Raw genomic sequence first — 57,671 nt, forward strand, 5'->3', positions numbered from 1 at the left:
CCGCGCGGCGGAGAAGCTCTTTGTCACTCAGCCCACTATCAGCAAAATGTTGAAGAACCTTGAAGACGAGCTGAACTGTACGCTGTTAATTCGTGACGGGCGGCGATTGTTGTTGACCGACACCGGGCGAATCGTCTTCGAGCGCGGCCTGGCGATCCTCGCCGAATTTCGCCAGCTTGAAGCGGAACTCAGCGATATTAACCATCTCAATAAAGGGATCTTGCGTCTCGGTATTCCCCCGATGGTCGGCATGTTAATGGCCGGTCCCATCAGCCTGTTTCGCCAGCGCTATCCCGGGGTTGAGCTGAAAATAGCAGAATTTGGCGGCTTAACCGTCCAACAGGCGGTGATGAACGGCGATCTGGATGTGGCAATGACGGCGCTGCCAGTTGAAGAAGATAGCGGGCTGGCGACGTTACCACTTTTCAGCCATCCGCTCTGTGTGCTGGTGCCGCGCTCCGGCCAGTGGACAACGTGTGATTCCATTTCCCCCGAGGCGCTGGCGGAGCACCCGCTGCTGATCTACAACGAAGATTTTGCCCTGAGCCGTCAGCTACTGGAATTGTTTAGCCAGCACAACGTCAAGCCACGCATTGCAGTACGCAGCGGGCAGTGGGATTTCCTGGCCGCTATGGTACAAGCCGGGGTCGGGATCGCCATTTTACCGGAACCGATTTGCCAAAAGCTGGATAAGCAGACGCTGCGCTGGATCCCACTGGAGAGTCATTTACGTTGGCAGTTGGGCATGATTTGGCGCGAAGGTGTTTATCTTTCTCACAGCGCCCAGGCGTGGCTCAAATGCTGCGAAGGTTTTTGGTTAACCCAGGAGTCGTAAATTGCCGGATGGCGGTGTGTAACCGCCATCCGGCCTGCAGTTTATTGATTCTCTATCAACAGCGCTTCCAGCAAATCCAGATCGTGCAGCAGTTTCTGCAGCGTTTCATTACTGATTTCACGCGTGGCGCGCAGGTGATAAAGCTCTGCGCGCTCTGAACGCAGCGCGGCCAGACGAAAACGCCGTTCGAGGTTTTCTTCCTGCATGGAGCTTTCTACGTCGTTTCGCCCATCGGCACGACGACGTAGATTACCAATCACCCGCGAACTCACCTCGGTCAGTAGCTGATTATCAATATTCTCTTCGCTATCCGCAGCCAGACGCTCTTCCATTTTCTGGATGGCAACAATCGCCACTTCCGCCGTCGCGGCGCGGGCAATACGTATCTCTTTTTGCTGCTGTGAGTGATCCGCCACTTCCAGATGCTGCAGCAGAATCGGCAGCATCACCACGCCAACAAACAGCGAGAACAGGATCACACCGGCGGCGAGGAAGATCAGTTCATAACGTGCCGGGAAGCCGCTGCCGTCCGGCAACAATAGCGGTATAGAGAGCACACCGGCCAGGGTGATAGCCCCACGCACGCCAGCAAAGGATGCGATCAGGATTTCACGCGTGGTCCAGGAGCCAAACTCCATTGGCTTTTTCTTCAGAAAACGCATGCTGAAGTTTTTCATGGTCCACAGCCAGCCAAAACGCACCAGCATCAGCGCCACGTAAATCAACACGATATCGGTAAACAGCATCCAGATTTCGACATTCGGATCGGCTTCTGCTGCCGCCAGTGAAGACTCCAGAATCCCCGGTAACTGTAGCCCTAACAGCAGGAAGACCATGCCGTTAAACACGAACTCAAGCATTGCCCAGGTGCTGTTCGCACGTAAGCGCATCGCCAACGGCGCGCGGCGCATCACGCCGGAACGGGTGATTGTCATCCCCGCAGCCACCGCCGCGAGGATCCCGGAAACACCAATATGTTCCGCAATCAGATATGAGGCAAACGGTAGCAGGAACAGCAGGACAATTTGTGTCGCAGGTTCGTCACCGCCCCAGCGGCTGAGAAAGCGCAGAGAGCGGCCATAAAGCCAGCTGACCACAAAACCCGCCAGGATACCGCCAATCGCCACCTTGAAAAATTCAACCGTCGCTCCGCCGACGGTAAACACCATCGTGCCCATCGCCACGGCGACAGCAAACTTGAGTGAAACCAGGCCAGAGGCGTCGTTCATCAACGCTTCGCCCTGCAGGATACCCATGATTTTCTTCGGTATGCGTCCTTCGCCGACGATGCCGGAAAGCGCAACGGCATCGGTGGGTGACAGCACGGCAGCCAGCGCAAAAGCCGGGATCAGCGGAATCCCCGGCACCAGCCAGTAAATCATAAAGCCAATTCCGACCACCGTGACCAGCACGAGCGCCAGCGCAAGGCCGAAAATCTCTCGCCCGTGCTCAAGAAATTCACGCGTTGGCGTCTTCCAGCCATCGGCAAACAATAGCGGCGGGATGAACAGAACCAGAAACAGTTCGGGGTCGAATTCCACATGCAAACCAAACGTCGGCCACGCCAGCAAGGCGCCGATGGCGATCTGCATAAGGGGTAAAGGGACTTGGAAGGGCAATACACGAGTAAATACCCCCGACAGCGAGACCACAAGGGTCATGATGAGTATGGTAAAAAAGATTTCCATGCGTTCCCTGTTTGCGATGTTTCTTATGATATGTGACAAGAGGCGTCGTGCCTCAATTCTATCTTCTTCAGAGTAACGCAAAAGACAACGGGATGTGTTCCGAAAATAAAAACGGGCGGCAAAAGCCACCCGTATTTAGGATCGTCATCGAATAAAAATCAGATTGCCCAGCCGCCTGCATAGAAGGCTACCAGCGCGATGGAAATGACCACGGTACCGATGTTCAGTTTGCGCCATTCACCGGAAACAATACGTCCAATTACCAGGGTAGCAAAGCCGATCATAATGCCGGTCACGATGTTACAGGTCAGCACGATAAACACGGCAGTCACCAGACCCGCCATCGCGTCCACAAAGTCTGCGAAGTCAATTTTCGCCACGTTGCTCAGCATCAGCAAACCGACATACATCAGCGCAGGTGCGGTTGCGTAGGCAGGAACCAGATAAGAGAGCGGAGAGAGGAACAGGATCAGTAGGAACAGAACGCCGACGGTAATCGCCGTCAGACCGGTTTTACCGCCCGCTGCCGTACCCGCTGCAGACTCAATGTATACCGCTGCAGGTGCTGCGCCCACCAGACCAGAGAACACGCTGCTCAGGGAGTCGGTGGTCAGCGCTTTGCCGCCATCAATAATCTGTCCGTCTTTGTCCAGCAGGTTCGCCTGCCCAGCCACGGCACGTATCGTTCCGGTCGCATCGAAGACAGCGGTCATTACCAGCGCCAGCACGCTCGGCAGAACGATAGGATTCAGTGCGCCCATAATATCCAGGCTGCCAATCAGAGAATTACCTTCCGCATCGCTCAGAGAAGGCATGGCAAAAATACCGGAAAAATGCACGGCAGGATCGAAAATCAGGCCAACGACGGAAATACCGATAATGGTCAGCAGGATACCGCCCGGTACTTTCAGTTTTTCGAGGCCGATAATGACCGCCAGGCCAATCAGCGACATAATCACCGGGAAGGTATCGAAGTCCCCCAAAGCAACCGGCAGGCCGTCCAGCGGGTTCTTAATCACCAGACCAACGCCGTTTGCCGCAATCAGCAGCAGGAACAGACCAATACCGATCCCCGTGCCGTGCGCAACGCCCTGCGGCAGGTTGCGCAGGATCCAGCTACGGATACCGGTCGCGGAAATAATGGTAAACAGGACGCCCATCAGGAACACCGCACCCAGCGCAACAGGCACGCTAATATGCTGTCCCAGCACCAGGCTAAATGCGGTAAACGCCGTCAGAGAGATAGCACAACCAATCGCCAGCGGCAGGTTGGCCCACAGGCCCATCACAATAGAACCCACACCGGCTACCAGGCAGGTCGCTACGAATACTGCCGCAGGTGGGAATCCGGCTTTACCCAGCATCCCTGGAACCACGATAACGGAGTAAACCATTGCCAGGAACGTCGTTAATCCGGCAACGACTTCCTGACGGACGGTACTGCCACGGTGCGAAATTTTAAACCAAGCGTCGAGTGAACCGCCGGTACGCGCTGAAGGCGTAGACATAGAAAACATCCCCTGAGAGTTTATTTTTCGTCAATATGCGTGATGGACAATCCACTGCCTGCTAAACGTTTTCTCCATGTGCCAGCTTTGCGTCAAAAGGGGTGTCGCAAAAAAGCAAACGTTTAGCTCCGCGCATAAAAACGGGTGGTAAAAAAAAGCAAACGATTATCCTGCGATCATACGGCGATTTTCAACAGAACTTTGCCGCTTTTTATGCATTTCTTCTTATAGCGCACAAGAAATAGCCAACCGATGCGCAAACGTTATCGTTAATGCGCAATCCGGCAACACATTTCGCTATGTTATTGCAACATCCGCAATTATTTCACGCGTAAAGTCGCACAGAAAAATGGGTGAAGATGCTGGGAAAATTTCGGCTAAAAAACCATCAATTGACTGGAAATTGTCCTGGTGTGGCTTACAATTACTTTATCAACACAAACCGGAACCTCCACTAAGTGCTCGATGAGGGGTGTTGATGTCGGGGGAAACCCTCCCGTGAACCAGCGGGATAGAGTGAAAGACAAAGACCGGAACCAAACTAAAGCGCCCTCTTGTGGCGCTTTAGTTTTAATCATCTTCCAGCAATCGAGCTCCTGTCCCCTGCTTGCCCAGCTGATCGCCTGGGTTACGCAACGGGCAATCACTGCGCGACAAACAACCGCAGCCGATACAGCCATCGAGCTCATCGCGTAGCGCCACCAGGGTGTGAATGCGTCGGTCAAGCTCTTCACGCCACTGCGAAGAAAGCTGCCTCCACTCTTTCGCACTGAGCGAGTGGCCTTCAGGTAAAACGCCCAACGCATCACCAATCGTCGCCAGCGGAATACCAATCCGTTGAGCAATCTTAATAATGGCCACATAACGCAGCACATCACGTTTGTAACGACGCTGATTACCGCCATTACGCATGCTGCTGATTAACCCTTTGCTTTCATAGAAATGCAGGGTCGATACCGCCACGCCGCTACGCTTTGCGACTTCACCGGGGGTGAGCAGCGCTTTAATACGGGGTAATTTATTTTCCATAAATCGCTTTACCTCAAGTTAACTTGAGGAATTATACTCGCCCACAGACAAAACGACGAATCGAATACTGAGAAAGAGGCTGCCATATGTCCCATCAGCAGATTATTCAGACACTTATTGAATGGATTGATGAACATATCGACCAACCGCTGAATATTGAAGCGGTCGCGAAAAAATCAGGTTATTCAAAATGGTATTTACAGCGAATGTTCCGCACGGTGACGCGCCAGACGTTAGGTGACTATATCCGCCAACGTCGACTGCTGCTGGCCGCCGTTGAGTTACGCAATACCGAACGGCCTATTTTTGATATTGCGATGGATCTCGGCTACGTATCGCAACAAACATTCTCCCGAGTGTTCCGCCGCGAGTTTGATCGCACGCCCAGCGACTATCGCCACCGTCTGTAGGATTATTGCCCGCTTTGCGTCAGTATGGCGGGCGACCGTTGGAGCCAGTGCATGAACTCCTGCGGCGGCAATGCCTTCGCAAAATACCACCCCTGACAGTACTGTACGCCACGCTCAAGCAACCAGCTGATTTGCTCAGCCGTTTCTACCCCTTCTGCAATCGTCTTCAGCTGTAAACTTTGCGCCATTTCGATGATATGTTCGGCAATCATGTGGCTGGTGCTGTTGGTAGCCAGCGTGCTGATAAACGATTTATCTATCTTCAGAATATCCACGTTCAACGAAGACAAATTGTGCAGATTGGAATATCCAGTACCAAAATCATCAAACGCGACTTCATAACCCGCCTGACGAAATGCCTGAATGACTGGGGTCATTTTCTGTAAATCAATAAACCCACGTTCGGTCACCTCAACCTTAATTTGCTGTGAACGAACGGAGTAATCACGTGATTTATCAGCAATCAGCGCAATCAGTCGGGACGAATGAAAGTCAGAAGCAGAGAGATTCATTGAGATATAAAGCTGAGGGTGTGCCGACAGAAAATAACCCAGATCGCTGAACACTTCTTCAACCACGTAATCCGTTATCTTCTCAATCATCCCTTCCTTTTCGGCCAGCGGAATAAACTCTGCCGGGCTCATAACCTCGCCTTTACAACCGGGCCAGCGCAGCAGCGCTTCGGCCCCGACGCATTTTCCATTTTTGATATCAATGATCGGCTGGTAATGCAGGCAAAGCTGGCGTTTTTTGATCGCTCGTTTTAGCAGGCGACGAGGAGAATAGTATTGTTGGCGTGTACGCCACCACATGAGCAGTATCAGGATGCTACTGATAACGCCGAAAGGGAGCGTCAACGTAGCTTCATGATAGAAATTCTGATTTACGCGCTCGCCCGTGGTCGAGACAATAATCGCAATCGGCCGCTTTTCTGAATGAACGATGGTATAGAAGCGATCGTCTTGCTGGAACGTGGAGGCTTCGCCACGTACCAGCGGCAATAACTGCGCTACGTTTGCCCCTTCGCTGGCAGAGAAAAAGCTATCCGTTACCGTATCGTAGACTCCCCAAGCCAGACCTGGGTCATCGGACATTACCTCACTGTAGGATAATGGGTTGATGACGACAACGTAGTTTCCTCTTTGCATATACGTCATTTTATAGCCAGAAAAAAACGGCGTATCGCGATAGTAATAGATGGAGATGTCCGGCGTACGTTTATAGTCAGCCGTAGGCATAATATATGGGGCTGACGGTGCCATCGACGTAGAGCACAAAAAATGATCAGCCTGCGCATAAATGAGCTCACTGATATATAAACGCCCGCGAATAATATTTAGCATGCTTTGCTGATGCGCTAGGGTACACATCTTCCCCTGATACAGCTGTGCCATATCACGTGCTAAATCGGCTTGCTGGATCACCAGCTCCGTTTTATTTAGGACCAGTTGAGCAAAAGTGCGGAGTTGATGACGAGTTTCGGACATTGCCCTGACGTGTGCAAACCATAATGCCAGCACCACGGGGAGCAATACCACCGTGAACGTTCCGAGGAATCTCAGCGTCTTACGTCGCGCACTGTGAGTCATGTCAGCCCTATTTCCCTGTATCGTATATGCCATTACCCATCAAGGCAGGATGCTATAAACGCCGGCTAGTTAAGTTGCATGAATCTATCAACATTAGCAACTGCCGTCTCTATGTAAAAGTCTGATAATAGAGAATAATGATATTCTTTTTCCGTAAGGCAAACGTTAAGTTAAGCTTATTTAAAAATAGCACACTGCAAAAATCGTAATGTTTTATCCGCGTTATACTGGTTGTTCATAAAAAACACATTAGTTTTTTTAAAGATTAATTTAGGATAAAGATAACAAGCAGTATAAATACACCTTCGGTACTCTACATAATTCGAGTTGCAGGAAGGCGGCAAGGGAGAGAATGTCCAGGAGCATAGATAACCAAGTGACTGGAGTGAACGAGCGAAGTCAACGCACATACAACTTGAAGTATGACGAGTATATTACGAATAATTCATTCTCTGTTTACGCTTATATAACCACACAATAATAAAGGTAATAAGTCGACAAAAATAGCGTCCTGCACTGGTGAACAAACGAACATATGTGATATAGTTCACAAAAATAATGTAACAGAAACAGTGTTTCATTGATGTGCATGCCCGTCGATAGCCAGAGTGCCACACCTGTTGTGAACAACCCCACGCTGTCCTGGGCATCAAGACTTTTTGAGGACGTTTTTCATGGCAACAATAACAACTGGCGTAGTTCTTCTGCGGTGGCAACTGCTGAGCGCGGTGCTGATGTTTTTAGCCAGCACGCTCAATATCCGTTTTCGTAAATCAGATTATATTGGTCTGGCCGTCATTAGCAGCGGTTTGGGGCTAGTTTTTGCCTGCTGGTTTGCAACCGGATTGCTCGGCATCACCCTGATGGACGTGTCCACTATCTGGAATAACATCCAATCCGTTATGGTAGAGGTCATGAGTCATACGCCGCCAGACTGGCCGATGGTACTGACTTGATAAAAAAAGCGTCCGACTGAGTCCTGGCTTCAGTCGGACGCTTATTTTTAGGTTAAATGGATCAATTTAGGGCTTTGGCTGACCATTCCATACGGAAACCCGCGTTAACCTGCCAGTTCGTATCGATATCGCCACTCCATTTGCCGTTTTTTTCGGCAAAGTAGTTAGTTTTATGCCCGTGCTAATAGGAATCCGCGCCATTGAGCGTAATATTCATCTGGCTTGTATTCGGATAAAGTTTCTCGCCAAAGTCGAGGTTACCCAATAAATTAACCTTGTTAATTCCTGCCTGATTAATATTAACGACATCACCATTTACCGTAATGGTTGAACCAGCACCGCGCGCATATAATGCAGTATTGCTATGCACGAACTTAGAGTCGATCAGAAAATTATTTATAAGACCAAAATTTTCGACAGTAACCTTGGTGTTACTACCTTCTACAGATAACCCAAAGAAGGCTAATCTGGCACGATGCCCCAACTGCGTGGTCCCGCCAATATTATGCGTAAAAATATTGCCAGATACGTTTCTTCAAATACAAAAAAACCCCATCGAAACGGGGCTTTTTCACTACGTCATTAATCGTTTAGCAACGATTAGAATGGAATATCGTCGTCAAAGTCCATCGGTGGTTCGTTAGACGGTGCTCCCGGAGCAGACTGCTGCGGACGAGACTGCGCGCCGCCGCTGAACTGGTTGCCACCCTGTGGCTGCTGAGGCTGACCCCAACCACCCTGTTGACCACCACCTGCATTACCACCTGCCGGTGCACCACCGCCCTGACGACCACCCAGCATTTGCATGGTGCCACCGACGTTAACAACAACTTCAGTGGTGTACTTCTCGACACCAGACTGGTCGGTCCATTTACGGGTACGCAGTTGACCTTCAATGTAGACCTGAGAACCTTTACGCAGATATTCGCTGGCCACTTCCGCCAGTTTGCCAAACAGCACAACGCGGTGCCATTCAGTCTGCTCTTTCATCTCACCGGTCGCTTTATCACGCCAGGATTCGGAAGTAGCCAGCGTAATGTTGGCAACTGCGCCACCATTCGGCATATAGCGTACTTCCGGGTCCTGGCCCAGATTACCGACGAGAATCACCTTGTTTACGCCTCTGCTGGCCATGATCGTGTCTCCTGAAAAACGTTTCTTAATAAGTGTAAGCGCGGGATTGTAGCATTTCCAATAGCGCCTTTACTACGTTGCGAGGTCGATTCCAGTAAACAACCCCAGCCAGACATTGTTGCACAGACACCTGCGTTTTGCATTCCAATACTGTATATCCATTCAGGTTAGGTTGTGTCATAATTAACCGTTTGTGATCGCCGGTAGCACCATGCAGCCAGGCAAAAAGCGTTTAATCCGGGAAAGATGAATGGATAAGATCGAAGTTCGGGGCGCCCGCACCCATAATCTCAAAAACATCAACCTCGTCATCCCGCGCGACAAGCTGATTGTCGTCACCGGGCTTTCGGGCTCAGGCAAATCGTCGCTTGCTTTCGACACCTTGTATGCCGAAGGACAGCGTCGTTACGTTGAATCGCTTTCCGCGTATGCACGTCAGTTCCTGTCGCTGATGGAAAAACCGGATGTCGACCACATTGAGGGGCTCTCTCCTGCCATCTCAATTGAACAAAAATCGACATCCCATAACCCGCGATCCACAGTAGGCACCATTACCGAAATACACGACTATCTGCGCCTGCTGTTTGCCCGCGTCGGTGAGCCGCGCTGTCCGGATCACGACGTACCACTGGCGGCACAGACCGTTAGCCAGATGGTGGACAACGTTCTGTCACAGCCGGAAGGCAAGCGCCTGATGCTGCTGGCACCGGTCATTAAAGAGCGTAAAGGCGAACACACCAAAACGCTGGAGAACCTGGCAAGCCAGGGTTATATCCGCGCCCGTATTGACGGTGAAGTGTGTGACCTTTCCGATCCGCCAAAACTGGAGCTGCAAAAGAAACACACCATTGAAGTGGTGATTGACCGTTTCAAAGTGCGCGACGACCTCTCCCAACGCCTGGCGGAGTCTTTTGAAACCGCGCTGGAGCTTTCCGGTGGTACGGCGGTGGTTGCCGATATGGACAACCCGAAAGAGGAAGAGCTGCTCTTTTCCGCCAACTTTGCCTGCCCCATCTGCGGCTACAGCATGCGCGAACTGGAACCACGCCTGTTCTCGTTCAACAACCCAGCGGGCGCGTGTCCAACTTGCGACGGTCTCGGCGTACAGCAGTATTTCGATCCTGACCGCGTGATCCAAAACCCGGAGCTGTCGCTGGCTGGCGGAGCTATCCGTGGCTGGGATCGCCGTAACTTCTATTACTTCCAGATGTTGAAGTCACTGGCAGAACACTACAAGTTTGATGTGGAAGCGCCATGGGCCAGCCTGAACCCTGCCGTTCACAAAGTGGTCTTGTACGGTTCCGGCAAAGAGAATATCGAATTCAAATATATGAACGACCGCGGCGATACTTCCGTACGTCGTCACCCCTTTGAAGGTGTGCTGCACAATATGGAACGCCGTTATAAAGAGACGGAATCCAGTGCAGTACGCGAAGAATTATCTAAGTTCATCAGCAACCGACCATGCACCAGCTGTGAAGGCACGCGCCTGCGTCGTGAAGCGCGCCACGTATTCGTTGAGAATACGCCACTGCCCGCCATTTCCGACATGAGCATCGGTCATGCGATGGATTTCTTCAACAATCTCAAGCTTGCCGGTCAACGGGCGAAGATCGCAGAGAAAATCCTCAAAGAGATTGGCGACCGCCTCAAGTTTTTGGTTAACGTCGGTCTGAATTACCTGACGCTGTCACGCTCTGCCGAAACGCTCTCCGGCGGTGAAGCCCAGCGTATCCGTCTGGCAAGTCAGATTGGTGCAGGTCTGGTCGGTGTAATGTACGTGCTGGATGAACCATCTATCGGTCTGCACCAACGCGATAACGAACGCCTGCTGGGCACGCTTATCCATCTACGCAATCTGGGTAATACCGTGATTGTGGTCGAGCACGATGAAGATGCGATTCGCGCCGCTGACCACGTGATCGACATCGGTCCGGGCGCGGGTGTCCACGGTGGACAGGTGGTGGCGGAAGGCACGCTGGATGACATTATGGCGGTACCGGAATCGCTCACCGGTCAATTCATGAGCGGCAAGCGTAAGATTGAAGTGCCTAAACAACGCGTGCCCGCTAACCCGGAAAAAGTGCTGAAGCTCACCGGCGCGCGGGGCAACAACCTGAAAGATGTCACCCTGACGCTGCCGGTTGGCCTGTTTACCTGTATTACCGGCGTATCCGGTTCCGGTAAATCGACGCTGATTAACGACACGCTGTTCCCGATTGCCCAGACTCAGCTCAACGGCGCCACGCTGGCCGAACCCGCACCGTATCGCGAAATTCAGGGACTGGAACATTTCGACAAAGTTATCGATATCGACCAAAGCCCGATTGGTCGTACGCCGCGTTCAAACCCGGCGACCTATACCGGCGTATTTACGCCTGTACGCGAACTGTTTGCCGGAGTGCCGGAATCGCGCGCGCGCGGCTACACGCCGGGACGTTTCAGCTTTAACGTGCGCGGTGGTCGCTGCGAAGCCTGCCAGGGCGATGGCGTGATCAAAGTCGAGATGCACTTCCTGCCGGATATCTACGTGCCGTGCGACCAGTGCAAAGGCAAGCGCTATAACCGTGAAACGCTGGAGATTAAGTACAAGGGCAAGACTATCCACGAAGTGCTGGATATGACCATTGAAGAGGCGCGTGAGTTCTTTGACGCCGTTCCGGCGCTGGCGCGTAAGCTGCAAACGCTGATGGACGTTGGTCTGACCTACATTCGCCTGGGGCAGTCCGCAACGACCCTCTCCGGCGGTGAAGCCCAGCGCGTGAAGTTGGCGCGTGAGCTGTCAAAACGCGGTACCGGACAAACGCTGTATATTCTCGATGAGCCGACCACCGGTCTGCACTTTGCGGATATTCAGCAGTTGCTGGACGTGCTGCATCAGCTCAGGGATCAGGGCAACACCATCGTGGTGATTGAGCATAATCTGGACGTGATTAAAACAGCCGACTGGATTGTCGATCTCGGCCCGGAAGGCGGTAGTGGCGGTGGGGAAATCCTTGTTGCCGGTACGCCGGAAACGGTCGCTGAGTGTGAAGCCTCACACACTGCGCGCTTCCTCAAACCACTGCTGTAATCATACCCATGCCGCTTCCTGAATCATCAGGAAGCAGCAGATTATGACACCAGCAACCTGCGTTTTTCTTCCGGCAGCGTATTGATGGCCTGTTGCCAGGAGGCATCCACCAGATAGTAAATCTGTGAATCCGGCAACGATCCGTCCAGATATACCGTGCTCCAGTGCGCTTTGTTAAGATGTCTGCTGGGTCGCACATCGCTATGCTGCTGGCGCAATAATTCGGCCAATTCAGGGCTGGTTTTCAGCGACACCGCCGGGCGACCCTCCACCTCTTTCACCATTGCAAAGAGCACATCTTCGACTTTAATTTGAGTGGCCTTCCAGTCACTGTGCACGCTTTGTTCGGCACCTGTTTTCGCCATGCAGTATTGCAGCAGCTCCGAATTCGTCATTTTTATTCCCCTTACCAGCAGCTCGCCTAATGAGAACATCTTTTACTCAGTGTGCAGCAAGTCTGCCAAAGGTAAAAGCCAGTAACGTAAATTTGTTTAAAAAACCACCAACAAGAAACCTGAGCCTCAGTATTCTGAGTTTACGATCACCTCTTCACCATATGCCCCAGCCTGTGGCAACGGTTTATAGGTGGAGTTAGAGGCACGTAAAATGCGAATACCCCGAATGCCAACGTCGCGCGCGGCGGTGATGTCATTGTCGGAATCGCCGTAAAACATACGGATGTTCTTATCCTGCAACCACTGCGTTTTGGTGTTCTGTCCGACTTTATCACCAGCGAAGATAACCGGATTCATATTGGCAGGCGGAATGTGAAAGTTATCGGAGAGCGTTTTCGACACGGTTTCGGTTTTTGTCTGGCTACGCCCCGTGATAAAAAAGATGCTGTCGCCACGACGCACGTGCATATCAATCAACTGACGCGCCACTTCTTTTGGAATGCTGAACTCATCCCAGCCATTGTTCATTTTTTCCCAGAAGGCCGGATTCTTCAGGTAAGCCTCACTGTCCGGAGAATACGTTTTTTTACCGCGCCAGAAACCCGGACTGGAAAAAAGAACGGTGTCATCAATATCAAACCCAACGGCCATCGGCGGGCGTCCGGTCAGGCTGTTTTCAATTTGGACAACAGAAACCCAGTGAACAGGAGACTGCTCTGAGAGTTTTGCAACGTTGGTGCCTGGATTGAGCTGTGAGGGGGAAGAAACTAAAGCCTGGGCAGAATGATTTAACGTGAACAATAAGCAAACGGCACTGAGTGCCAACGTAATCTTGCGCATATTTTTCCCTAAGTAGTCAGCTAGTTATCATTTTTTTATTAACAACTGGTCAAAAAACTATCTGACCTTACCCCCTGGGGAGGGTGAAAGGAAGGGGTTTCTCTCGTTTTGTTACAGAAAAAGAGGACGATCACATTGGAAATGGGCCTGATAGCGCTACGCTTATCAGGCCCACAAACTCAATTACATAACAGCGGCAAATGCCTTCGCCACACGCTGGACGTTGCCGTGATTCAATCCTGCGACGCACATGCGGCCGCTGGCGATCAGGTAGACGCCAAACTCATCACGCAGGCGATCGACCTGGGCGGCACTCAACCCGGTATAGCTGAACATTCCGCGCTGGCGCAGCAGATAGTCAAAGTTACGCCCTGGGATCTCCATATTGAGAACCTTCACCAGTTCCTGACGCATCGCCAGAATGCGGGTGCGCATCGCTTCCACTTCTGCCAGCCAACTGGCTTTCAGAGCGTCATCACCCAATACGGCGGCAACCACCTGCGCCCCAAAATTCGGCGGGCTGGAGTAGTTACGACGCACCGTGGCTTTAAGCTGACCCAGTACGCGAGTTGCAGTCTCGGCGTCTTCGCAAACCACAGAAAGACCGCCGACACGCTCGCCATACAGAGAGAAAATCTTCGAGAAGGAGTTACTGACCAGTGCGGGCAGCCCAGCGCTGGCGATCGCGCGAATGGCATACGCATCGTCTTCCATCCCCGCGCCAAAGCCCTGATAGGCGATGTCGAGGAATGGGATCAGATCGCGGGCTTTCAGTATCTCGATAACGGCATCCCACTGCTCATGCGTTAAATCTGCGCCGGTTGGGTTATGACAGCACGGATGTAGCAATACAATGCTGCGCGCCGGTAAGTCATTGAGGGTCGTCAGCAGGTCGTTGAAACGCACGCCGTTGGTCGCGCTGTCATACCAAGGGTAAGTACTTACTTCAAATCCAGCCCCTTCAAAAATCGCGATGTGGTTTTCCCATGTCGGGTCGCTGACCCACACGCCAGAATCAGGGAAATATCGTTTCAGGAAGTCGGCACCCACTTTTAGCGCACCGGATCCCCCCAGCGTCTGAATCGTCGCCACACGCTGTTGCTGGAGAACAAGATGGTCAGCGCCAAACAGCAGCGGCGCAATGGTGTGCCGATAGCTGTTCAAGCCTTCCATCGGCAGGTATAACGACGCGCCCTGCGGCTTAGCATTGAGCCGGGCTTCCGCTTCGGCCACAGCTTTAAGCTGAGGAATAATCCCGTCTTCGTTGTAATACAGACCGATGCTGAGATTCACTTTGTCACGACGTGAATCTTCCTTGAAACGCTCCATGAGCGATAAAATCGGGTCGCCGGCGTAGGCGTCAACTTTTTGAAACACGTGGTGGTTCTCCAGGTTTACAGGCAGGGGATAAGAACACAATAAACCGGAAGCGGGAGAAGATCGAGAGGATGTTGAGAGGATTATTGCCGGATAGCGGCGAAACCGCCATCCGGCTGACTACCAGGTTCAGTCCACGTACTTCATCGCCACCCTTGAGGTCAGGCGCGTGATAAGTTCGTAAGCACTAACTTTCGTTATTTCTGCAATGCGTTCAACGGGCAGCCCCTCGCCCCACAGAATCACGGGATCACCGGCTTTTTCCTGCGCTTCAGGCCCCAAATCAACACAGATCATGTCCATGGCTACGCGGCCAACAATCGGCACTTCCCGGCCATTGACCAGTACCGGTGTACCCGACGGCGCCGCACGCGGATAACCGTCGCCATAGCCCATCGCCACAACACCCAGGCGCGTGTCACGCTCGCTGTGCCACGTTCCGCCATAGCCAACGGGTTCGCCCGCTTTGTGCTCACGCACGGCGATCAGGCTGGAAGTGAGTGACATCACCGGCTGGCAGCCAAAATCGGCACCGGTGGAGTGATTCTCCAGCGGCGATACGCCATACAAAATCAGCCCCGGACGCGCCCAGTCGAAATGGGACTGCGGCCACAGCAGGATACCGCCAGACGCGGCAATAGAACGCTGACCCGGCTTGCCTTCACAAAAGCTATTGAAGATATCGAGCTGCTTTTCCGTCGCGCCGCATTCAGGCTCGTCTGCGCGGGCAAAATGACTGACGATGTTCACTGGCTGGCGCACATTTTTACACTGTGTCAGGCGCTGATAAAACGCCTCAGCCTGCTCCGGGCGCACGCCCAGACGATGCATACCGGTGTCGAGCTTCATCCAGACGGTGACCGGTTCCTTCAGTTCTGCCGCTTCCAGGGCCGCAAGCTGCTCCTGATTATGGACGGCAGTATGCAGTCGCTGCGCGGAGATAGTCGGCAAGTCAGTGGCATCGAAAAACCCTTCCAGCAGCAGGATGGGTTGCGTGATCCCACCTGCGCGCAGGCGCAGGGCTTCTTCAAGACGAGCGACACCAAAAGCGTCCGCATCGGGGAGCGTTCGCGCGGTCTCTAACAGACCATGGCCATAAGCGTTCGCTTTCACGACCGCAACCAGTTTACTGGCAGGTGCCAGTTCACGCAGACGTTGCAGGTTGTGTCGCAGAGCGCGGCGGTTAATCACAACAGTTGCCGCTTGCATTTGTGTTCCTTAATAAATGGATGGCGAAGCGTTATTCATCATCATATTGTGGTCCGGCATAGTTATCGAAACGCGACCACTGGCCGTTAAACGTCAGACGCACCGTACCGATTGGACCGTTACGTTGCTTACCAATAATAATTTCCGCGATACCTTTTAAGTCACTGTTTTCGTGATAAACCTCGTCACGATAAATAAACATGATTAAGTCGGCATCCTGCTCGATAGAGCCCGATTCACGCAGATCCGAGTTAACAGGACGCTTGTCGGCGCGTTGTTCCAGAGAGCGGTTGAGCTGCGACAGCGCCACCACCGGCACATGCAGTTCTTTCGCTAACGCTTTCAGCGAGCGAGAAATTTCAGCAATTTCCAGGGTACGGTTGTCGGAGAGCGACGGTACGCGCATCAGCTGTAAGTAGTCGATCATAATAAGTCCGATACCGCCGTGTTCACGGGCGATACGGCGCGCGCGCGAACGCACTTCCGTTGGTGTCAGACCGGAGGAGTCATCAATATAGATGTTTCGTTTTTCCAGCAAGATCCCCATGGTCCCGGAAATTCGCGCCCAGTCTTCGTCATCCAGTTGACCGGTACGGATTTTAGTCTGGTCCACACGCGACAGCGAGGCCAGAGAACGCATCATGATCTGTTCTGAGGGCATTTCAAGACTGAAGATAAGAACCGGCTTATCCTGCAACATCGCCGCATTTTCGACGAGGTTCATTGCAAACGTCGTTTTACCCATCGACGGACGCGCGGCGACGATAATCAGGTCCGACGGCTGTAGACCGGCAGTCTTTTTGTTGAGGTCATCATAGCCGGTATTGACCCCGGTGACGCCGTCATGCGGCTGCTGGAACAACTGCTCGATACGCGCAACGGTGGCGTCGAGCACCTCAGTAATATTTTTCGGGCCTTCGTCTTTATTGGCGCGGCTTTCAGCGATTTTAAAGACGCGGGATTCCGCGAGATCCAGCAGGTCTTCACTGGAACGCCCTTGCGGATCAAAACCGGCCTCCGCGATTTCATGGGCGACCGAAATCATGTCTCGGACCACGGCACGTTCGCGGACGATGTCGGCATAAGCGCTAATGTTCGCCGCACTTGGCGTATTTTTAGATAACTCAGCCAGGTAAGCAAAACCGCCGACGCTGTCGAGTTGCCCCTGTACTTCCAGCGACTCTGCCAGGGTTATCAGATCGATGGGTTTCCCCATCTCCTGCAGACGGTGCATTTCGGTGAAGATATGTCGGTGCGGTCGGGTGTAAAAATCCTCCGCGACGACACGCTCGGCGACATCGTCCCAGCGTTCGTTATCCAGCATTAAACCGCCCAACACCGACTGTTCCGCTTCAATCGAGTGCGGCGGTACTTTCAGCCCGGCGACCTGCAGATCGCGGTCACGAGCATCAGTCTGTTGTTTGTTGAAGGGTTTATTTCCTGCCATAGTGAATGGAGTTACCTGCGTTGAAAAAGACAAGAGAGTATAGCGAGAAACACCATCTCGCTACAGGCATTTAACGCCCGCGCGGCCCGGTTGATGCCCGGATCTGAAGCGTAGGTCGATACACATAATGGTTAAGAGGCGTTTCCGGTTGTGTTATCCGCCGCAGAATTTGTTGAGCTGCTTGTTTACCCAGCGCCATGGGTTCTACCGCGATAGTCGACAACGGCGGGTTACTGTATGCGCAGGCTGCAACGCCATCATAGCCAATTAGGGAGATATCTTTCCCGGCAAATAACCCTCTTTCCCCCAGTGCGGATTCAGCCCCAAACGCCATTAGATCGTTATAGCAAATTACCGCTGTTGGCGGCGACGTGCTATCAAGCAACTTCTGCATCAGAAAGAACCCATTCGCGCGGGTCGGTTCACAGCGCAATGAAGCATCATCGATACACCAGGGTTGTAACCCGTGATGAATAATTGCTTCAAGGTAGCCCTGGTAGCGTGAGTGATTCAGTGGCCCGCCGATAAACGCGATCTGCTTGTGGCCCTGATGAATAAGATATTCCGTCGCTTCTCGTACCCCGGCATAGCTATCCACGCCGACATAGTCAACAGGCAAACACTGCCAGTCCAAAGGCCTCATCGCGATGAGTAGTGGCGTTGCGCTGTTGGCATAACGCTGGAGATCGACCTCTGATGAGCTGTTCACCGGGCACAGGACGATTCCCGCGACGTGGTGTTCCAGTAACGCATCCAGCACCTGCTTTTGCCGGTCGCTACGCTGAGACGTGTTTGCCATTACCGTAATGTACCCCTGCTCCGCCAGGGTCATTTCCAGCCCCATGGTAAATTCAGCGAAGAACGGGTTGGTAAGGTCATCAATGACCACGCCAATGGTTAGCGATTTTTGCGAACGCAGGTTTGCCGCAAAGCGGTTATACACATAGCCCAATGCTTCCATGGCCTGCTGGACTTTCTCCTGCGTCTCTTTTTTGATCAAAGGGCTGTCATTCAGTACCAACGATACTGTCGATTTTGACACGCCTGCCGCGCGAGCCACATCCGTTAAGGTAACGCGCTTTCTTCCTGTCTCCGCCCTTACCATGCCTGCTCCCAAATAGCCCTCAGATCAAAGGCGGTTACTTTACCATATTCTGTTCCTGCTCAAGGCAAACGATCAGAATCAGGATCGTAGAGAGATCGCCAGATCGATCACAATTTTGCACTTCTCACCTTGTTTTTTATTTCTCTCAATCGTACAAATCACACACAAATTGGAACGTTCCAATAAAAATTGGATCGTTAAGCATATGTTTTAATGCAATTAAATTATTTTTATTTATATCGAAATAAGGAAAAAGGATATGTGTACTGTACGTACAATCTCCGCTGCCGAAGCCTCCGAACTGATAGCGGATCACGCTATCGTGACCGTTTCTTCTTCCAGCGGTATGGGCTGCCCGGATGCCGTCCTGGCCGCTATCGGCGAAAGATTCAAAAACGAAGGACATCCGCATACCATCACCACGCTGCATCCGATTGCGGCGGGAGATATGTATGGCGTGAAGGGGATAGATCATCTGGCACAACCGGGTTTACTGGCGAAAGTGATCGCCGGATCGTATCCATCCGGCCCCTCATCCATGGCGCCACCAGCAATCTGGCAAATGATCAATAACAATGAGATCCCCGCCTGGAATCTCCCATCCGGAATCTTATTCGATATGCATCGTGAAGCTGCCGCACATCGTCCTGGCGTACTGACGCAAACGGGAATGGATACCTACGTTGACCCGCAATTACAGGGCGGCGCGATGAATGAGAAAGCAGCGCAGATTCCTTTCGTTGAGCGGATCACATTCGCCAATGACGAGTGGCTTTTTTTCCCCAGCATCGCCCCGCAGGTTGCCATTATCCGGGCAACGACTGCCGATGAACGCGGCAACCTCAGCTATGAACACGAAGGCGCCTACCTTGGGCCGCTGGAGCAAGCAATGGCGGTACGCAACAACGGCGGAATTGTGATTGCCCAGGTTAAGCGACAGGTAGCGGCAGGCAGTCTGAAACCGAAAGACGTTCGTATCCCTGGCGTACTGGTGGATTACATCGTGGTTGCACCTGAGCAGACTCAAACCACCCAGACGGTGTACGAACCAGCGATTAGTGGGGAAATCGTCCGCCCTCTCGACAGCTTTAGTCTAATGGAAAATGGCCCCGCTCGCGTTATTGCCCTGCGCGTTGCAGAGGAGTTAAAAGCCGGTGATGCCGTCAATATTGGCTTTGGTATTTCCGCCAATGTACCGCGTATTTTACTTGAGCAGGGTCGTCATGGTGATGTCACCTGGCTGCTGGAACAGGGCGCGATTGGCGGTGTGCCATTGCTGGAATTTCAGTTTGGCTGTGCGTCCAATGCCGAAGCTTTTCTCCCTTCCCCACAACAGTTCACCTACTTCCAGGGGGGCGGCTTTGATCTGACGCTGATGTCCTTCCTGCAAATCGGTGCGGACGGTTCTGTTAACGTTTCATATCTACCCGCAAGACCGCACGTCACCGCTGGGTGCGGCGGATTTATTGATATAACCTCTCATGCGAAACGCATTATTTTTTCAGGCTTTTTCAACGCGGGCGCGCAACTGAGTCTGGAAGGAGGGCGTCTTCATATCGCCAAAGAAGGGAAAGCCAAAAAGCTGGTGCAGGAGGTCTCACACGTCACGTTCTCTGGCAAACGCGCGTTGGCTCGTGGGCAGCAGGTGCAATATGTCACCGAACGCTGCGTTATGGAATTAACAGCAGATGGCCTGGTTGTCACCGAAATCGCCCCTGGACTGGATCCTGAGCGCGATATCCTGGCACAAAGCGAGGCACCTTTGCGATTGTCCGCCAATCTGAAAACCATGAACGCGAACTATTTCATACAAGGATGTCCTCATGAATAACGGCACTATTGATCTTCATCGCGACGGCTATGTTGCAACATTAATAATTAATCGTCCGACAAAACTCAACGCATTAACCCCCGAAATGCTGGAACAGCTCTTAGCGCATTGCTGCACTATCGAAATGGATGCGGAAATCAGAGTGGTTTTGTTAACCAGCGCCTGTGAAAAAGCCTTTTGCGTAGGTGCTGATATTCATCGCTGGACAGCGCTTTCACCACTGGATATGTGGCGAAGCTGGATCCGCCGGGGACATCAGGCCTTTGATGCACTGGCGCAACTGCCACAGCCAGTTATTGCATTAATACATGGGCTGGCATACGGCGGCGGTCTGGAACTGGCTGCCGCCGCCGATATCCGCTTATGCAGCGAAGAGGCACGAATGGCGCTGCCAGAAACCGGGTTGGCGACGGTTCCTGGCTGGTCTGGTACCCAGCGTTTGACGTCTCTGCTGGGACGCTCATTGGTGAAAGAGATGGTGTTCATCGGCGAGCCGCTGGATGCTCAGCGAGCACTAGATTGTGGCCTTGTGAGCCGCGTTACATCGGCTGCTGACCTCGTTGCTGCCGGTCAAGATCTGGCACAGAAGATTTCCCAGCGCGCGCCAATCGCGGTACAGATTGCCAAGCAAGTTATTGATGCGGGTGAAGGAATCTCGACTGGGCGAACACTTGAAGCTCTGGCAGGTGCCTGTTCGGCAGCGACAGAAGATGCACTTGAGGGTAGCCAGGCATTCAGGGATAAACGGCAGCCTCACTTTACAGCCAGATAACACCCGTTCTGGCTAATCCACAAGGATTGCAATTAAAAACAGTAAGTTCCCCATTAATTTCGGGCGGGATTCTTGTATCCGCCGGAAAGGAGACATCACCATGCAGTCAAAAAATACAGAGATGGCATCATCAGAAAACCAAGCAGAGCAAGGACATGTTACACCGCAGGATCTCCGCCGCGCGGCATGGACCTGCTCACTGGGCAGCGCCCTGGAATATTACGATTTTGCCCTGTACAGTCTGGCCTCGGCGATTATTTTTGGCCCGCTCTTTTTCCCTAATCAGGAACCCGGCATCGCCCTTATTGCCAGTTTTGGTACCTACTTTTTAGGCTTCGCCGTCAGACCAGTCGGCGGCATTCTTTTCGGATCGTTAGGTGACAGGCTAGGAAGAAAATTTGTCCTGCTGGCAACGGTACTATTAATGGGCACAGCCAGTACACTTATCGGCTTACTCCCCACCTATGAAACCGCAGGTATCTGGGCACCCGTGATGCTGGTCGCACTGCGTCTGCTGCAAGGACTGGGTGCTGGCGCGGAGCAAGCGGGTGCTGCCGTGCTGATGACGGAATACGCCCCACGAGGCAAGCGCGGTTATTACGCTGCATTACCGTTCCTGGGCATTCAGATCGGTACATTTATGGCATCAGCCGTCTATTTTATCCTGCTGCATAATGTGACCAATATTGCTGAAAGCTGGTTGTGGCGTCTGCCGTTCCTCGCCAGCGTTCTGATCATTGCCGTCGCAATTTACATCCGTTTGCACCTGAAAGAGTCACCTTCATTTTCGAAGTTGGAAGCTCGTAAGCAGGTCACCGATTCACCATTACGCAATTTGCTGAAAACCTCACGCCGCAATGTGTTTGTCGGTATTGGCCTGCGCCTCGCGGAAAACGGTGGCTCTTCGATTTACCAGGCACTTGCCATCAGTTATATCGTGGGCGTTGTCGGGCTGGATAAATCGGTCGGCACTCTGTGCCTGATGTCCGCCGTGGTGGTTGGGGCCATTATGGTGCCAATTGCAGGATGGCTTACTGACCGCTTCGGTCGGGTGATTGTTTACCGCAGCCTGGCAATTTTCCAATTGCTTATCACCTTCCCGGTATGGTGGTCATTCAGCCACGGTAATGTGCCTGTTACCATCGTGTCTCTCTCACTGGCTCTTGGCGTGGGTGCATGGGGAATGTTTGGCGCACAAGGTGCATTCTTGCCAGAGTTATTTGGTGCCCGTCACCGCTATATTGGTGTCGCCCTGGCTCGAGAAGTTTCTGCCGTTATCGCGGGTGGGATTGCTCCTCTGATTGGCTCAGCCATTATTACCTGGGTTATCCACACTACTGACCCGAGCGGTATCTCAGCCTGGATGCCGATTGCTATCTACCTCAGTCTACTCACCGTAGGAACTATCATCGCCACGTTCTTCGCGCCGGAGACTCGCGATCGCGACCTGGATGATTTAGCAGATGCAAAAGTGAATGCAACCGTACCACGCCAAGGGACCACGGAGTCATATCATGACGCATAACGTTTCCAGCGCCATTGTTGATAACCTGACTGATGTAAAAATGCCTCATTACTCTCCGCTGGCGCAAGCCAGCGGAAGTATCGACGTCGATGGCTACGTTTTACCGGAGTACCACTGCAATACGTTAGTGCTGGGCAGTGGTGCTGCGGGTTGGCGCGCCGCTGTTGAACTGAAGCGCCGCGATGTTGATGTGATCGTGGCCTCCAGCAAAGCGTTTTGGGGTACATCTGCCTGCTCGGGTTCCGATAAGCAAACTTTGCATACCGCAAACACACGCGGTAATGGCGATCGCTTCCTGGCTCTGAGCGATGCGCTCTCGGCAGGCGGGTCAATGGATGAAGATACAGCCTATATTGAGGCTGTCGGATCAGTGAATACATGCGAGGTGCTGAAATACCTTGGGCTGGATCTGCCAGAAGACACATTCGGTGCGACATTGCGTTATCAGACGGACCACGATGAATTCGGTCGGGCCACCAGTTGTGGCCCACGGACGTCTCGCCTGATGGTTAAAGTACTGGCTCAAGAAGCGATGCGCCTGAATATTCCTCTGCTCAATCATACTACGGCAATAAAAATCCTTACCGATGGCGAAGGTGAGATGCGACATGTGACGGGCGTGGTCGCTATCGACAAATCATGCAGGGAAAATCCCTGGCGTATGGTTATTATCCGTTGCCAGCATCTGGTATTCGCCACAGGTGGCCCCGGAGAGCTTTATCGGGAAAGTGTTTATCCGGTGAGCTGTTTTAGCGGACTGGGTATGGCGCTGGAAGCAGGGATTACGCTGGTTAACCTTACTGAGAGCCAGTTCGGTATCGGTACGCCGCGCACGCGGTTTCCCTGGAATCTTTCAGGGACCTACATGCAGGCGATGCCCCGTATCTTCTCTCAGGACAGCAAAGGTCAGCGATACAATTTTCTGGCAGATTATTACCCTACTACCCGTATGCTCGCTTCGGCCATTTTCCGCAAAGGCTATCAGTGGCCGTTTCATGCTGAGCGTATGCTTGATTATGGTTCCAGTTTGCTGGATGTTGCCGTTTTCGAAGAGACGCAAAAAGGGAACGCCGTTTTTCTCGATTTTCTGTCTGAACCCGAACCGGCAGCGGACGGCATCCCCTTCAGTCTCAACAATCTGGATGAAGATGTCGTTACCTACCTGAAAAATAACGATGCTCTGCTGGCAATGCCGCTTGCCAGATTGCAGCGTATGAATCCACTCGCTATCCGACTCTATCAGCTACATGGGCAAGATATCAGTAAATCACCACTACAATTTACTCTGAATAACCAACATCTTAACGGTGGAATTGATGTCGATGTCTGGGGAAAAACATCTCTTGCCGGTTGCTATGCTGCCGGAGAAAACGCAGGTACACACGGTGTAACGCGTCCCGGCGGAGCTGCACTCAATGCCGGGCAGGTTTTTGCTCGCCGCTGCGCGCAACACATCGCGCATCAGCCACAACAAGCCCAACATGCAGGCATCGATCGACAGCAAATATTGTCTGCAATACATGAGGCGCAAAAATGTCTGACATCAGCCCCACAAGGCTTACTACGTGAGAATGTGCGGGAAATCATCCAGACCACGATGAGCACCCACGCCGCCATTTTATGCCGCATGGAAGGGATCGAAGATGCCGTGCGGACAATTAAAAAACTGTGTGACGATATTGAGCAGTTCGGCATTCAGTCTGATGCAAACAGCCTTACTCGCTCACTCCAGTGGCAACAGAGCACTCGTCTCGCGCTGGCAGTACTGCTTTCACTTCAGTTTTATATCCACAACGGTGGCGGAAGCCGGGGAGCCAGAGCGATTTATGACGGGAAATCAGGCATCTCACCACAAAGCGCTCGTGGACCACTTCAGACCTGGAGCTTTCGACCTGAAACTCAAGCTGACCGTCAAAGAATGATCTGTATTCGCCGGGTTTCCGATGATTATCAAATCTACTCGAGGATCTGCCGTGAAAGGGGATCATTATCATTAAACGATTTTGAACGTCAGTGGCTCAATTGGTTAACAGCCAGTGTTTTTTACACGACTGAGTAATCATTTAGTGATAGCGGCCCCACCGGCAAAAAAATGACCACAGAGGATGTCGACTACTGTTAGGCTTAGGAAAGATCTGTCGCTCAGCAAAGGAGTTTACATGGCAACACGTATTGAATTTCACAAGCACGGCGGCCCCGATGTACTGAAGGCTGTGGAGTTTACGCCCGCTGACCCGGCGGAACATGAAATCCAGGTTGAAAACAAAGCGATTGGCATTAACTATATCGATACCTACATCCGTAGCGGGCTGTATCCGCCCCCTTCTCTTCCCAGCGGGTTAGGCACCGAAGCGGCGGGCGTGGTCAGCAAAGTCGGCAGCAAAGTGACGCACATAAGCGTCGGCGATCGCGTGGTTTACGCCCAGTCCATGCTCGGCGCCTACAGTTCCGTGCATAACGTCCCTGCCGATAAAGCCGCCATTTTGCCCGACACCATCTCATTTGAGCAGGCTGCAGCATCCTTCCTGAAAGGCTTAACCGTTTTCTATCTGCTGCGTAAAACCTATGAAATCCAACCTGGCGAACCGTTTCTGTTCCATGCAGCCGCTGGTGGTGTCGGTCTGATTGCCTGCCAGTGGGCAAAAGCATTAGGGGCGAAGCTGATTGGTACCGTCGGCAATGCGCAGAAAGCGCAGACTGCATTGCAGGCCGGTGCATGGCAGGTGATTAACTATCGTGAAGAGAGCATTGTTGAGCGCGTTAAAGAGATAACCGGTGGTAAAAAAGTGCGGGTGGTTTATGACTCCGTGGGTAAAGACACCTGGGAAGCCTCACTGGACTGCCTGCAACGTCGGGGTCTGATGGTCAGTTTTGGTAATGCTTCCGGGCCGGTGACCGGCGTTAACTTAGGGATTCTGAACCAGAAAGGTTCACTGTATGCCACACGCCCTTCTCTGCAGGGCTACATCACTAACCGCCATGAATTGACCGAAGCCAGTAATGAGCTTTTTTCGCTGATTGCCAGCGGGGTTATCAAGGTTGATGTGGCAGAGAGTCAGAAGTATGCCCTGAAAGATGCGCAACGCGCGCATGAAGTCTTGGAAAGCCGGGCAACGCAGGGTTCAAGTCTTCTGATCCCTTAATTTCTACCGTTCCTAACTCATTTCAGTAGCAAGAAAAAAACCGATACGTTACTGAAGTTTGTGTCCGGAGTAAGTGAACACAGCCAGCACACTAGCGGTTTGAATGATGGCGGGAATACAAAGAATTAGGGCTTCCCGTAGGAAGCCCTTTCTTTTTTTAGTTCGGCTGTATGTAGGGTACAGCTCGATGAATTCGTTAACCGCGCAATAGTGACAGATTTGATTATCAATTCCTATTTGGTTCTAAAGGCAATGTTTCAGGTTGTGACGCACCGCTCAATACCTTAGTAAAACCGACGGTTATTGCGCTGATACTGTGGGACTTTTGGCGCTTTTATCGCCTTGATCACCCACACGACGGCGACAGCCAGTAACAGCCACGGCAACAGTTTAATCATCAGCGCAAACATCCCGCCAAGGAACATCACGGCAGTCGCCACCATCAGCGCGGCCAGAATCCCCAGCAGTGACACGCCGGTGACCATCAGCATGACAAAAAAGCCAATCACAAAAAGTAGTTCCAGCATGATGCTCTCCCATAATGAATTTCTGCTTAAACCATTACAAAAATCATGCCAAAATTAATACGTTGATTTATAAAGAAAACGTCCCGCGACAATGCGCAGGACGTGGTGAAATTGACTAACTTTTGGTGAATACTTAACGTTTATCTGCCACCAGCTTTAAGGCATGTTCCAACACGTTAATATCCGCTCCGGCTTTGTGCGCATTTTCGCTCAGATAACGACGCCACTGACGTGCCCCCGGAATGCCCTGGAACAGCCCCAGCATATGGCGGGTGATATGCCCCAGATAGGTTCCCTGGCTCAGTTCACGCTCAATGTACGGGTACATGGCGCGCACCACGGCAACAGGGTCCGCATCAGCGCCAGCACTGCCGAAAATTTCGCGATCCACAGACGACAGAATACCGGGATTTTGATAGGCTTCACGCCCCATCATCACGCCATCCATATGTTCAAGATGCGCTTTCGCTTCTTCCAGCGATTTAATACCGCCGTTGATCGACATAGTCAGTTGCGGGAAATCACGCTTTAGCTGATAAACGCGGTCATAATCCAGCGGTGGGATCTCGCGGTTTTCTTTCGGGCTCAGCCCGGAAAGCCAGGCCTTGCGGGCGTGGATGATAAACATCTCGCATTCGCCTTTACCAGAAACCGTGTTGATGAAATCACACAGAAATTCGTAGCTGTCCTGGTCATCAATACCAATACGGGTTTTGACCGTGACCGGAATCGATACCACATCGCGCATCGCCTTGATGCAATCAGCAACCAGCTGCGCGTTGCCCATCAGGCAGGCACCAAACATCCCATTCTGTACGCGGTCAGAGGGGCAACCTACATTAAGGTTAATCTCATCATAACCCCGTGCTTCAGCCAGCTTCGCGCACTGCGCCAACGCCACCGGGTCGCTTCCGCCCAGCTGTAATGCTATCGGATGCTCTTCGTCGCTATACGCCAGATAGTCGCCTTTGCCATGAATGATTGCCCCGGTGGTCACCATCTCCGTATAGAGCAACGTCTGGCCAGACAGTAAGCGCAAAAAGTAGCGGCAATGTCTGTCCGTCCAGTCGAGCATCGGCGCGATAGAAAAACGATGAGCAGGAAAAGCGGTGGACTGAGATTCAGGCAGCATGGCGAATAATTAAGCATCCGGTTAAAAAAGGGCGCTACTATAGCATAGACCGCGACGATAGTGAGCCACATCGTCGCGGATCCCCTCACGCTATTTCTGCCCTGGCTTTCCGTCGTGGGAACCAAAAAACTGCGGTGGATGGTCCACCCAGCGATCTTCGCGCGTGGCCGCATACACCGGGTTGAGCGGGTAATAGATTCGGTTAAATTTTTTATTTGCCTCACCGACGACCAGCAGGCGTACCTCTTCACTGGTGTTATTGATAAAGGTGTGGCACACGCCAGTTCCTGCCGGAAATCCAACGCTGTCGCCCGGTTCCAGCTTCCATAAATAACCGTTAATCCACGCCTCCGGATACCCTTCAAGCACGTAGATAAACTCTTCTTCATCGCTTTCGGCGTGAGGATACGACGTGCGGCGGCCCGGTGGCAGGCGTTCATGATGAATGCCGAGGCGTCCCAGGCCCAGTTTGCGGGCAAGCGGCGCGCCAATAGAAAACAGCTCATCGCTGCCGGGATAAGTAGAGTCATCTACCCCTTCCACCTCGCGCCAGTGGCGAATACAGTCCGGTCTTTTCATTTTATATTTTCCAGTATTGCGATGCGTCAGGTATAGCACACGGCGGCGGATCTCGGCGTTTTAAGCAGAACATGATAAAGTAAGGGAATATCCTTCCACGCAAATCGAGGCGCTAAAATGGAAAGAACCCCTACCCAGGAGTTGTTGGCTCAAGCTGAAAAACTCTGTGCGCAACGTAACGTGCGGCTCACGCCACAACGCCTCGAAGTGCTGCGTCTGATGAGCCTGCAGGAAGGAGCGATTAGCGCCTATGATTTGCTTGATCTGCTGCGGGAAACCGAGCCACAGGCCAAGCCGCCTACCGTGTATCGTGCTCTCGATTTTCTGCTAGAACAAGGTTTTGTCCACAAGGTGGAATCCACCAACAGCTACGTGCTCTGTCATCTGTTCGATCAACCCACCCACAGCTCAGCAATGTTCATTTGTGACCGCTGCGGTGTGGTGAAAGAAGAATGTGCGGAGGGAGTAGAAGACATCATGCATGCGCTGGCGGCGAAAATGGGTTTTGCCCTGCGTCATAACGTGATTGAGGCACATGGTCTGTGTCAGGTCTGCGTGGAGGTTGAAGCCTGCCGTCACCCTGGCGACTGCCAGCATGACCATTCGATTCAGGTGAAGAAAAAAGTCGGGCGCTAAGCGGAAGAACGTACATCCTTGTACATTCAGGCGGGAGGGGATAATTACCAACGGTAGTCGTTGCGGGTTTCCCAATCCTTCACTTCTTTCTCCGCCTGATCTTTCGCGTAACCGTAACGTTCCTGGACTTTACCCACCAACTGGTCACGCTTACCTTCAATGACCGTCATATCATCATCGGTCAGTTTGCCCCATTGCTCTTTCACTTTACCTTTCAACTGCTTCCAGTTACCGCCGACTTCGTCTTTATTCATCATCAGATCCTCATCGTTAGGTTGTGAATAGCGAGAGTGCTGCGTCCAGACACGCTATGTTTTTGCTGGACGTGAGAATAAGTGTAGTCAGTGATTCTGAGTTCTATTTATTATTCGGAACTTTTAACCATCCTGTTCAGGCAAACCAGGTACCATTTCGCCAGTGACGCCGCCAGATGAAGGCCAATGAAAGTCCACGCAGCGCCAGAAAAACGGCGAGCGCCAGCCATAAACCGTGGTTTCCCAACAGCGGTAACGCGAATAAGGTTAATGCGAATCCCACAGCGGCAACGGCCATGCTGTTACGCATTTCTGCAGCTCGCGTCGCGCCAATAAACATACCGTCGAGCAGGTAACACCAGACGCCTACCAACGGTAACACCACCTGCCAGATGAGGTAACGATCGGCTAACTGCTGAATCTGTGGCAAGGAAGTCAACGATGCAATGATGTGCCCGCCGAAAAGGGCATAGACCAGCGAAAAAAGGATCGCCACAATTCCCGACTGCCGACACGCGGCTCGCCAGACATCCAGCAGTTGGCTGCCATCCCGCGCGCCATAAGCCTGACCAGAATGTGCTTCCACGGCATAGGCAAATCCGTCCAGCGCATAGGCGGTGAACGTCAACAGAGTCATCAGAACGGCGTTGACTGCAATAATATCGCCCCCGAGACGCGCCCCCAGCACCGTAATCGCGCCAAAACAGAGCTGCAACAACAGCGAACGCAGCATGATGTCGCGGTTCAGCGCCAGCAAACGGCGAAAGTTTCCGCGCCATGCCTGTTTCAGTATCGCGAGTGAAACACCACGCAGATGGAGAACCTTGCGCACCATCAGCAGACCAATCAACAGCGTGGCATATTCTGCAATGACCGTCGCCAGCGCGGCCCCCTGCACGTTCATATGCAGGCCCATCACCAGCCATATATCGAGCACAATGTTAAGGATATTGCCGACAATCAGCAGGATAACCGGCGCCCTCGCGTACTGAACACCGAGCAGCCAGCCAAGCAGCACTAGATTCGCCAGCGAGGCTGGCGCGCTGAGCCAGCGGATTTCAAGGAAGCGCCGGGCCTGTTCCAGTACCGCTTCACTGCCACCGACAATGTGCAGCGCCAGATCGATAATCGGCATGCGAAACACCGCAATTGTCACCCCAGCTCCCAATGCCAGAATCAGCGGTTGCACCAGCGCACGTGCCAGCGCCTGCGGATTTTTTGCGCCAAATGCCTGAGCCGTCAGCCCGGTGGTACTCATGCGTAAAAAGAGCAGCAGCATAAAGAGAAAACTGGTTGCCGTCGCCCCAACGGCTACGCCGCCAAGATAGACCGGGCTATCCAGATGACCAATCACCGCCGTATCCACCAGTCCCAGCAGGGGAACGGTGATATTGGAGAAAATCATTGGTAAGGCGAGGTGCCAGAGTGCTTTATCAGAGGAGGTAAAGAAAGGCATACAGAAAAGCCTGATGAAAAGAAGTGAAAACTAACTGTGGCGCAGAATGCGCCACAGTATTAATACAGAATTACAGCCATTCACCGTTACGGATAACGCCGACGGCCAGTCCTTCAATAGTGAAGTTTTGCTCGCGCAGGTCAACAACGATAGGTTTGAATTCGCTGTTTTCTGGCAGAAGCTCGACTTTATTTCCCTGCTTTTTCAGTCGCTTAACCGTCACTTCATCATCGATACGAGCAACCACCACCTGGCCGTTACGCACGTCCTGCGTTTTATGCACTGCCAGCAGGTCTCCGTCCATAATCCCAATATCTTTCATCGACATTCCGCTGACGCGCAGCAGGAAATCGGCATTCGGTTTGAACAATGAAGGATCGACCTGATAGTGGCCTTCGATGTGCTGTTGCGCCAGAAGCGGCTCACCTGCGGCAACACGGCCTACAAGCGGTAATCCTTCTTCTTCTTCATGCAACAAACGAATACCACGCGATGCGCCAGAGACGATTTCGAGCACCCCTTTACGCGCCAGCGCTTTCAGGTGTTCTTCAGCCGCGTTTGGGGAACGGAACCCCAAACGCTGCGCGATCTCCGCACGCGTCGGTGGCATACCTGTCTGGCTGATGTGATCTCTAATAAGATCAAACACCTCTTGCTGCCTGGCCGTTAACGCTTTCATTCCGCCCCCTGGGTGTATATACAGTTATGCTGTGAGTATATACAGCTAAAGGCGATTTTGGAACCGCAAACTGCACAAAAAACAGGAGATTTATGAAGTTGTGGAATCCTTATCGCAAATGCGACCACAACAGGATGCCCCAGGTGATCAGGGCGACAAAAATAGATAGCAGAACGGCTGCCGACCCCATATCTTTAGCCCGACCGGAAAGTTCGTGATACTCAGATCCAATACGGTCAACTACAGCTTCAATGGCGCTGTTTAAGATTTCAACGATCATCACCAGCATCACCGAGCCAATCAACAACACGCGGGTAATGGCATCGACATCCAGCCAGCAGGCGATGGCAACCCCCAGCAGCACGGCAACACTTTCCTGACGAAATGCTGCTTCATTTATCCATGCGGCGCGGAAACCTTTCCAGGAATAGCCTGCAGCTTTGATAATTCGGGTGAATCCAGTGGTATTATTGGCCATCAAAAAGAACCTTTTTACATTATTAGCGTCAATGTCATTGTAACGTTACCCCGTTTGTTTCAGGGTGTGGCAAAGCAGCGCGAAGTATGACCGGATACACCAGAAATTCACTAAACTTTCTGATATCCTTGCAGCGCATTTGCATTATTAACCAGAGGCTTTACATCGTTTATGTCCGGCTGGCCACGAATTTACTACAAATTACTGAATTTACCATTAAGCGTCCTGGTAAAAAGCAAGTCTATTCCGGCGGAACCTGCCCCGGAGTTGGGACTCGATACGTCTCGTCCCATTATGTACGTTCTACCGTACAACTCAAAAGCTGACTTGCTGACGCTGCGTGCTCAATGTTTGGTGCACGATCTCCCCGATCCCCTGGAACCGCTGGAGATAGACGGGACTTTACTGCCGCGCTACGTGTTTATTCACGGCGGCCCGCGCGTGTTTACCTATTACACGCCAAAAGAAGAGTCCATCAAGCTGTTCCATAACTATCTCGACTTGCATCGCAGCAATCCAGACCTGGATGTGCAGATGGTGCCGGTTTCGGTGATGTTTGGTCGTGCGCCAGGACGCGAGAAAGGCGAGGTCAATCCGCCGCTGCGTATGCTGAACGGTGTACAGAAATTCTTTGCGGTGTCCTGGCTCGGTCGCGACAGTTTTGTCCGCTTCTCGCCTTCGGTCTCCCTGCGTCGCATGGCAGACGAACACGGCACGGATAAAACCATCGCCCAAAAACTGGCGCGCGTGGCGCGTATGCACTTTGCTCGCCAGCGCCTGGCCGCAGTCGGCCCGCGCCTCCCTGCCCGTCAGGATCTGTTTAATAAGCTGTTGGCCTCAAAAGCGATCGCCCGCGCGGTAGAAGATGAAGCGCGCAGTAAAAAAATCTCCCACGAAAAAGCGCAGCAAAACGCGATTGCGCTGATGGAAGAGATCGCCGCCAACTTCTCCTATGAGATGATCCGCCTGACGGACCGTATTCTGGGCTTTACCTGGAACCGGCTATATCAGGGCATTAACGTTCACAATGCGGAACGTGTACGCCAACTGGCGCACGACGGCCATGAAATTGTCTATGTGCCCTGCCACCGCAGCCATATGGACTATATGCTGCTGTCGTACGTTCTGTACCACCAGGGGCTGGTTCCACCGCACATCGCTGCCGGGATCAACCTGAACTTCTGGCCAGCAGGTCCGATTTTCCGTCGTCTGGGCGCGTTCTTTATTCGTCGTACCTTCAAGGGCAACAAGCTGTACTCCACCGTTTTCCGCGAATACCTGGGCGAGTTGTTCAGCCGCGGTTACTCTGTTGAGTACTTTGTCGAAGGCGGACGCTCACGTACCGGTCGTCTGCTGGACCCGAAAACCGGCACGCTGTCGATGACCATTCAGGCGATGCTGCGCGGCGGTACGCGTCCGATTACCCTCGTACCAATCTACATCGGCTACGAACACGTGATGGAAGTCGGCACTTATGCAAAAGAGCTGCGTGGCGCGACCAAAGAGAAAGAGAGCCTGCCGCAGATGCTGCGTGGCTTAAGCAAGCTACGTAACCTGGGCCAAGGCTACGTCAACTTTGGCGAACCGATGCCATTGATGACCTACCTCAACCAGCACGTGCCGGAGTGGCGTGAATCTATCGATCCTATCGAGTCGATTCGCCCAGCCTGGTTAACGCCGACGGTAAATAACATTGCCGCCGATCTGATGGTGCGCATTAACAACGCTGGCGCGGCCAACGCCATGAACCTGTGTTGTACCGCGCTGCTGGCTTCCCGCCAGCGCTCTCTGACCCGCGAACAGTTAACTGAACAGCTTGATTGCTACCTCAGCCTGCTGCGCAACGTACCGTATGCGTCAGATGCGACGGTTCCTGCGCAAAGCGCCAGTGAGCTTATCGATCACGCCCTGCAGATGAACAAATTTGAGGTTGAGAAAGACACCATCGGCGACATCATCATTCTGCCGCGTGAGCAGGCGGTATTGATGACTTACTATCGCAACAATATTGCGCATATGCTGGTGCTGCCGTCACTGATGGCGGCGATTGTGACTCAGCATCGCCGTATTTCGCGTGCTGCGTTACAACAGCATATTGACGCACTGTATCCGATGCTGAAAGCCGAGCTGTTCCTGCGCTGGGAGCGCGATGAACTCGCAGGGGTGATCGACGAACTGGCTGAAGAAATGCAGCGTCAGGGTCTGATTACAGTGCAAAACGATGAACTGCAAATCAACCCGGCCCGCTCCCGCACGCTACAGCTGCTGGCGGCAGGTGCGCGCGAGACTCTGCAGCGCTACGCTATCACCTTCTGGCTGCTGAGTGCGAACCCGTCCATCAACCGTGGTACGCTGGAGAAAGAGAGCCGCACCGTGGCCCAGCGTCTTTCCGTACTGCATGGTATCAACGCGCCGGAATTCTTCGATAAAGCGGTGTTCAGTTCTCTGGTGCTGACCCTGCGTGACGAGGGCTACATCAGCGACACCGGCGATGCCGAGCCGGAAGAGACGATGAAGATCTATCAGATGCTGGCCGAGCTGGTCACATCCGATGTACGTCTGACCATCGAGAGCGCCACACAAGGCGAGTAAGCATAAAAAAACCGGTCGACATGACCGGTTTTTATTTTGCAGACTAACCTAAACTCAAAGATGCCAGTAACTCATCGCCAGACCTAAAAACAGCACCAGGCCCACATAGTTATTATTCATAAACGCTTTAAAGCAGGCATCCCGTTCGCGGTTAACGATCAACTTCTGCTGATACACAAACAGCGCACCCGCAACCAGCAGAGACCAATAATAGCCCAGCGCCAGTCCGTTTAGCCAACCCACCAGCGCCATCAGCCCCAGTACGCCCACCTGCAGAATCCCAATGATCAACTTATCGTTCTGACCAAACAGAATCGCGGTTGATTTAATGCCAATCTTCAGGTCATCATCCCGATCAACCATCGCATACTGCGTGTCGTAAGCCACCGCCCACAGAATATTGGCGAGGAACATCAGCCAGCAGCTCAGCGGTACAGACTCGCTCACCGCGGCAAATGCCATCGGAATAGACCAGCCAAACGCCGCGCCCAGCACCACCTGCGGCAGATGCGTGTAGCGCTTCATGAAGGGATAGACCCACGCCAGAGCTAGCGCGGCAATAGATAACAAAATCGTCATCGTATTTAGCGTTAACACGAGCAGGAAGGCGAGCAGCACCAGCACAACAAACAACGTGCGGGCCTCTTTCTCAGTCACCGCTCCGCTTGGCAGTGGTCGATTCGCCGTGCGTTTGACATGTCCGTCAAATTTTCTGTCGGCGTAATCATTTACCACGCATCCGGCAGCGCGCATTAACCACACTCCGGCAACAAAAACCGCCAGGATCCACAATTGCGGCACCCCAGGGGTTGCCACCCACAGCGCCCACAGCGTTGGCCAGAGCAGCAGTAAGGCGCCGATTGGCTTATCCGTACGCATCAAGCGGTGAAACGCCAGTAGCTTATTCTGCGTCAGACTCCACTCCATCTTTATAATCCTCTCAGTACAACGGCGATGCAGGTAAAAAAAGCTCGGTAAGCATCAGCGGCTTACCGCTCAGTCGCAGGCGGGAACGACGCCCCCACAGCGCTGCATCGCGGCCAATCTCAATAAAATCTCGGGTCAATGTCGATGATGTAAACAGGTAGCGCCCGAGCGGGGTTTTCCCCAGATTTTGCAAGGCCAGCTCAGGGCCGCACAACGTAGATTCAGGCACCACTGTGCGCCCGGCAAGCCAGGGTTCACCATCCGCGCAGAGCAGGATTTCACGTAGCCAATAGCGGGATTCTGTCGGTAGCAGCGTCAGTTCTTCAGCCACCTCATTTTGACCAACAAATCCTTCTCGTATCAACGTTACGGTTACCCGTTTTCCCTGCTGCTCAAAACGTTTGGTCATGGAGTCTTCCAGTAACAACCAGTCAAGCAGTTGGGGGTCTAGCGTCGGGATCGCATCAAAATAACGCAGCGCACGCAGTTGCGTTAACGCAGGGTGTGGCATGCCTTACTCTCCGATTTATAACCTGGAGGCATTGTATCGCAGAAAAGGCATTACGGGGTGAGCAAACATAATTAAGTGATCGGCAGAGCAACATAAGTGTAACAAGTAGCACCGAAGGATAAAAAAAGGTGCGCCAGGAGACGCACCAGTTGTTGCAAAATCAGCAATGTGGGGAGACGGTTACCCCTTGCCTTTTACACTGCTGATAAAGGTGGAACGGGCAGATTTCGATCCCAGACGTTCAGCTTCATCAAGCAGCTTCAGCGCTTTATCGACATCGCCTTTCGCAACGGCATCCTTAATAGCCTGGTTAAAATAGCTTTCAGTGTCGTTCAGCATCGGCTCGCTTTTCTGCGGTGCAGGCGCCGCTACCGGAGCGGCTACCACCGCAGTCGGAGCCGCATAGGCTGCTGCAGGCGCGGCGGTATTACCCACCGTCACCGGTCCTGGACCGGCGGAGCCAAACAGCGGCCCGACCAGTACACTGGAAGAAGAGCTGGTTTTCACTTTCAGATTCAGCAAGCCATCGGTGGTATGACGGGCGATTGGGTCCGGAATATCTGGTACAGCATTACCCACGCCCTTGGCATAGGCTTTTGCCGGGTCAAGCAGGGTCGTGGTCTGTTGGAGATCTTTCTCGGTGGTAAAGACCAGAACATAGAGCTTCTGCTGGCCCAGCGCTGGCGTCAGGCGCATGACCCCTTCCAGGCGATCCGCGCTCATCACGCCCGGTTCCTGGTAGGTGAAATAGCTGCTGGGGAAGAAAGCAGATGGCGTCATGTTCTGATCAAGAATCAGCACGTTTGGCGCAAATACGCTGGTTTGTTTGTTCACTTCGCTGGAAAGCGTCAGCGTCAGCTCACCAATATTGGCCGGTACGCTATAGGCGGCAACCGGACCGCTAATCCCCGCCACGTCCAGTCGTTGACCGGCAGTCGCAAGCTGCGTGGATTGGGTTTTGGATTGATCTACGGGCGTCCAGGCTAATTGTTGCAGTGCGGCTGTGGGAATAGCGGGTGCGCCAGTGGTGTTCTGCGGCACAAAATTCACATCGGCCAGGCTGATGCCGGGCGCACTGGCAAATAACCCTGCAGATAAACAAAGGGCAACGAGACTTTTCTTCATTTTCATTGTTATCACCTCAGATAGCATGGGTTCAGCGGTGGCCAGGCAATAGCGCGCTAAACCTTAAGTAAGAGGGGCTTACGCCCCTCTTTCGGTCATGACGTCAGATTAATGCTGGATTACCACCAGATTTCCATCTGGGCACCGAAGGACCACTCGTCGCTGTCGCCACGGCTGGTGGTGCTGATACCGGAATTAGTCGCCGCAGCGAATTTGGTTACGTCGTTACCATTTTTGACGTAGCCCCATTCTTCATCCCATTTTGCATACGTTGCGAAGACGCGGATTGCCGGGCGTGACCAGATGCTGTCGCCAGCCTGCCACTGTTGCGCCAGGGTGATTTTGTACTGGCTGTTGCGATCGCTGGTCTGTTGCGATTTCACGTTGTCATAGCCAACTTCCAGCAAGGTGCTCATGATCGGCGTCCATTTGTACATCGGACGGATACCCACGGTGTACCACTCGGTACCCAGGTCGTTATCCATGTCGAGGTTCTGGTACATACCGACGTACATCAGATCCCATTTGTCGCCCAGGGAGATTGCACCGTGGTCCAACACGCGGAACAGGCTACCGTTGTTATTGACGACGTTATTGGCGATATTCGAAGTAGAACCATCTGGATTGGTAATGGTTCCGGTAGAAGAACCATAAGAGCCTTGGTTCAGGCCTTTACCCTGAGTGGTCATGGAGTCTGTCGCATACTGAACGACAAACTTGTTATAGCCTTTCAGCATGCTCTGGGTATGTTCAGCGGTGAACATCCAGCCATCTTTTGAAGCACCGTCTGCCAGGCTGTAGTCATCGGTGGTGTTAGCACGACCGTAGTCCACACCCAGTTCCAGCATACCGTCCGGGTTAATGGCCATCTGCGCTAAACGCACGTCGAACACGTCGTTAGCGGTGTCTTTGGTACGGTCATAAATATTCTGGCTGCTGAACGCGTAAGAGCCGCCCGCTTCCTGAGAACGCGTCGCTGCCAGGGCCAGTTTACCGAAGCCCAGATCGATGTTTTCAATACCGGCACCAGGACCAGAGATATCCCAGTAGTAGAAGTCGATCATGTGAACATCATGACGCTGATAGAAGCGCTTACCGGCCCAGATAGTAGAACCAGGCAGCCATTCGATCAGGTTTTTACCCTGCACGTTTGCTTCACGGAATGCCGGGTCGGTACCTTCCCAGTCATTCTGCTGTGCGACGGAGTAAGCGACGTTGGTGTCGAAGTAGAAGCTCTTATCGCCTTCTTTCCACACTTCCTGGCCCAGTTTCAATTCCGCATAGGTTTCACATTCGTTACCGAGACGGTATTTACTTTGTGCACCGGTTGCCTGGAAACACTGTTGTTCACCGCCACTCCCCGTCCAGCCAATACCGGAACGAGCGTAACCGTGGAAATCTACAGCCATTGCCTGAACAGACATAATGCCTGCTGCTACAGCAACCGCCAGAGGGAGTTTGCGCAGAGTAATCATCGTTCTATCTCCTGAGATCATTGCTTTTCTTTAAACGCTTCACCCTTCGGACTGCCTCTTTGTTGGCTGCGTTCTTTCACTTGCCGCCTCGATGCAGTCGCGAATAGTTTTGCGTTTTGTTTTTTTAATGGGGACCTTAAACGCCCGGCTCTTGGTGCAACCGACGACATGCAGTGCCATCCTCACGGAACAGATGGCAACGCTCTGGCGGCAGGCCGATAGCGAATGTGGCACCCTCTTCTACCAACACCACGTCGTTCTGGCGGTAAACCAGGTTTTGACGGATGGCGGGGATCTGGATATGAATTTGCGTTTCGTGGCCCAGTTGCTCGACCACCTGAACTTCGCCTTCAAGCGTGACGTCAGCAATATCGCTGGGCAGCAGATGTTCCGGGCGAATACCTAAAGACATGTTGGCGCCAACCTGAACGGCGCGACTTTCTACCGGTAGCCAGATTTGCTGGCGGTTAGGTAATTCAACCTGCACCTGATCAATAGCGGTCGCGGTGACTTTCACCGGCAGGAAGTTCATCTTCGGTGAACCAATAAAGCCCGCAACAAAGCGATCGGCTGGGTAGTGATACAGCTCCAGCGGCTTACCGACCTGCGCCACGCGACCGGCATCCAGCACCACGATTTTGTCGGCCAGCGTCATCGCTTCGACCTGATCGTGGGTAACGTAAATCATCGTGCGACCCAGACGTTTATGCAGGCGGGAGATTTCAATACGCATCTGCACGCGCAGTGCTGCGTCAAGGTTGGAAAGAGGTTCATCGAGCAGGAACACGCGCGGTTCGGCCACCAGCGTACGGCCAATCGCCACACGCTGACGTTGACCACCAGAAAGCGCTTTTGGCTTACGCTCCAGCAGGTGCGCCAGTTGCAGGACTTCAGCGACCTGATTAACGCGCTGATTCATGACGTCTTTTTTTGCACCGGCCAGTTTGAGGCCAAAGGACATGTTCTCGGCAACGGATAAATGGGGATACAGCGCGTAGGACTGGAAGACCATACCGACGCCACGTTCGGCGGGCGGGATTTCATTCATTCGGGTGTCCCCGATATACAGGTCGCCGCTGGTGATGGTTTCCAGCCCGGCGATCATACGCAGCAGAGTCGACTTACCGCAGCCTGACGGTCCGACAAACACCACGAATTCTCCTTCGTGAATGTCGAGATTGATATCCTTCGATACCACCACGTCACCCCAGGCTTTCGTTACATTTCGCAGCTGTACGCTCGCCATGCCCTTCTCCCTTCGTTACAACCTGTCATCGACAGCAACATTCATCATGGGCTGACTATGCGTGATCCATTAGGAGCGTGAATCCTCCACCCCCCGGCTTTTTTATGGGGGAGGAGGCGGGAGGATGAGAGAGCAGCGTCTGAGACCCTGGCAGTACGCCGTCAAGGAATTTCGTGATGTTGCCCGCAAAAATCAGTGGGTTTTTATGTGCGCCAGCACGCATTACTCACATTTTTGTAACACAGGTCACATAAAGAACAGGTGGGGCGTAGGGGCAAGGAGGATGGAAAGAGGTTGTCGTATAAAGAAACTAGACACCGTTAAGCCACCTCTGTGTATCCAAGCGCACATCACCAAAAAGGATGGGGAATATGAAAATCAAAACTGGCGCACGCATCCTCGCATTGTCTGCATTGACGACGATGATGTTTTCCGCCTCAGCTCTCGCCAAGATTGAAGAGGGCAAACTGGTTATCTGGATCAACGGCGACAAAGGCTATAACGGCCTTGCTGAAGTGGGTAAAAAATTCGAGAAAGACACCGGCATCAAAGTCACCATTGAACATCCGGATAAGCTGGAAGAAAAATTCCCGCAAGTTGCCGCGACCGGTGACGGCCCGGACATCATCTTCTGGGCACATGACCGCTTTGGCGGCTACGCGCAATCCGGTTTGCTGGCTGAAGTCACCCCGGATAAAGCCTTCCAGGATAAACTGTTCCCGTTCACCTGGGATGCAGTACGCTATAACGGCAAGCTGATTGCCTACCCAATCGCCGTTGAAGCGCTGTCGCTGATTTATAACAAAGACCTCGTACCAAACCCGCCGAAAACCTGGGAAGAAATTCCAGCACTGGATAAAGAGCTGAAAGCGAAAGGTAAATCCGCCCTGATGTTCAACCTGCAAGAACCGTACTTCACCTGGCCGCTGATTGCTGCCGACGGTGGCTACGCGTTTAAGTTTGAAAACGGCAAGTACGACGTGAAAGACGTGGGCGTGGATAGCGCTGGCGCGAAAGCGGGTCTGACCTTCCTGGTTGACCTCATCAAGAACAAACACATGAACGCGGATACCGACTACTCCATCGCCGAAGCGGCCTTTAACAAAGGCGATACCGCGATGACCATCAACGGTCCGTGGGCATGGTCGAACATCGATAAGAGTAAGGTGAACTACGGCGTAACGCTGCTGCCAACCTTCAAAGGCAAAGCATCTAAACCGTTTGTTGGCGTACTGAGCGCCGGTATTAACGCCGCCAGCCCGAACAAAGAACTGGCGAAGGAGTTCCTCGAAAACTACCTGCTGACCGATCAGGGTCTGGATGAAGTGAACAAGGACAAACCGCTGGGTGCCGTCGCGCTGAAATCCTTCCAGGAACAGTTAGCGAAAGACCCTCGTATCGCGGCCACCATGGGTAACGCCGAGAAAGGCGAAATCATGCCGAACATCCCGCAGATGTCTGCATTCTGGTATGCCGTTCGTACCGCCGTGATCAACGCTGCCAGCGGTCGTCAGACCGTCGATGCCGCGCTGAAAGATGCACAAGGTCGTATCACCAAGTAATACGGTTTCCCTTATTTCTTAGGGAATCAGGTTTATTGAATACGTTGTTACACGAAATCATTCGCGCTACATCGAGGCGGCAAGGATGCAAATCCCCAGGAGCTTACCTACGTAAGTGACTGGGGTGCGCTTTCGCAGCCAACAAAGAGGTAGCGCGAAAGATAAAGTGTAAAGAGGAAGATCCCCATGGATGTCATTAAAAAGAAACACTGGTGGCAAAGCGACGTGCTGAAATGGTCAGTAATAGGTCTGCTGTGCCTGCTGGTGGGCTACCTTGTTGTTTTGATGTACGCTCAGGGGGAGTACCTGTTTGCCATCATGACGCTGATTTTAAGCTCTGCTGGCCTGTATATTTTCGCCAACCGTAAAGCCTACGCCTGGCGCTATGTTTACCCTGGCGTTGCCGGTATGGGACTGTTTGTCCTGTTCCCGCTGGTTTGTACCATCGCAATTGCTTTTACCAACTACAGCAGTACCAACCAGCTGACCTTTGAACGCGCCCAGGAAGTTCTGATGGACCGTTCTTATCAGGCAGGTAAAACTTACAACTTTGGTCTGTATCCGGCGGGTGATGAGTGGCAACTGGCGCTCACCGACGGTGAAACAGGCAAGAATTATGTTTCCGACGCCTTTAAATTTGGTGGCGAACAGAAACTGCAACTGAAAGAAACGGATGCCTTACCAGCGGGCGAACGTGGGACGCTGCGCATCATCACGCAGAACCGCCAGGCGCTAAACCACCTGACCGCTATCCTGCCGGATGAAAGCAAAGTTATCATGAGCTCGCTGCGTCAGTTCTCCGGTACGCAGCCGCTGTATACACTTGCCGATGACGGCCTGCTTACCAACAATCAGAGCGGCGTAAAATATCGCGCTAATAACGATATTGGTTATTATCAGGCGATTAACGCTGACGGTAGCTGGGGTACAGAGAAACTCAGCCCGGGCTATACCGTTGCCATCGGCTGGGATAACTTCACCCGCGTCTTTACCGATGAAGGCATCCAGAAACCGTTCTTCGCCATCTTTGTCTGGACGGTGGTGTTCTCAGTCCTGACGGTGATTCTGACCGTTGCCGTCGGTATGGTTCTGGCGTGCCTGGTACAGTGGGAATCGCTGAAGGGCAAAGCAATTTACCGTGTCCTGCTGATTCTGCCGTATGCCGTACCGTCGTTTATCTCGATTCTGATCTTCAAAGGGTTATTCAACCAGAGTTTCGGCGAAATCAACATGATGCTGAGCGCGCTGTTTGGCATCAAGCCGGCCTGGTTCAGCGACCCAACCACCGCGCGTTCGATGATTATTATCGTCAACACCTGGCTGGGTTATCCGTACATGATGATCCTGTGCATGGGGCTGCTAAAAGCGATTCCGGACGATCTGTATGAAGCCTCGGCAATGGATGGCGCAGGCCCGTTCCAGAACTTCTTTAAGATTACGCTGCCGCTGCTTATCAAGCCGCTGACGCCGCTGATGATCGCCAGTTTTGCCTTTAACTTTAATAACTTCGTACTGATTCAGCTGTTGACCAACGGTGGCCCGGACCGACTCGGCACCACCACGCCAGCCGGTTATACCGACCTGCTCGTCAGCTACACCTACCGTATCGCCTTTGAAGGCGGTGGTGGTCAGGACTTCGGTCTGGCGGCAGCGATTGCCACACTGATCTTCCTGCTGGTTGGCGCGCTGGCGATTGTGAACCTGAAAGCCACACGAATGAAATTCGACTAAGGAGGGCATTGAACATGGCTATGGTCCAACCCAAATCTCAGAAGCTACGCTTGTTCACCACGCACCTTCTGCTACTGATTTTCATTGCAGCGATCATGTTCCCGCTGTTGATGGTGATTGCTATCTCACTGCGCGAAGGTAACTTCGCCACCGGCAGCCTGATCCCGGAAAATATCTCCTGGGAGCACTGGAAACTGGCGCTGGGCTTTAGCGTTGAACATGCAGACGGTCGCGTGACGCCACCCCCGTTCCCTGTGCTGTTGTGGCTGTGGAACTCAGTGAAAGTGGCCACCATTACCGCGATCGGTATTGTGACGCTTTCCACCACCTGTGCTTACGCCTTTGCCCGTATGCGTTTCCCGGGCAAAGCGACGCTGCTGAAAGGCATGCTGATTTTCCAGATGTTCCCGGCGGTGCTGTCGCTGGTGGCGTTATACGCGTTGTTTGACCGTCTGGGCCAGTACATTCCGTTTATCGGACTTAACACCCACGGCGGCGTGATCTTCGCCTATCTCGGCGGTATCGCGCTGCATGTATGGACGATAAAGGGCTATTTCGAAACCATTGACGGTTCGCTGGAAGAAGCAGCCGCGCTGGATGGCGCAACGCCATGGCAGGCATTCCGTCTGGTGCTGCTGCCACTTTCGGTGCCGATTCTGGCGGTGGTGTTTATTCTGTCGTTCATTGCCGCGATTACCGAAGTACCGGTCGCCTCACTGCTGTTGCGTGATGTGAACAGCTACACCCTGGCAGTCGGTATGCAGCAGTATCTCAATCCACAGAACTATTTGTGGGGTGATTTTGCCGCCGCAGCCGTGCTTTCTGCTATTCCGATCACCCTGGTGTTCCTGCTGGCCCAACGCTGGTTGGTTAACGGCCTGACGGCAGGCGGTGTGAAAGGTTAAGTTTCATCGAAGTACCTGCCCGGCAACGGGCAATGCCACTGCAACCCTCAACTTATGTTATCCCAACCTGTGACTGTTATTTGGCGCTCTACGGAGCGCCTTTTTTTTAAGTAATTTACTCACGCTTCAACCGTTTGGAATTACACAGCCACAGCGTGATCACCAGCAACAGGATCGCCGCAGAATAGATCAGCACATCCATAGGCGCTTTATGATCGACGATGATCAACCGCACAATCGCGGTGATCCCGATATAGACAAAATAGCGTAGCGGAAAGTGAAAGCCAGACTGAAAATACTTCACAATCAGCGCGATAAATTCAAAGTAGAGGAAGTAAACCACCAGCCCTTCCACCAGTTCATACTTGCTGGTTTGTTCCGGCGCGAACAAAACATCTGCCAGATGCAGCGTCTCTTTCCCGAGGAATACCACCAGAATCAATCCCAGACACAGCAATCCAAGATTCAACACGGTCTGTAAAATCGTGGAGATAAACTCCACGCGCGGACGAGATAGCGACGTCATAACAGCACCTCTTACTCAGTGGCAAGGTTCCTGTATAACGCAAAAATGTGACAGAGATCTACATTTTTTGTTTATGTTTTGTGCAGCTCAATAATGATGCAACAATAACGATGCCTCTAACCTCTTGAACGGACAGCAAAATGCTTACGATTCAAATAGCAACTCTCGACGATGCCAGCCTGTTAAGCTCAATGGGATATACCAGCTATAGACATCATTTTTCATCTCTGTGGAATAACATGGATGAGCTCGATACTTATCTTGAGCAAGAATATTCCCTGTCGGCGATCGCCAGAAGTTTAGCCCAGCCGGGGACCATTTGGCTGATCGCCTTTGCCAACACACCCGTTGGTTTTGCGAAATACAGCCTACAACAATCGATGGAAACAGGCGGCCAATCCGGAACATTGCTGCATAAGATCTACCTGATGCCTGGTGAAACCGGCAAACAATATGGCGAGCAAATTTTTACCGAAGTTATCCGGCAAGCCAAAGCGCAAAATGAGACATGCCTTTGGCTGGACGTACTGGCTGATAATCCCCGTGCGCAGCGGTTCTATGAGCAGCAAGGGATGACGTTTGTGAAGGACATGGCTTTTACGACGGCTTCCCAGACAAGCATACTGCACATCATGGAAAAACAACTTTGAGAAACCAAAATGACAACAATTCGTCAGTCCGCTGTCCGTAACGTCACGTGTGGTGAAAACGTCGTGATTTATGAGCCTGTCAATCTCTATGACTGCCAACTCGACGACAACGTGTTTGTTGGACCCTTTGTTGAAATCCAGGGGAATACGCGTATTGGCACGGAAACAAAAATTCAGTCGCATACTTTCATTTGCGAATATGTCACTGTCGGATGTCGATGTTTTATCGGGCATGGCGTGATGTTCGCTAACGATATGTTTCGGGATGGAAAACCCAATGCTGATCGCAACAGTTGGGGGCGAATTACCATCGGCAATGATGTTTCTATCGGTAGCGGTGCAACCATCCTCGCGGTCAGCATCTGTGATGGCACTGTGATAGGCGCAGGCAGCGTGGTGACAAAATCAATTATTGAGAAAGGTGTGTACGCCGGAAATCCAGCCAGGCTCCTGCGCAGATTGTAGGCCCGGTAAGCTTAGCGCCACCGGGCAATCAACATTTACCTCAACGGAAATTCTCGCTCCTGTCGCTGGTCATATCGTACAAACCAAACTTACGCCCAAGCTGCTGGCCGCCATCACGCGTCAACGGCGTCCAGCCAATTGCGGCTCGGCTGCGGGTCGGGCCTGACGAGAACAGATCAAGCGGTACGGAAACGTACACCCCTTTGGTGAAATCGCCCTCTCCGTACTCATCCGGCGAGGCATTGGTGATAGTTGCATAACCGCCTACCACCACGCCGCTGTCAAAGCGTTTAGCGATTTCCAGCGTTCCGCCTTTATCGCCCGCCAAATACTGCCCCACGCTGGCTTTCACCAGCACATCCTGGGCGAATGACGGGTTCCAGTACGCTGTCAGATGCCCGGTCTTCACGCTGTAGTCGGTGAATTTCATCATGTCCTGCGCGCTGCGCCAGTCACGCTGCTTCACGTAGTTGGCGTCAACGCCAAACGCCCAGTTGCTGTCCAGCGGACGATACAGCACTTCAGCCCCCGCGCCGCCGAACATGGTTTCCAGATAGCCGCCGTACACCTGCCCGTAGAACCCGTTGCCAAGTGACTGGAAGTAGTTGGCCTGCAGGTTATTCACGTAGACATCGTTTTGCACGTAGTCTCGCACATGGGTACGAACTCGCGGCAAATGCGAATCACTGGGCGGATTGGTGTAGTTAAACTTGTCGTAGTTATTGGCCAGGTTGGCAAACAAACTCCCGGTGGTCAGCAGATGATCGGTTAGCCACAAATCCGCCGTTCCCATCACGCCAAGCTGATACATATAGAAGTTTTCCGGGCCGCCCACCGACTGGTTAAGCACCGGATCAATGTGAAAATCAAAGCGTGACTTATCGATATACCAGCCTTGCTCGGTAGTCTGCGGCACCACCGGCTCGACACGTTTTTGCACCAGCTCAGTTTCATGTCCGAGCGGTTCACCTTCCAGATAACGCTTGAGACTGGCGACGTCCGTTTCAGTGGTGACCTGCGGTAAATTAAGGCGATTTTCTGTAATACGGATCGTGCGGATCCCATCAGGAAGATCGTTCATCACGATCCGATTTGCGCGATCGATCCCTTCGCGCGAGTCACGGTATTTGACCTGCTCGCCGGTCACATACAGCGCATCACCCTTCACCTGGAGTTTCGGATCCGCCAGCCCGGCGTTGTATTTCAGTAACGTGAGCTGATTCGCCACCACCGAATGTTGCAGGATGGCATCCTGCGATTCTGGTTGATATTGCGGTCGCGCGTTGTCGTTATAGGAAGGCCGCAAATCGTTGAAGTTAGTCCGCAGCGTAACGCCAAACATAAAGGTATTGCCGCGCTCGTAGCTGAGGTTAACGTCGGCCCAATCGGTGACGCGATAAATAGCGCCGACGTTAAACTTGCTCTTCTGTTCCAGCTTACCGGCAAAATCCTGCTGATAATTATTGCCCTCGTACTCCAGTTTAAGACGCAGCGGCTGCCAGGGAGTCTGATACTCTACGCCGCCAAATAGCGACGCTGGACCGTGGAACATCTGGCTGCCGTCAATAGAACCCGCCTGCTTATAGCTGTTATCGCGATAACAGAATTTATCGCTGTACGAGCACAGAGGATTACTCACATTACCGCTGGTCCCGAGGTATCCCCAACCAAGACCGAGAGAGAAATCAAACGGTCCCCAGGCTTTGTTCGCCACAATATACTCAGCATCAAACAGACCGGTTCCGCCGATATCCCGCGCACCAACCGCCACCTGCGGCATCCAGTAGCTCTCTTCCCACAGCCGCAATTTGAGGTCAAAAGCCTTGTCTTTATAAGTCTGATCGCCCGAAAACGACGCCACACTGCTGTATTTTTTGGTGCGCACATCGGTATAGCGCAGGGTTGTTTCCAGCCACGGGAACAACTGCACCGATGCGGAGTAGTAGCGGTACTGATCGTTATCACGGTAGTTAAGGCTCATTTCCCCTTCACGCGCCATTCGTGCGGTCGGGGTTTGCAGAAGCCCTACGCCGCCAAAGTCAGACTGGGAAGGACCAATGGGCGCAGGATACGTTTCACCGTGGCAAGCCGTGCTGATACCCAGCGCCAATAGGCTGAGCAGATAAGTTTTTCTCATTATTCAGGTATCCGCTGGATCAGGGTACGAAGAATGTCGACATTGAATTCATCCGGGGCACGGCTCCAGACAGAATCAGACAGCCCAACAAAAATGATGCTGCCAGGCATCGGCTCAACGTGGCGTTTATTCCAGTAAGCGACCGGCACTTTCTGCGTGCGTCCGTCGGGGTAGACCACCCACGCGTAGCTGCGATCCGCCCCGTTCAGCAGGCTTTGCCCTTCGAGATAACTGGCAACATCGCGCCCGGAGGTAAACGGCTGTTTACCCGGCTGGCTTAACAAGCCAAACAACGTAATGTCCGTTGGTTGAGGTCCGACCCACAGGGTGTAGTTGCCCTGCAACGGCGGATTACCACGCTCACTCACCCGCACCGCGTCCGGGTCGAGATTCACCAACTGTCTGCCAGTCACCTTCAGCGCCTGAATTTGCTGACGTAGCGTGTTGATGGCGGCAGCATCGTCGCCACTTTCTTCTGCGCTCAGCGCCGCCAGACGTCCCAACAGCGCCTGCTGTTGGCGCTGCGCCGTAACGGTTGCCAGCTCTTCACCAATCACCGCCGCCGGCCACCAGCTATTCGCCAATTTCGGCTGACCCACCAGATCGATCAGATGCTCTGCGCCGGTCAGCGTTTTCGCTTCTGTGCTGCCTGCCGTCATCACTTTTACGCTGCCAGCAGCAAAAACAGATGCAGCGCACAGGCTGAAGGTCAGTGCGGTAATCATTCGTTTCATCATGGTTTCGCCGCCTTGATCAGCGTGGTTTTCACCGGGAAATAATTCGCGCCCAGATACTGCTCTGACTGGCGAATCATGCCATCACTGTCTACCCAGTAGCGGTTATGCCAGCGAGTCTGCCCGGTCGTGACTTCTTCATCCAATACGCGTACCGGCGTTTCATCGCTGGCAATTCGGATGCTGTCAGTGCCATCCCATGTGAAGACCGAGCGGGCGGTGGCGTAGCGGACCTGCTTATGCTCGGTCCAGCCCATCGTGCGGGCCCACGTTGCGCCATCGACGACCTGATTAGGTTTGATGAGTGGGTCTGCCGCCAGATTATTCACTGCGATCAGGTTGTCCCCATCGAGCAGCGTTTTCACCAGACGTCCGTGTTGTGTCACGAACATTGCCCGATCCTGGGTGACCCATTTCTGCTGCCCATTTTCGGCGAACGCTAGCGCCACAAACAGCTGCGGCCCGCCGTTAAGCTGCATATACTGACTGGCATAGGGCATGTTGTGGATATCATCATCCGTCATCTGTATGCCGGGCGCCCCAAACACGCTATCCCACAGCGAATGGCCCAGCCCTTCGGTGGTGGCTGAACACGCCTGTAGTAACAGGCAAACCAATATGAGCGCAGGTCGCTTCACGACGTTTCTCCGCAGCGGCAAAATAACCACACCGAAGTGTGGTTAGAATTAAACGTACCGGTATTACTGGGTACTGGTGGTTGTAGTGGTGGTGGTTCCGGTATTAGAGCCATCGCCACCGCCGGTTGCCGCCAGGGCGACCCCCACAGCAGAACCTACGGTGCTTACGCTGGTTGCGGAGGAACTTCCTGCCGAAACCGATGCGGCAGCCGACCCTGCAGCTTCCCCCACCTGAACGGGGGCAGCATAGACAGAAGTCGCCGCAAGCGCAGATATAGCCAAAAGGCCATACAGTATTTTTTTCATCACAATTTCCCTTCATTGAATGAATGGATATTTACCCAAAAGAATTTCGGGCGAGAACGAGTATACACAAGCGAAGTATGCAAATTACGTCGAGAGGGAATTTAGGATAACGAGAAGGAGTGATAAAACATAATTTTTAATATGAAAATAAAAACAATAAAATCATACAGTTAAAATATACAAACAATAAACTCAATATACGTAAAATCTGAAAATATCAGGTATTACGTTACGCCAGTGAAATTATTTTAGGATTAAGCTCAATTAAATTTTTATGTGCTAGCGTGGCGAAATAGAATTATCTTATAAAAAAAGCCGATAATAATATCGGCTTCTATCACAGGTAATCTGCAAATTCATTCGAATTGCGGCAAGGCGGCAAGTTCGAAGGAAGAAGCAGATTAACGCCAGGCTTTATAACGGTTAATCAGACCGTTAGTCGAGCAGTCATGGCTGTTGATCTCTTTATCATCGTTCAGCTCTGGCAGAATACGGTTCGCCAGCTGTTTGCCCAGCTCAACGCCCCACTGATCGAAGGTGAAGATGTTCAGGATAGCGCCCTGAGTAAAGATTTTGTGCTCATACAGCGCAATCAGCGCACCCAGGCTGAACGGGGTGATTTCGCGCAGCAGGATGGAGTTAGTTGGACGGTTGCCTTCGAACACTTTGAATGGCACGACGTGGTCAAGCGTAGCCGGATCTTTACCCTGGTCGCGGTATTCTTGTTCAACCACTTCACGAGACTTGCCGAACGCCAGCGCTTCGGTCTGCGCGAAGAAGTTAGACAGCAGTTTCGGATGATGATCAGACAGCGGGTTATGCGTGATAGCCGGGGCGATGAAATCGCACGGCACCATTTTGGTCCCCTGGTGGATCAACTGATAGAACGCGTGCTGACCGTTAGTACCCGGCTCACCCCAGATGATTGGGCCAGTCTGGTAATCCACCGCGTTGCCGTTACGGTCAACGTATTTACCGTTGGATTCCATGTTGCCCTGCTGGAAGTAGGCCGCGAAACGGTGCATATACTGGTCATACGGCAGAATCGCTTCGGTTTCGGCACCGAAGAAATTGTTGTACCAGATACCAATCAGCGCCAGCAGCACTGGCAGGTTTTTCTCAGCCGGAGTGGTGGAGAAGTGTTTGTCCATCGCGTGCGCGCCGGAGAGCAGCTCAACGAAATTGTCGTAGCCCACAGACAAGATAATGGACAAGCCAATAGCGGACCACAGGGAATAACGGCCGCCGACCCAGTCCCAGAATTCAAACATGTTGGCGGTATCAATACCGAATTCGCCAACCGCTTTACCGTTGGTGGACAGCGCCGCGAAGTGTTTGGCAACGTGCTTGTTGTCGCCTGCGGTCGCCAGGAACCAGTCGCGCGCGCTGTGGGCGTTAGTCATGGTTTCCTGGGTGGTGAAGGTTTTAGAAGCGACCAGGAACAGCGTGGTTTCCGGGTTAACTTTTTTCAGCACTTCGGCGATGTGCGTACCATCGACGTTAGACACAAAGTGCATATTCAGGTGATTTTTGTACGGACGCAGCGCTTCGGTCACCATGAACGGGCCGAGGTCAGAGCCGCCAATACCGATATTCACCACGTCAGTGATAGCTTTGCCGGTGTAACCTTTCCAGCTGCCGGAGATAATCGCTTCAGAGAAGGATTTCATCTTTTCCAGCACCGCGTTCACTTCCGGCATCACATCTTTGCCGTCAACGATGATCGGGGTATTGCTACGGTTGCGCAGCGCCACGTGCAGCACCGCACGGTCTTCGGTACGGTTAATCTTCTCACCGGAGAACATGGACTTGATGGCACCGCTCAGGTCCGTCTCTTTTGCCAGATCCTGCAGTTTCGCCAGCGTTTCTTCGGTAATGCGGTTTTTGGAGAAATCCACCAGCATCAAATCGTCAAACGTTGCGGAAAATTTGCTGAAACGATCGCTATCTTTCGCGAACAGGTCCGCGATCGTAACGTCTTTCATCTCTTCAAAGTGTTTTTGTAGTGCCTGCCAGGCTGAGGTCTGCGTTGGATTGATGTTTTTCATTAGCAATACTCTTCTGATTTTGAGAATTGTGACTGAGATCGATTGTAACGCCAGTCACAGAAAAGTGTGATTGTTTTAGTGCCGTTGCCAGGGCATCCGCCAAACGAGGCTAAAAAGTATAGCGGTTATCAGCGTTGTTATTAGTACCGTTACTCAACGCCGTTGCAGCATGAAAAATCCGCATAATCCCGTCGTTGACAGCACAGGCTACACATTTTATTTATAAATACGGTATTTGCATTTGCGCCTGCACCGGTTTCCGTTCTGCCTTTGTGCCATGGTCGCTCTATTCATTCCCTGACACGAGGTAGTTATGACTGATGTAGTTGTCTCCAAGTTTGGCGGTACCAGCGTCGCGGATTTCGACGCCATGAACCGCAGTGCTGATGTGGTCCTTTCTGATGCCAGCGTACGTCTGGTAGTGCTTTCCGCATCCGCCGGGGTCACCAATCTGCTGGTGGCGTTAGCTGAAGGACTGGAGGCAACTGAACGCTTCGAGAAACTCGATACCCTTCGCCAGATTCAATTCAATATTCTGGAGCGTTTGCGTTATCCGAACGTGATCCGCGAAGAGATCGAACGTCTGCTGGAAAATATTACCACGCTGGCAGAAGCGGCTTCGCTGGCAACGTCAACCGCTCTGACCGACGAACTGGTCAGCCACGGCGAGCTGATGTCCACCCTGCTGTTTGTGGAAATCCTGCGCGAGCGCAATGTTCAGGCGCAGTGGTTTGACGTGCGAAAAGTAATGCGTACCAACGATCGTTTTGGTCGCGCCGAGCCGGATGTCACGGCACTGGCTGAACTGGCAACGCTGCAGCTGGCGCCGCGTCTGGCAGAAGGCCTGGTGATAACTCAGGGCTTTATCGGCAGCGAAAGCAAAGGCCGCACGACCACGCTGGGGCGTGGCGGCAGCGACTATACCGCCGCCTTACTGGCAGAAGCCCTGCACGCCACGCGCGTCGATATCTGGACCGATGTTCCTGGCATCTACACCACCGATCCGCGCGTTGTACCGTCAGCACAACGTATTGATGAAATTGCCTTCGAAGAGGCCGCAGAAATGGCCACCTTCGGCGCAAAAGTTCTGCATCCGGCGACGCTGCTTCCTGCTGTCCGTAGCGATATTCCGGTATTTGTCGGCTCCAGCAAAGATCCCAAAGCGGGCGGTACGCTGGTGTGCAATAAAACCGAGAATCCACCGCTATTTCGCGCCCTGGCACTGCGTCGCAAGCAAACGCTGCTGACGCTGCATAGCCTGAATATGCTGCACTCTCGCGGGTTTTTAGCGGAAGTTTTCGGCATCCTGGCACGCCACAATATCTCAGTGGATTTGATAACAACCTCAGAAGTCAGCGTCGCGCTGACTCTGGATACCACCGGTTCAACATCCACCGGTGATACGCTGCTAACACAATCCCTGCTGATGGAACTGTCTGCGCTGTGCCGGGTGGAAGTTGAAGAAGGTCTGGCGCTGGTCGCGCTGATTGGCAATGACTTATCTAAAGCCTGTGGCGTGGGTAAAGAGGTGTTCGGCGTGCTGGAACCGTTCAACATTCGAATGATTTGCTACGGCGCATCCAGCCATAACCTATGCTTCCTGGTGCCAGGTGCTGAAGCCGAGCAGGCGGTACAAAAGCTGCATCATAATTTGTTTGAGTAAGTAGAAGTCAACGCCCGATGGTTCTTGCGCCATCGGGCATTTTCACCGCATCACCGTGTCATATAACAGTCTGTCCAGTTCCCTGGCATCCCCTTCCCGACTGTCCGGTAACGTGGGCGGGATTTCTCCTCTCTCCAGTTCGGCGCGGATAAACGCATGTAACAATGGACGACGCGGACCATACTCAGCCTCACCTGACCGCTGTTTGCGTGCCAACAATTCGTCGATTTCCTGACGCAATGGCGCATCCAGTTCACTTCCCGCCAGCAGATCGGCAAAACGCATCGGCGGCACGCCCTTCCCTGCTTCCACCCAACGCACCGCCAACAGTGGTCGCAGAACGTAGAAATACTTCTTCAATCGCACGTCGTCGCCCTGCAGATAACCGCGAAAGTTTTTCCGCGCCATCGAGTAGTAGTGCCAGCGGGCACGTAGCGGGGAAAACCATTTAGGCACCAACGTCTTCAGCGCCGACACCGCCACTTCATCCTGCAGATAGATCACCGGCGAATCCAGCCACTCGATAAGCGTCGGGTTTGCGCCTTTGAGTAACCCCAGCGCCTTGCGCCACTCCCAGCCGCACACGTCCAGCTCATCATCTATCGGCAGCTCGATAACATCTCGTGGCGCTTCGACCCGCAGATACCATTCGGGGGGATGAACATAGAGAAATCGCACGTCGTAATCGCTGTCCGGCGAGGCAAATCCCCAACCACGGCTGCCGGACTCGCAGGCATACAACACCCTGACGCCATAACGCTGCTCAACCTCTTTTAGCTGGCGCGATACCCTTTCGCGCATCGCGCTTTCCACAGCGTTGTTGCTCATTTTTGTTATCCTTTTATGTTCACGAGACCGTGCAGCACCTGGTCCAGGCCACCGAATACCGAGATTTTATCGATTCGCTCCGCCACTCTTTCGAGGGTTTCCAGCTCTTTTAAACGCAGCGCTACCGGGTTGTTTTCCATCACTTTTGCGGTATTCAACAACGATCGCGTCGCGGCGGTCTCTTCACGACGACGGATCACGTTGGCCTGGGCGGATTTTTCCGCTTCAACCAGTTGCGACAAAATGGCCTTCATATCGCCCGGCAGGACGATATCTTTCACGCCCAGCGAAGCCACCTCGATGCCAAACGGTGTCATTCGGGCTTTCACCTGTGCGCTCACCACTTCATCGATCACCTGCTTATCTTCCAGCAGTTCGTCCAGCGTACGCGTTCCCACCACTTCACGCAGTGCAAACTGCAACTCGCGGTAAAGGTGCTCCAGCGGTTTTGTCAGTTGGCCAAAAGCCAGCAACACATCGCTGTAACGCCAGTTCGCCGCCAGGTTTAAACGCAGGTTGACCTTATCTTTGGTCAGGATCTCCTGGCCGCCGACCTCCAGCACCTGTAAACGAGTATCAACGACTTCCGCTTCAATCAGATGGTTTACCTTCCAGTAAGCTGTTAATCCTGGCGGTAACAGCGCCTGGGTTTCGCCATCAATTTTCAGCACACCGACGTGCCACGCCGGAACCTGCACCGTTAAGATAGCTTCGCGTCCTTTCACCGCACCGCTGCGACGGGGCTGTAACACCGCGTTCATCACGTCAACAGGAACCAAAACCTGACGCGTATCCATGCGCACCAGCTTCAGTGCCTCATCGGCCTGCCAGTACAGACGGCGCGTTGCCGGTGGCAGGATCTCCTGCAAAACGCCATTGACGTACAACGCCCCGGCTTCGGTGTCCATCGTATCCGCGACCAGGCAGTAACGTTCCACCCAGGAAGGCTGAAAGCGGCGCAAATACTCCGCTAACGCTTCCGGTACTTCGCTGCCATCCCTATTAACGATCAGCACTTCTGGGGTGTTAAACCACGGTAAACGGTGCTGACCCGCTTCCAGTGTCTGATAGTAATCACCCTCGCGGGATAAAAGACCTAACTGCGCTTTTTGTATAGTGATTTTCTTAGCCATTTTATATTCCTTAACGTCGTTCAGGCGCGGGTGCAGGGGCGAAGCGGCAGGGGAATTCCCTTTTGCCTGTCGCACGGCATCTTTACCGGCAACCTGTTCTGGAGCGTGCTAACTGCGCATTGCTCCGTTTTATTTCTATGATTAACAACCAGTTTCATTGGGAGAATGAATCGGGAATCGAACCCGTTGGGTGTCATCGGCTGACGGAACACTCCCGGAAAACAGCCTGTGCCGTTCCTGACGTGCCGGCGGGGTTTAACCCCCTGCGCTTTCAGCGTGATTGACGCAAGTGTTATTGCCAGAAGCGTGCCAAGAATTAAAACTGGTATGATTAATTTTTAATTAATTGATTTTTATGATTTTAATTATTTTCACCAATAATGGCGGTTGTCTCGGTGGGTTAAATTTTTTATCTTTTATTCTCTTATTTATCTTTTTGGATAAACCATGAAGAAGCGACGGGTAGTGATTGGCGTACTGGGAACGGTGCTGGATAAGCGCGGCAAGCGAGCCAATCGGTTTAAGAAGTGGCGACCCACAGTTGGGCTATGCCAACAGCCTGATTTCCCTGTCGACAGGCTGGAACTGCTCCACCAGCCACGCGATGAGAGCATGGCGCAAAGATTGATTGAAGACGTCGCGCTGCTTTCGCCTCACACCGAAGTTCGCCCGCATACCGTAACCATTAACGATCCGTGGGATTTTGAAGAGGTCTACGCCGCGTTTCTCGACTTTGCCACGAATTATGAATTTGATACGGAAAACGAAGAGTATCTGGTGCACATCACCACCGGCACTCACGTGGCGCAGATCTGCTGGTTTTTGCTGACGGAAGCGCGCTACCTGCCCGCCAGCCTGCTGCAAACCAGCCCGGCGCCGAAAGGTTCCACTGATGAAGCCGTTGCCGCTGGCGTCTGCTCGGTTATCGACCTCGATTTAAATCGCTATGCCACGCTCACCAGTCGCTTTCAGCGCGAGCAGCAGCAGTCGGTCTCTTTTTTGAAAGCGGGGATTGATACGCGCAACGCCACGTTCAATAAACTGATCGATCGCATTGAGCGGGTGGCTCTGCGTTCGACCGACCCGATCCTGCTGACCGGCCCTACCGGCGCGGGCAAATCCTTCCTCGCGAAACGTATTTTTCAGCTGCGCCAGTCGCGGCATCTGGTGGCGGGAAAACTGGTCGCGGTCAACTGCGCGACCCTACGCGGCGACAATGCGATGTCCACGTTATTTGGTCATGTGAAGGGGGCGTTTACCGGCGCACTCACAGCGCGGAGCGGATTGCTGCGAGAAGCGGATGGCGGTGTGCTGTTTCTCGATGAGATTGCCGAGTTGGGGCTGGACGAGCAGGCCATGCTGCTAAAAGCGATTGAAGAAAAAACCTTTTTTCCGTTTGGGTCGGACAAAGAAGTACACAGCGATTTTCAGCTGATTGCCGGAACCCATCGCAACATGCCGCAGTGGGTCGCTGAGGGCCGTTTTCGCGAGGATCTCTACGCGCGTATCAATATGTGGAGCTTCGCCCTGCCCGGTCTGGCGCAGCGGCGGGAAGATATCGCTCCGAACGTCGAGTATGAGCTGCAACGTTTTTCCAGCAACAAACAGACGCAGATCCGTTTCGATAAAGAGGCACGTGTTTGCTATCTGGCATTTGCCTGCTCCCCACAGGCGCAATGGCGCGGTAATTTTCGCGAGCTAAGCTCATCCATTGCGCGCATGGCGACGCTTGCCGAACAAGGTCGCATCACCTTATCCCTTGTCGAAGAAGAGATTGCGCTGTTAAAGGAGAGTTGGCAGATCGCCGCTTCGCAACCTGAACTGGATATGGACATTGACCTGTTCGATCGCCGCCAGTTAGAAACGGTGCTGGAAGTGTGCCGCCGCTGCGCGTCGCTGTCGGAAGCCGGACGCGAACTGTTTGCCGTTTCGCGGCAGAAAAAAGCCAATCCTAACGATGCGGACCGCCTGCGCAAATATCTCGCTCGTTTCGGGCTGAGCTGGGAAAACGTTCGCTGCGGAACATGAACATAATTTGTTTGAATAATATTCCATCACGCGATAAACAATAACTATGGCCGGGCTCGATCCCGGCTTGTTTATAACAACACAACACATTTCAATCGCAAGGAATACAACATGCTCGCTACTCTCACGCGGCTGTTCCCGTTATGGGCACTGCTGCTCTCTGTTATTGCGTATTACACGCCCTCCACCTTTACGCCTGTCGGGCCATTCGTGCCGTCATTACTGATGCTGATTATGTTCGGCATGGGTGTTCACCTGAAGGTGGATGACTTTAAACGCGTACTCTCACGCCCTGCCCCGGTCGCTGCAGGTATTTTCCTGCACTATCTGGTGATGCCTCTCGCCGCATGGATTTTGGCGCTGGCTTTTAATATGCCGCCGGAACTGTCCGCAGGGATGGTGCTGGTCGGTAGCGTGGCCAGCGGAACAGCATCTAACGTAATGATCTACCTAGCGAAAGGCGATGTGGCGCTCTCCGTGACTATTTCATCGGTTTCAACGCTGGTCGGTGTTGTCGCCACTCCGCTGCTCACACGTCTTTACGTCGATGCGCATATTCAGGTGGATGTCATGGGTATGCTGCTGAGTATTCTACAGATCGTGGTTATTCCGATTGCTTTGGGCCTGGTCATTCACCATCTGTTCCCACGCGTCGTAAAAGCGGTAGAACCGTATCTACCCGCGTTTTCTATGGTGTGCATCCTGGCAATCATCAGCGCTGTTGTGGCAGGTTCCGCGTCGCACATTGCGTCGGTCGGCTTTGTGGTGATTATCGCCGTTATTCTGCATAACACCATTGGTTTGCTCGGCGGCTACTGGGGCGGAAAACTCTTC

The 57,671-nt window shown here is 52.9% G+C and carries 51 protein-coding genes (2 of these 51 cut by a window edge); 19 read left to right on the forward strand and 32 right to left on the reverse strand.

Annotation, left to right across the window (positions count from 1 at the left end):
- Positions 1-835, forward strand: partial view of a LysR family transcriptional regulator gene (locus E4Z61_RS15275; protein ID WP_135323513.1) — the 3' portion only. It extends 56 nt beyond the left edge of the window; the window shows 835 of its 891 coding nt (coding positions 57-891); its start codon lies beyond the left edge, outside the window; the stop codon is at positions 833-835.
- A 41-nt stretch (positions 836-876) separates the two neighbouring features.
- Here E4Z61_RS15275 and E4Z61_RS15280 read toward each other — a convergent pair whose 3' ends face one another.
- The 3 genes from E4Z61_RS15280 to soxR form a co-directional block, all read right to left on the reverse strand.
- A complete protein-coding gene (locus tag E4Z61_RS15280) occupies positions 877-2,523 on the reverse strand; it encodes a Na+/H+ antiporter (protein WP_135323514.1) in 1,647 nt (548 codons plus the stop codon).
- Positions 2,524-2,681: 158 nt separating this feature from the next.
- Positions 2,682-4,031, reverse strand: coding sequence for a guanine/hypoxanthine transporter GhxP (gene ghxP, locus E4Z61_RS15290; protein WP_135323515.1), 1,350 nt, complete (start codon positions 4,029-4,031; stop codon positions 2,682-2,684).
- Positions 4,032-4,601: 570 nt separating this feature from the next.
- The gene (soxR, locus tag E4Z61_RS15295) at positions 4,602-5,060 is read right to left on the reverse strand and encodes a redox-sensitive transcriptional activator SoxR (protein WP_135323516.1); all 459 of its coding nucleotides are present in this window, start codon (positions 5,058-5,060) and stop codon (positions 4,602-4,604) included.
- An 86-nt stretch (positions 5,061-5,146) separates the two neighbouring features.
- Here soxR and soxS point away from each other — a divergent pair, with 86 nt between their 5' ends.
- Positions 5,147-5,470 carry a superoxide response transcriptional regulator SoxS gene (gene soxS, locus E4Z61_RS15300; protein WP_135323517.1) on the forward strand — a complete coding sequence of 108 codons (324 nt, stop codon included), beginning with the start codon at positions 5,147-5,149 and terminating at the stop codon, positions 5,468-5,470.
- 2 nt (positions 5,471-5,472) lie between these two features.
- On the opposite strand, the gene E4Z61_RS15305 is transcribed toward soxS, so the two are convergent.
- Complete coding sequence (locus E4Z61_RS15305) at positions 5,473-7,059, reverse strand: EAL domain-containing protein (protein ID WP_135323518.1); 1,587 nt, start codon at positions 7,057-7,059, stop codon at positions 5,473-5,475.
- A gap of 674 nt (positions 7,060-7,733) precedes the next feature.
- On the opposite strand from E4Z61_RS15305, the gene E4Z61_RS15315 reads away from it, so the two are divergent.
- The gene (locus E4Z61_RS15315; protein WP_135323520.1) at positions 7,734-8,015 is read left to right on the forward strand and encodes a YjcB family protein; all 282 of its coding nucleotides are present in this window, start codon (positions 7,734-7,736) and stop codon (positions 8,013-8,015) included.
- Positions 8,016-8,196: 181 nt separating this feature from the next.
- Here the strand turns inward: E4Z61_RS15315 and E4Z61_RS15320 are convergent, their stop codons facing one another.
- Positions 8,197-8,499 carry a hypothetical protein gene (locus tag E4Z61_RS15320; protein WP_240703826.1) on the reverse strand — a complete coding sequence of 101 codons (303 nt, stop codon included), beginning with the start codon at positions 8,497-8,499 and terminating at the stop codon, positions 8,197-8,199.
- 116 nt (positions 8,500-8,615) lie between these two features.
- The gene (ssb1, locus tag E4Z61_RS15325) at positions 8,616-9,149 is read right to left on the reverse strand and encodes a single-stranded DNA-binding protein SSB1 (RefSeq protein WP_135323521.1); all 534 of its coding nucleotides are present in this window, start codon (positions 9,147-9,149) and stop codon (positions 8,616-8,618) included.
- A 250-nt stretch (positions 9,150-9,399) separates the two neighbouring features.
- On the opposite strand from ssb1, the gene uvrA reads away from it, so the two are divergent.
- Entirely contained in the window at positions 9,400-12,222 is a 2,823-nt protein-coding gene (gene uvrA / locus E4Z61_RS15330; protein WP_135323522.1) for an excinuclease ABC subunit UvrA, read from the forward strand.
- Positions 12,223-12,263: 41 nt separating this feature from the next.
- Here uvrA and E4Z61_RS15335 read toward each other — a convergent pair whose 3' ends face one another.
- From E4Z61_RS15335 to E4Z61_RS15360, 6 genes are all read right to left on the reverse strand, one after another.
- The gene (locus E4Z61_RS15335; RefSeq protein ID WP_135323523.1) at positions 12,264-12,617 is read right to left on the reverse strand and encodes an MmcQ/YjbR family DNA-binding protein; all 354 of its coding nucleotides are present in this window, start codon (positions 12,615-12,617) and stop codon (positions 12,264-12,266) included.
- A 126-nt stretch (positions 12,618-12,743) separates the two neighbouring features.
- Positions 12,744-13,457 carry an acid phosphatase AphA gene (gene aphA, locus E4Z61_RS15340; protein ID WP_135323524.1) on the reverse strand — a complete coding sequence of 238 codons (714 nt, stop codon included), beginning with the start codon at positions 13,455-13,457 and terminating at the stop codon, positions 12,744-12,746.
- 183 nt (positions 13,458-13,640) lie between these two features.
- Positions 13,641-14,834 (reverse strand): aromatic amino acid transaminase, encoded by a 1,194-nt coding sequence (gene tyrB / locus E4Z61_RS15345; protein ID WP_135323525.1) that lies wholly within the window; start codon positions 14,832-14,834, stop codon positions 13,641-13,643.
- A 129-nt stretch (positions 14,835-14,963) separates the two neighbouring features.
- The gene (alr, locus tag E4Z61_RS15350; protein WP_135323526.1) at positions 14,964-16,043 is read right to left on the reverse strand and encodes an alanine racemase; all 1,080 of its coding nucleotides are present in this window, start codon (positions 16,041-16,043) and stop codon (positions 14,964-14,966) included.
- A 31-nt stretch (positions 16,044-16,074) separates the two neighbouring features.
- Complete coding sequence (dnaB, locus tag E4Z61_RS15355) at positions 16,075-17,490, reverse strand: replicative DNA helicase (protein WP_135323527.1); 1,416 nt, start codon at positions 17,488-17,490, stop codon at positions 16,075-16,077.
- 70 nt (positions 17,491-17,560) lie between these two features.
- Positions 17,561-18,595, reverse strand: a complete 1,035-nt coding sequence (locus E4Z61_RS15360; RefSeq protein WP_135323528.1) for a LacI family DNA-binding transcriptional regulator — start codon at positions 18,593-18,595, stop codon at positions 17,561-17,563.
- 259 nt (positions 18,596-18,854) lie between these two features.
- On the opposite strand from E4Z61_RS15360, the gene E4Z61_RS15365 reads away from it, so the two are divergent.
- The 5 genes from E4Z61_RS15365 to E4Z61_RS15385 all read left to right on the forward strand — a co-directional run bounded on the left by E4Z61_RS15365 (position 18,855) and on the right by E4Z61_RS15385 (position 25,866).
- The gene (locus E4Z61_RS15365) at positions 18,855-20,426 is read left to right on the forward strand and encodes an acyl CoA:acetate/3-ketoacid CoA transferase (protein ID WP_135323529.1); all 1,572 of its coding nucleotides are present in this window, start codon (positions 18,855-18,857) and stop codon (positions 20,424-20,426) included.
- Positions 20,419-21,198, forward strand: coding sequence for an enoyl-CoA hydratase/isomerase family protein (locus E4Z61_RS15370; protein WP_135323530.1), 780 nt, complete (start codon positions 20,419-20,421; stop codon positions 21,196-21,198). The genes E4Z61_RS15365 and E4Z61_RS15370 overlap by 8 nt, the downstream gene beginning before the upstream one ends.
- Positions 21,199-21,298: 100 nt before the next feature.
- Positions 21,299-22,723: an MFS transporter gene (locus E4Z61_RS15375; RefSeq protein WP_240703827.1), complete on the forward strand. Its 1,425-nt coding sequence runs from the start codon at positions 21,299-21,301 to the stop codon at positions 22,721-22,723.
- The gene (locus tag E4Z61_RS15380) at positions 22,713-24,782 is read left to right on the forward strand and encodes an FAD-dependent oxidoreductase (protein WP_135323531.1); all 2,070 of its coding nucleotides are present in this window, start codon (positions 22,713-22,715) and stop codon (positions 24,780-24,782) included. Before E4Z61_RS15375 ends, E4Z61_RS15380 begins: the two co-directional genes overlap by 11 nt.
- A gap of 100 nt (positions 24,783-24,882) precedes the next feature.
- On the forward strand, positions 24,883-25,866 hold the full coding sequence (locus E4Z61_RS15385) for a quinone oxidoreductase (protein WP_135323532.1): 984 nt from the start codon (positions 24,883-24,885) through the stop codon (positions 25,864-25,866).
- Between the two features lie 284 nt (positions 25,867-26,150).
- Here E4Z61_RS15385 and pspG read toward each other — a convergent pair whose 3' ends face one another.
- From pspG to E4Z61_RS15400, 3 genes are all read right to left on the reverse strand, one after another.
- A complete protein-coding gene (gene pspG, locus E4Z61_RS15390; protein ID WP_135323533.1) occupies positions 26,151-26,393 on the reverse strand; it encodes an envelope stress response protein PspG in 243 nt (80 codons plus the stop codon).
- A 133-nt stretch (positions 26,394-26,526) separates the two neighbouring features.
- Positions 26,527-27,525, reverse strand: coding sequence for a tRNA dihydrouridine(20/20a) synthase DusA (gene dusA / locus E4Z61_RS15395; protein ID WP_135323534.1), 999 nt, complete (start codon positions 27,523-27,525; stop codon positions 26,527-26,529).
- A gap of 90 nt (positions 27,526-27,615) precedes the next feature.
- Positions 27,616-28,104 (reverse strand): cupin domain-containing protein, encoded by a 489-nt coding sequence (locus E4Z61_RS15400; RefSeq protein WP_135323535.1) that lies wholly within the window; start codon positions 28,102-28,104, stop codon positions 27,616-27,618.
- Between the two features lie 117 nt (positions 28,105-28,221).
- Between E4Z61_RS15400 and zur the strand changes: the two genes are divergently transcribed.
- Complete coding sequence (gene zur / locus E4Z61_RS15405; protein ID WP_135323536.1) at positions 28,222-28,740, forward strand: zinc uptake transcriptional repressor Zur; 519 nt, start codon at positions 28,222-28,224, stop codon at positions 28,738-28,740.
- A gap of 44 nt (positions 28,741-28,784) precedes the next feature.
- Here zur and E4Z61_RS15410 read toward each other — a convergent pair whose 3' ends face one another.
- From E4Z61_RS15410 to E4Z61_RS15425, 4 genes are all read right to left on the reverse strand, one after another.
- Positions 28,785-28,994, reverse strand: coding sequence for a CsbD family protein (locus E4Z61_RS15410; RefSeq protein WP_096758718.1), 210 nt, complete (start codon positions 28,992-28,994; stop codon positions 28,785-28,787).
- Positions 28,995-29,130: 136 nt separating this feature from the next.
- On the reverse strand, positions 29,131-30,450 hold the full coding sequence (gene dinF, locus E4Z61_RS15415; protein WP_135323537.1) for an MATE family efflux transporter DinF: 1,320 nt from the start codon (positions 30,448-30,450) through the stop codon (positions 29,131-29,133).
- A 70-nt stretch (positions 30,451-30,520) separates the two neighbouring features.
- Positions 30,521-31,129 carry a transcriptional repressor LexA gene (lexA, locus tag E4Z61_RS15420; protein WP_135323538.1) on the reverse strand — a complete coding sequence of 203 codons (609 nt, stop codon included), beginning with the start codon at positions 31,127-31,129 and terminating at the stop codon, positions 30,521-30,523.
- A gap of 109 nt (positions 31,130-31,238) precedes the next feature.
- On the reverse strand, positions 31,239-31,607 hold the full coding sequence (locus E4Z61_RS15425) for a diacylglycerol kinase (RefSeq protein WP_003826594.1): 369 nt from the start codon (positions 31,605-31,607) through the stop codon (positions 31,239-31,241).
- 171 nt (positions 31,608-31,778) lie between these two features.
- On the opposite strand from E4Z61_RS15425, the gene plsB reads away from it, so the two are divergent.
- Positions 31,779-34,199: a glycerol-3-phosphate 1-O-acyltransferase PlsB gene (gene plsB, locus E4Z61_RS15430; protein WP_135323539.1), complete on the forward strand. Its 2,421-nt coding sequence runs from the start codon at positions 31,779-31,781 to the stop codon at positions 34,197-34,199.
- Positions 34,200-34,253: 54 nt separating this feature from the next.
- Here plsB and ubiA read toward each other — a convergent pair whose 3' ends face one another.
- The 5 genes from ubiA to malK form a co-directional block, all read right to left on the reverse strand.
- Positions 34,254-35,126, reverse strand: coding sequence for a 4-hydroxybenzoate octaprenyltransferase (ubiA, locus tag E4Z61_RS15435; RefSeq protein ID WP_135323540.1), 873 nt, complete (start codon positions 35,124-35,126; stop codon positions 34,254-34,256).
- Between the two features lie 13 nt (positions 35,127-35,139).
- Positions 35,140-35,637: a chorismate lyase gene (ubiC, locus tag E4Z61_RS15440; protein ID WP_135323541.1), complete on the reverse strand. Its 498-nt coding sequence runs from the start codon at positions 35,635-35,637 to the stop codon at positions 35,140-35,142.
- Positions 35,638-35,817: 180 nt separating this feature from the next.
- Positions 35,818-36,768, reverse strand: a complete 951-nt coding sequence (gene malM / locus E4Z61_RS15445; RefSeq protein ID WP_135323542.1) for a maltose operon protein MalM — start codon at positions 36,766-36,768, stop codon at positions 35,818-35,820.
- A gap of 113 nt (positions 36,769-36,881) precedes the next feature.
- Complete coding sequence (locus E4Z61_RS15450) at positions 36,882-38,237, reverse strand: maltoporin (RefSeq protein ID WP_135323543.1); 1,356 nt, start codon at positions 38,235-38,237, stop codon at positions 36,882-36,884.
- A gap of 136 nt (positions 38,238-38,373) precedes the next feature.
- A complete protein-coding gene (gene malK, locus E4Z61_RS15455; RefSeq protein ID WP_135323544.1) occupies positions 38,374-39,483 on the reverse strand; it encodes a maltose/maltodextrin ABC transporter ATP-binding protein MalK in 1,110 nt (369 codons plus the stop codon).
- A gap of 371 nt (positions 39,484-39,854) precedes the next feature.
- On the opposite strand from malK, the gene malE reads away from it, so the two are divergent.
- The 3 genes from malE to malG all read left to right on the forward strand — a co-directional run bounded on the left by malE (position 39,855) and on the right by malG (position 43,681).
- The gene (gene malE, locus E4Z61_RS15460) at positions 39,855-41,045 is read left to right on the forward strand and encodes a maltose/maltodextrin ABC transporter substrate-binding protein MalE (protein WP_135323545.1); all 1,191 of its coding nucleotides are present in this window, start codon (positions 39,855-39,857) and stop codon (positions 41,043-41,045) included.
- A gap of 186 nt (positions 41,046-41,231) precedes the next feature.
- Positions 41,232-42,776: a maltose ABC transporter permease MalF gene (gene malF / locus E4Z61_RS15465; protein ID WP_135323546.1), complete on the forward strand. Its 1,545-nt coding sequence runs from the start codon at positions 41,232-41,234 to the stop codon at positions 42,774-42,776.
- 14 nt (positions 42,777-42,790) lie between these two features.
- Positions 42,791-43,681, forward strand: coding sequence for a maltose ABC transporter permease MalG (gene malG, locus E4Z61_RS15470; RefSeq protein ID WP_096758729.1), 891 nt, complete (start codon positions 42,791-42,793; stop codon positions 43,679-43,681).
- Between the two features lie 115 nt (positions 43,682-43,796).
- On the opposite strand, the gene psiE is transcribed toward malG, so the two are convergent.
- A complete protein-coding gene (gene psiE / locus E4Z61_RS15475; RefSeq protein WP_135323547.1) occupies positions 43,797-44,207 on the reverse strand; it encodes a phosphate-starvation-inducible protein PsiE in 411 nt (136 codons plus the stop codon).
- 140 nt (positions 44,208-44,347) lie between these two features.
- Here psiE and E4Z61_RS15480 point away from each other — a divergent pair, with 140 nt between their 5' ends.
- On the forward strand, positions 44,348-44,857 hold the full coding sequence (locus tag E4Z61_RS15480; RefSeq protein ID WP_135323548.1) for a GNAT family N-acetyltransferase: 510 nt from the start codon (positions 44,348-44,350) through the stop codon (positions 44,855-44,857).
- 9 nt (positions 44,858-44,866) lie between these two features.
- Entirely contained in the window at positions 44,867-45,322 is a 456-nt protein-coding gene (locus tag E4Z61_RS15485; protein ID WP_135323549.1) for an acyltransferase, read from the forward strand.
- A 40-nt stretch (positions 45,323-45,362) separates the two neighbouring features.
- Here E4Z61_RS15485 and E4Z61_RS15490 read toward each other — a convergent pair whose 3' ends face one another.
- From E4Z61_RS15490 to pgi, 5 genes are all read right to left on the reverse strand, one after another.
- Complete coding sequence (locus E4Z61_RS15490; RefSeq protein ID WP_135323550.1) at positions 45,363-47,459, reverse strand: YjbH domain-containing protein; 2,097 nt, start codon at positions 47,457-47,459, stop codon at positions 45,363-45,365.
- Positions 47,459-48,196 carry a capsule biosynthesis GfcC family protein gene (locus E4Z61_RS15495; RefSeq protein WP_135323551.1) on the reverse strand — a complete coding sequence of 246 codons (738 nt, stop codon included), beginning with the start codon at positions 48,194-48,196 and terminating at the stop codon, positions 47,459-47,461. Before E4Z61_RS15495 ends, E4Z61_RS15490 begins: the two co-directional genes overlap by 1 nt.
- On the reverse strand, positions 48,193-48,831 hold the full coding sequence (locus E4Z61_RS15500) for a YjbF family lipoprotein (RefSeq protein ID WP_205746869.1): 639 nt from the start codon (positions 48,829-48,831) through the stop codon (positions 48,193-48,195). The genes E4Z61_RS15495 and E4Z61_RS15500 overlap by 4 nt, the downstream gene beginning before the upstream one ends.
- Positions 48,832-48,894: 63 nt before the next feature.
- Positions 48,895-49,137, reverse strand: a complete 243-nt coding sequence (gene yjbE / locus E4Z61_RS15505) for an exopolysaccharide production protein YjbE (protein ID WP_135323553.1) — start codon at positions 49,135-49,137, stop codon at positions 48,895-48,897.
- 401 nt (positions 49,138-49,538) lie between these two features.
- Positions 49,539-51,185 carry a glucose-6-phosphate isomerase gene (gene pgi / locus E4Z61_RS15510; protein ID WP_135323554.1) on the reverse strand — a complete coding sequence of 549 codons (1,647 nt, stop codon included), beginning with the start codon at positions 51,183-51,185 and terminating at the stop codon, positions 49,539-49,541.
- Between the two features lie 313 nt (positions 51,186-51,498).
- Here pgi and lysC point away from each other — a divergent pair, with 313 nt between their 5' ends.
- Positions 51,499-52,848, forward strand: a complete 1,350-nt coding sequence (lysC, locus tag E4Z61_RS15515) for a lysine-sensitive aspartokinase 3 (RefSeq protein WP_135323555.1) — start codon at positions 51,499-51,501, stop codon at positions 52,846-52,848.
- A gap of 42 nt (positions 52,849-52,890) precedes the next feature.
- Here lysC and E4Z61_RS15520 read toward each other — a convergent pair whose 3' ends face one another.
- Both E4Z61_RS15520 and E4Z61_RS15525 read right to left on the reverse strand, forming a co-directional pair.
- Positions 52,891-53,676, reverse strand: coding sequence for a nucleotidyltransferase domain-containing protein (locus E4Z61_RS15520; RefSeq protein ID WP_135323556.1), 786 nt, complete (start codon positions 53,674-53,676; stop codon positions 52,891-52,893).
- Positions 53,677-53,681: 5 nt separating this feature from the next.
- Complete coding sequence (locus E4Z61_RS15525; RefSeq protein ID WP_135323557.1) at positions 53,682-54,809, reverse strand: slipin family protein; 1,128 nt, start codon at positions 54,807-54,809, stop codon at positions 53,682-53,684.
- A 447-nt stretch (positions 54,810-55,256) separates the two neighbouring features.
- On the opposite strand from E4Z61_RS15525, the gene rtcR reads away from it, so the two are divergent.
- Positions 55,257-56,837: an RNA repair transcriptional activator RtcR gene (gene rtcR / locus E4Z61_RS15535; protein ID WP_135323559.1), complete on the forward strand. Its 1,581-nt coding sequence runs from the start codon at positions 55,257-55,259 to the stop codon at positions 56,835-56,837.
- Between the two features lie 111 nt (positions 56,838-56,948).
- Positions 56,949-57,671, forward strand: partial view of a ketopantoate/pantoate/pantothenate transporter PanS gene (panS, locus tag E4Z61_RS15540; RefSeq protein WP_135323560.1) — the 5' portion only. Its footprint extends 219 nt past the window's final position; only the first 723 of its 942 coding nucleotides appear in the window; its start codon is at positions 56,949-56,951; its stop codon lies beyond the right edge, outside the window.

The sequence above is a fragment of the Citrobacter tructae genome, assembly GCF_004684345.1.
Taxonomy (GTDB): Bacteria; Pseudomonadota; Gammaproteobacteria; order Enterobacterales; family Enterobacteriaceae; genus Citrobacter; species Citrobacter tructae.

Coding starts and splice junctions, on each gene's coding strand:
- E4Z61_RS15280 (WP_135323514.1), bottom strand. CDS start 2,523: ATGGAAATCTTTTTTACCATACTCATCATGACCCTTGTGGTCTCGCTG.
- ghxP (WP_135323515.1), bottom strand. CDS start 4,031: ATGTCTACGCCTTCAGCGCGTACCGGCGGTTCACTCGACGCTTGGTTT.
- soxR (WP_135323516.1), bottom strand. CDS start 5,060: ATGGAAAATAAATTACCCCGTATTAAAGCGCTGCTCACCCCCGGTGAA.
- soxS (WP_135323517.1), top strand. CDS start 5,147: ATGTCCCATCAGCAGATTATTCAGACACTTATTGAATGGATTGATGAA.
- E4Z61_RS15305 (WP_135323518.1), bottom strand. CDS start 7,059: ATGACTCACAGTGCGCGACGTAAGACGCTGAGATTCCTCGGAACGTTC.
- E4Z61_RS15315 (WP_135323520.1), top strand. CDS start 7,734: ATGGCAACAATAACAACTGGCGTAGTTCTTCTGCGGTGGCAACTGCTG.
- ssb1 (WP_135323521.1), bottom strand. CDS start 9,149: ATGGCCAGCAGAGGCGTAAACAAGGTGATTCTCGTCGGTAATCTGGGC.
- uvrA (WP_135323522.1), top strand. CDS start 9,400: ATGGATAAGATCGAAGTTCGGGGCGCCCGCACCCATAATCTCAAAAAC.
- E4Z61_RS15335 (WP_135323523.1), bottom strand. CDS start 12,617: ATGACGAATTCGGAGCTGCTGCAATACTGCATGGCGAAAACAGGTGCC.
- aphA (WP_135323524.1), bottom strand. CDS start 13,457: ATGCGCAAGATTACGTTGGCACTCAGTGCCGTTTGCTTATTGTTCACG.
- alr (WP_135323526.1), bottom strand. CDS start 16,043: ATGCAAGCGGCAACTGTTGTGATTAACCGCCGCGCTCTGCGACACAAC.
- dnaB (WP_135323527.1), bottom strand. CDS start 17,490: ATGGCAGGAAATAAACCCTTCAACAAACAACAGACTGATGCTCGTGAC.
- E4Z61_RS15360 (WP_135323528.1), bottom strand. CDS start 18,595: ATGGTAAGGGCGGAGACAGGAAGAAAGCGCGTTACCTTAACGGATGTG.
- E4Z61_RS15365 (WP_135323529.1), top strand. CDS start 18,855: ATGTGTACTGTACGTACAATCTCCGCTGCCGAAGCCTCCGAACTGATA.
- E4Z61_RS15370 (WP_135323530.1), top strand. CDS start 20,419: ATGAATAACGGCACTATTGATCTTCATCGCGACGGCTATGTTGCAACA.
- E4Z61_RS15375 (WP_240703827.1), top strand. CDS start 21,299: ATGCAGTCAAAAAATACAGAGATGGCATCATCAGAAAACCAAGCAGAG.
- E4Z61_RS15380 (WP_135323531.1), top strand. CDS start 22,713: ATGACGCATAACGTTTCCAGCGCCATTGTTGATAACCTGACTGATGTA.
- E4Z61_RS15385 (WP_135323532.1), top strand. CDS start 24,883: ATGGCAACACGTATTGAATTTCACAAGCACGGCGGCCCCGATGTACTG.
- pspG (WP_135323533.1), bottom strand. CDS start 26,393: ATGCTGGAACTACTTTTTGTGATTGGCTTTTTTGTCATGCTGATGGTC.
- dusA (WP_135323534.1), bottom strand. CDS start 27,525: ATGCTGCCTGAATCTCAGTCCACCGCTTTTCCTGCTCATCGTTTTTCT.
- E4Z61_RS15400 (WP_135323535.1), bottom strand. CDS start 28,104: ATGAAAAGACCGGACTGTATTCGCCACTGGCGCGAGGTGGAAGGGGTA.
- zur (WP_135323536.1), top strand. CDS start 28,222: ATGGAAAGAACCCCTACCCAGGAGTTGTTGGCTCAAGCTGAAAAACTC.
- E4Z61_RS15410 (WP_096758718.1), bottom strand. CDS start 28,994: ATGAATAAAGACGAAGTCGGCGGTAACTGGAAGCAGTTGAAAGGTAAA.
- dinF (WP_135323537.1), bottom strand. CDS start 30,450: ATGCCTTTCTTTACCTCCTCTGATAAAGCACTCTGGCACCTCGCCTTA.
- lexA (WP_135323538.1), bottom strand. CDS start 31,129: ATGAAAGCGTTAACGGCCAGGCAGCAAGAGGTGTTTGATCTTATTAGA.
- E4Z61_RS15425 (WP_003826594.1), bottom strand. CDS start 31,607: ATGGCCAATAATACCACTGGATTCACCCGAATTATCAAAGCTGCAGGC.
- plsB (WP_135323539.1), top strand. CDS start 31,779: ATGTCCGGCTGGCCACGAATTTACTACAAATTACTGAATTTACCATTA.
- ubiA (WP_135323540.1), bottom strand. CDS start 35,126: ATGGAGTGGAGTCTGACGCAGAATAAGCTACTGGCGTTTCACCGCTTG.
- ubiC (WP_135323541.1), bottom strand. CDS start 35,637: ATGCCACACCCTGCGTTAACGCAACTGCGTGCGCTGCGTTATTTTGAT.
- malM (WP_135323542.1), bottom strand. CDS start 36,768: ATGAAAATGAAGAAAAGTCTCGTTGCCCTTTGTTTATCTGCAGGGTTA.
- E4Z61_RS15450 (WP_135323543.1), bottom strand. CDS start 38,237: ATGATTACTCTGCGCAAACTCCCTCTGGCGGTTGCTGTAGCAGCAGGC.
- malK (WP_135323544.1), bottom strand. CDS start 39,483: ATGGCGAGCGTACAGCTGCGAAATGTAACGAAAGCCTGGGGTGACGTG.
- malE (WP_135323545.1), top strand. CDS start 39,855: ATGAAAATCAAAACTGGCGCACGCATCCTCGCATTGTCTGCATTGACG.
- malF (WP_135323546.1), top strand. CDS start 41,232: ATGGATGTCATTAAAAAGAAACACTGGTGGCAAAGCGACGTGCTGAAA.
- malG (WP_096758729.1), top strand. CDS start 42,791: ATGGCTATGGTCCAACCCAAATCTCAGAAGCTACGCTTGTTCACCACG.
- psiE (WP_135323547.1), bottom strand. CDS start 44,207: ATGACGTCGCTATCTCGTCCGCGCGTGGAGTTTATCTCCACGATTTTA.
- E4Z61_RS15480 (WP_135323548.1), top strand. CDS start 44,348: ATGCTTACGATTCAAATAGCAACTCTCGACGATGCCAGCCTGTTAAGC.
- E4Z61_RS15485 (WP_135323549.1), top strand. CDS start 44,867: ATGACAACAATTCGTCAGTCCGCTGTCCGTAACGTCACGTGTGGTGAA.
- E4Z61_RS15490 (WP_135323550.1), bottom strand. CDS start 47,459: ATGAGAAAAACTTATCTGCTCAGCCTATTGGCGCTGGGTATCAGCACG.
- E4Z61_RS15495 (WP_135323551.1), bottom strand. CDS start 48,196: ATGATGAAACGAATGATTACCGCACTGACCTTCAGCCTGTGCGCTGCA.
- yjbE (WP_135323553.1), bottom strand. CDS start 49,137: ATGAAAAAAATACTGTATGGCCTTTTGGCTATATCTGCGCTTGCGGCG.
- pgi (WP_135323554.1), bottom strand. CDS start 51,185: ATGAAAAACATCAATCCAACGCAGACCTCAGCCTGGCAGGCACTACAA.
- lysC (WP_135323555.1), top strand. CDS start 51,499: ATGACTGATGTAGTTGTCTCCAAGTTTGGCGGTACCAGCGTCGCGGAT.
- E4Z61_RS15520 (WP_135323556.1), bottom strand. CDS start 53,676: ATGAGCAACAACGCTGTGGAAAGCGCGATGCGCGAAAGGGTATCGCGC.
- E4Z61_RS15525 (WP_135323557.1), bottom strand. CDS start 54,809: ATGGCTAAGAAAATCACTATACAAAAAGCGCAGTTAGGTCTTTTATCC.
- rtcR (WP_135323559.1), top strand. CDS start 55,257: ATGAAGAAGCGACGGGTAGTGATTGGCGTACTGGGAACGGTGCTGGAT.